Annotated in this window: 51 protein-coding genes and 1 pseudogene (1 of these 52 cut by a window edge); 31 read left to right on the forward strand and 21 right to left on the reverse strand. The window is 69.3% G+C overall.

What is annotated here, in order from left to right; translation table 11 throughout:
• Positions 1-79 precede the first annotated feature (79 nt).
• Both LGR69_RS31915 and LGR69_RS26685 read left to right on the forward strand, forming a co-directional pair.
• Positions 80-214: pseudogene (locus LGR69_RS31915) on the forward strand (DUF2269 family protein); the annotation flags it as partial.
• Entirely contained in the window at positions 211-1,539 is a 1,329-nt protein-coding gene (locus LGR69_RS26685) for an SDR family oxidoreductase (protein WP_230367945.1), read from the forward strand. The pseudogene LGR69_RS31915 and the gene LGR69_RS26685, both read left to right, overlap by 4 nt.
• Positions 1,540-1,554: 15 nt before the next feature.
• On the opposite strand, the gene LGR69_RS26690 is transcribed toward LGR69_RS26685, so the two are convergent.
• Positions 1,555-2,346 (reverse strand): flagellar hook basal-body protein, encoded by a 792-nt coding sequence (locus tag LGR69_RS26690; RefSeq protein ID WP_230367946.1) that lies wholly within the window; start codon positions 2,344-2,346, stop codon positions 1,555-1,557.
• Between the two features lie 642 nt (positions 2,347-2,988).
• Here LGR69_RS26690 and LGR69_RS26695 point away from each other — a divergent pair.
• Positions 2,989-3,909: a macro domain-containing protein gene (locus LGR69_RS26695; RefSeq protein ID WP_230367947.1), complete on the forward strand. Its 921-nt coding sequence runs from the start codon at positions 2,989-2,991 to the stop codon at positions 3,907-3,909.
• Positions 3,888-4,868, forward strand: coding sequence for a DarT ssDNA thymidine ADP-ribosyltransferase family protein (locus LGR69_RS26700; protein ID WP_230367948.1), 981 nt, complete (start codon positions 3,888-3,890; stop codon positions 4,866-4,868). The genes LGR69_RS26695 and LGR69_RS26700 overlap by 22 nt, the downstream gene beginning before the upstream one ends.
• A 73-nt stretch (positions 4,869-4,941) precedes the next feature.
• Here LGR69_RS26700 and LGR69_RS26705 read toward each other — a convergent pair whose 3' ends face one another.
• Genes LGR69_RS26705 through LGR69_RS26715 form a run of 3 tightly spaced genes read right to left on the reverse strand, consistent with a single transcriptional unit; the run spans position 4,942 to position 8,362 of the window.
• The gene (locus LGR69_RS26705) at positions 4,942-5,457 is read right to left on the reverse strand and encodes a YjbQ family protein (RefSeq protein WP_230367949.1); all 516 of its coding nucleotides are present in this window, start codon (positions 5,455-5,457) and stop codon (positions 4,942-4,944) included.
• On the reverse strand, positions 5,454-7,310 hold the full coding sequence (locus LGR69_RS26710; protein ID WP_230367950.1) for a cisplatin damage response ATP-dependent DNA ligase: 1,857 nt from the start codon (positions 7,308-7,310) through the stop codon (positions 5,454-5,456). Before LGR69_RS26710 ends, LGR69_RS26705 begins: the two co-directional genes overlap by 4 nt.
• On the reverse strand, positions 7,307-8,362 hold the full coding sequence (locus LGR69_RS26715) for a ligase-associated DNA damage response exonuclease (protein WP_230367951.1): 1,056 nt from the start codon (positions 8,360-8,362) through the stop codon (positions 7,307-7,309). Before LGR69_RS26715 ends, LGR69_RS26710 begins: the two co-directional genes overlap by 4 nt.
• A gap of 69 nt (positions 8,363-8,431) precedes the next feature.
• On the opposite strand from LGR69_RS26715, the gene LGR69_RS26720 reads away from it, so the two are divergent.
• Both LGR69_RS26720 and LGR69_RS26725 read left to right on the forward strand, forming a co-directional pair.
• The gene (locus LGR69_RS26720) at positions 8,432-9,379 is read left to right on the forward strand and encodes a methyltransferase domain-containing protein (RefSeq protein ID WP_230367952.1); all 948 of its coding nucleotides are present in this window, start codon (positions 8,432-8,434) and stop codon (positions 9,377-9,379) included.
• Between the two features lie 81 nt (positions 9,380-9,460).
• Positions 9,461-10,255, forward strand: coding sequence for a YoaK family protein (locus LGR69_RS26725; RefSeq protein WP_007559630.1), 795 nt, complete (start codon positions 9,461-9,463; stop codon positions 10,253-10,255).
• 40 nt (positions 10,256-10,295) lie between these two features.
• Here the strand turns inward: LGR69_RS26725 and arfB are convergent, their stop codons facing one another.
• Together arfB and LGR69_RS26735 are read right to left on the reverse strand one after the other, a co-directional pair.
• A complete protein-coding gene (gene arfB / locus LGR69_RS26730; protein WP_050734431.1) occupies positions 10,296-10,727 on the reverse strand; it encodes an alternative ribosome rescue aminoacyl-tRNA hydrolase ArfB in 432 nt (143 codons plus the stop codon).
• Between the two features lie 169 nt (positions 10,728-10,896).
• A complete protein-coding gene (locus LGR69_RS26735; protein WP_007559634.1) occupies positions 10,897-11,193 on the reverse strand; it encodes a BolA family protein in 297 nt (98 codons plus the stop codon).
• A gap of 108 nt (positions 11,194-11,301) precedes the next feature.
• On the opposite strand from LGR69_RS26735, the gene LGR69_RS26740 reads away from it, so the two are divergent.
• The 5 genes from LGR69_RS26740 (at position 11,302) to LGR69_RS26760 (ending at position 18,195) form a co-directional block, all read left to right on the forward strand.
• Positions 11,302-11,925, forward strand: coding sequence for a J domain-containing protein (locus tag LGR69_RS26740; RefSeq protein WP_007559637.1), 624 nt, complete (start codon positions 11,302-11,304; stop codon positions 11,923-11,925).
• Between the two features lie 255 nt (positions 11,926-12,180).
• The gene (gene cobS / locus LGR69_RS26745; RefSeq protein WP_007559639.1) at positions 12,181-13,164 is read left to right on the forward strand and encodes a cobaltochelatase subunit CobS; all 984 of its coding nucleotides are present in this window, start codon (positions 12,181-12,183) and stop codon (positions 13,162-13,164) included.
• A gap of 4 nt (positions 13,165-13,168) precedes the next feature.
• Positions 13,169-13,675: a DUF29 domain-containing protein gene (locus LGR69_RS26750; protein WP_230367953.1), complete on the forward strand. Its 507-nt coding sequence runs from the start codon at positions 13,169-13,171 to the stop codon at positions 13,673-13,675.
• A gap of 8 nt (positions 13,676-13,683) precedes the next feature.
• A complete protein-coding gene (cobT, locus tag LGR69_RS26755; protein WP_007559643.1) occupies positions 13,684-15,591 on the forward strand; it encodes a cobaltochelatase subunit CobT in 1,908 nt (635 codons plus the stop codon).
• A 417-nt stretch (positions 15,592-16,008) separates the two neighbouring features.
• On the forward strand, positions 16,009-18,195 hold the full coding sequence (locus tag LGR69_RS26760; protein WP_230367954.1) for a TonB-dependent receptor: 2,187 nt from the start codon (positions 16,009-16,011) through the stop codon (positions 18,193-18,195).
• Between the two features lie 186 nt (positions 18,196-18,381).
• Here the strand turns inward: LGR69_RS26760 and rpmB are convergent, their stop codons facing one another.
• On the reverse strand, positions 18,382-18,684 hold the full coding sequence (rpmB, locus tag LGR69_RS26765; protein ID WP_007559647.1) for a 50S ribosomal protein L28: 303 nt from the start codon (positions 18,682-18,684) through the stop codon (positions 18,382-18,384).
• Between the two features lie 348 nt (positions 18,685-19,032).
• On the opposite strand from rpmB, the gene LGR69_RS26770 reads away from it, so the two are divergent.
• Together LGR69_RS26770 and LGR69_RS26775 are read left to right on the forward strand one after the other, a co-directional pair.
• Positions 19,033-19,935, forward strand: a complete 903-nt coding sequence (locus tag LGR69_RS26770) for a DUF3108 domain-containing protein (RefSeq protein WP_230367955.1) — start codon at positions 19,033-19,035, stop codon at positions 19,933-19,935.
• Between the two features lie 88 nt (positions 19,936-20,023).
• The gene (locus LGR69_RS26775; RefSeq protein ID WP_091858233.1) at positions 20,024-20,314 is read left to right on the forward strand and encodes a DUF1330 domain-containing protein; all 291 of its coding nucleotides are present in this window, start codon (positions 20,024-20,026) and stop codon (positions 20,312-20,314) included.
• Between the two features lie 10 nt (positions 20,315-20,324).
• Here LGR69_RS26775 and LGR69_RS26780 read toward each other — a convergent pair whose 3' ends face one another.
• On the reverse strand, positions 20,325-20,681 hold the full coding sequence (locus tag LGR69_RS26780; RefSeq protein WP_007559653.1) for a darcynin family protein: 357 nt from the start codon (positions 20,679-20,681) through the stop codon (positions 20,325-20,327).
• Positions 20,682-20,696: 15 nt separating this feature from the next.
• Here LGR69_RS26780 and LGR69_RS26785 point away from each other — a divergent pair, with 15 nt between their 5' ends.
• A complete protein-coding gene (locus tag LGR69_RS26785; RefSeq protein ID WP_230367956.1) occupies positions 20,697-21,383 on the forward strand; it encodes a TetR/AcrR family transcriptional regulator in 687 nt (228 codons plus the stop codon).
• 10 nt (positions 21,384-21,393) lie between these two features.
• Here LGR69_RS26785 and LGR69_RS26790 read toward each other — a convergent pair whose 3' ends face one another.
• On the reverse strand, positions 21,394-22,407 hold the full coding sequence (locus LGR69_RS26790; RefSeq protein WP_007559656.1) for a glycosyltransferase: 1,014 nt from the start codon (positions 22,405-22,407) through the stop codon (positions 21,394-21,396).
• Between the two features lie 120 nt (positions 22,408-22,527).
• On the opposite strand from LGR69_RS26790, the gene LGR69_RS26795 reads away from it, so the two are divergent.
• From LGR69_RS26795 to LGR69_RS26825, 7 genes are all read left to right on the forward strand, one after another.
• Positions 22,528-23,619, forward strand: coding sequence for an acyltransferase family protein (locus tag LGR69_RS26795; RefSeq protein WP_230367957.1), 1,092 nt, complete (start codon positions 22,528-22,530; stop codon positions 23,617-23,619).
• 121 nt (positions 23,620-23,740) lie between these two features.
• A complete protein-coding gene (locus LGR69_RS26800) occupies positions 23,741-24,064 on the forward strand; it encodes a hypothetical protein (RefSeq protein ID WP_039902237.1) in 324 nt (107 codons plus the stop codon).
• 140 nt (positions 24,065-24,204) lie between these two features.
• Complete coding sequence (locus LGR69_RS26805; RefSeq protein WP_370881415.1) at positions 24,205-27,507, forward strand: helicase-related protein; 3,303 nt, start codon at positions 24,205-24,207, stop codon at positions 27,505-27,507.
• A 9-nt stretch (positions 27,508-27,516) separates the two neighbouring features.
• Positions 27,517-27,810 (forward strand): RNA-binding S4 domain-containing protein, encoded by a 294-nt coding sequence (locus LGR69_RS26810; RefSeq protein ID WP_122162114.1) that lies wholly within the window; start codon positions 27,517-27,519, stop codon positions 27,808-27,810.
• Between the two features lie 217 nt (positions 27,811-28,027).
• Entirely contained in the window at positions 28,028-28,366 is a 339-nt protein-coding gene (gene fdxA, locus LGR69_RS26815) for a ferredoxin FdxA (RefSeq protein WP_007559660.1), read from the forward strand.
• Positions 28,367-28,925: 559 nt separating this feature from the next.
• On the forward strand, positions 28,926-29,525 hold the full coding sequence (locus LGR69_RS26820; protein WP_007559661.1) for a CarD family transcriptional regulator: 600 nt from the start codon (positions 28,926-28,928) through the stop codon (positions 29,523-29,525).
• 338 nt (positions 29,526-29,863) lie between these two features.
• Positions 29,864-30,739, forward strand: a complete 876-nt coding sequence (locus LGR69_RS26825; protein WP_007559662.1) for an RNA polymerase factor sigma-32 — start codon at positions 29,864-29,866, stop codon at positions 30,737-30,739.
• A gap of 109 nt (positions 30,740-30,848) precedes the next feature.
• Here LGR69_RS26825 and LGR69_RS26830 read toward each other — a convergent pair whose 3' ends face one another.
• The 3 genes from LGR69_RS26830 to LGR69_RS26840 all read right to left on the reverse strand — a co-directional run bounded on the left by LGR69_RS26830 (position 30,849) and on the right by LGR69_RS26840 (position 33,179).
• Entirely contained in the window at positions 30,849-32,081 is a 1,233-nt protein-coding gene (locus LGR69_RS26830; RefSeq protein WP_230367958.1) for an MFS transporter, read from the reverse strand.
• 84 nt (positions 32,082-32,165) lie between these two features.
• On the reverse strand, positions 32,166-32,558 hold the full coding sequence (locus LGR69_RS26835) for a tautomerase family protein (RefSeq protein WP_230367959.1): 393 nt from the start codon (positions 32,556-32,558) through the stop codon (positions 32,166-32,168).
• Positions 32,559-32,573: 15 nt separating this feature from the next.
• On the reverse strand, positions 32,574-33,179 hold the full coding sequence (locus LGR69_RS26840; protein WP_328505094.1) for a DUF4865 family protein: 606 nt from the start codon (positions 33,177-33,179) through the stop codon (positions 32,574-32,576).
• A 46-nt stretch (positions 33,180-33,225) separates the two neighbouring features.
• Between LGR69_RS26840 and LGR69_RS26845 the strand changes: the two genes are divergently transcribed.
• On the forward strand, positions 33,226-34,101 hold the full coding sequence (locus LGR69_RS26845; RefSeq protein ID WP_230367961.1) for a LysR family transcriptional regulator: 876 nt from the start codon (positions 33,226-33,228) through the stop codon (positions 34,099-34,101).
• Positions 34,102-34,128: 27 nt separating this feature from the next.
• On the opposite strand, the gene secB is transcribed toward LGR69_RS26845, so the two are convergent.
• Entirely contained in the window at positions 34,129-34,629 is a 501-nt protein-coding gene (gene secB, locus LGR69_RS26850; RefSeq protein ID WP_007559667.1) for a protein-export chaperone SecB, read from the reverse strand.
• A 339-nt stretch (positions 34,630-34,968) separates the two neighbouring features.
• On the opposite strand from secB, the gene LGR69_RS26855 reads away from it, so the two are divergent.
• The 7 genes from LGR69_RS26855 (at position 34,969) to gmk (ending at position 42,172) form a co-directional block, all read left to right on the forward strand.
• The gene (locus tag LGR69_RS26855; protein ID WP_091858210.1) at positions 34,969-35,685 is read left to right on the forward strand and encodes a Tim44/TimA family putative adaptor protein; all 717 of its coding nucleotides are present in this window, start codon (positions 34,969-34,971) and stop codon (positions 35,683-35,685) included.
• A gap of 18 nt (positions 35,686-35,703) precedes the next feature.
• The gene (gene mltA, locus LGR69_RS26860; protein ID WP_230367962.1) at positions 35,704-36,885 is read left to right on the forward strand and encodes a murein transglycosylase A; all 1,182 of its coding nucleotides are present in this window, start codon (positions 35,704-35,706) and stop codon (positions 36,883-36,885) included.
• Positions 36,882-37,523: a Smr/MutS family protein gene (locus LGR69_RS26865; RefSeq protein ID WP_230367963.1), complete on the forward strand. Its 642-nt coding sequence runs from the start codon at positions 36,882-36,884 to the stop codon at positions 37,521-37,523. The genes mltA and LGR69_RS26865 overlap by 4 nt, the downstream gene beginning before the upstream one ends.
• 117 nt (positions 37,524-37,640) lie before the next feature.
• Positions 37,641-38,531, forward strand: coding sequence for a bifunctional DNA-formamidopyrimidine glycosylase/DNA-(apurinic or apyrimidinic site) lyase (gene mutM, locus LGR69_RS26870; protein WP_230367964.1), 891 nt, complete (start codon positions 37,641-37,643; stop codon positions 38,529-38,531).
• Between the two features lie 245 nt (positions 38,532-38,776).
• Entirely contained in the window at positions 38,777-40,192 is a 1,416-nt protein-coding gene (mltG, locus tag LGR69_RS26875) for an endolytic transglycosylase MltG (RefSeq protein ID WP_122162107.1), read from the forward strand.
• A 392-nt stretch (positions 40,193-40,584) separates the two neighbouring features.
• Positions 40,585-41,463, forward strand: a complete 879-nt coding sequence (locus LGR69_RS26880; RefSeq protein WP_230367965.1) for a YicC/YloC family endoribonuclease — start codon at positions 40,585-40,587, stop codon at positions 41,461-41,463.
• A 43-nt stretch (positions 41,464-41,506) separates the two neighbouring features.
• Positions 41,507-42,172 (forward strand): guanylate kinase, encoded by a 666-nt coding sequence (gene gmk / locus LGR69_RS26885; protein WP_007559675.1) that lies wholly within the window; start codon positions 41,507-41,509, stop codon positions 42,170-42,172.
• Positions 42,173-42,285: 113 nt separating this feature from the next.
• Here the strand turns inward: gmk and LGR69_RS26890 are convergent, their stop codons facing one another.
• The 8 genes from LGR69_RS26890 to rimP all read right to left on the reverse strand — a co-directional run bounded on the left by LGR69_RS26890 (position 42,286) and on the right by rimP (position 54,806).
• The gene (locus LGR69_RS26890; RefSeq protein ID WP_230367966.1) at positions 42,286-44,901 is read right to left on the reverse strand and encodes a histidine kinase dimerization/phosphoacceptor domain -containing protein; all 2,616 of its coding nucleotides are present in this window, start codon (positions 44,899-44,901) and stop codon (positions 42,286-42,288) included.
• 109 nt (positions 44,902-45,010) lie between these two features.
• Entirely contained in the window at positions 45,011-46,405 is a 1,395-nt protein-coding gene (locus LGR69_RS26895; RefSeq protein WP_230367967.1) for a dihydrolipoyl dehydrogenase, read from the reverse strand.
• Positions 46,406-46,884: 479 nt separating this feature from the next.
• On the reverse strand, positions 46,885-47,913 hold the full coding sequence (gene truB / locus LGR69_RS26900; protein ID WP_007559688.1) for a tRNA pseudouridine(55) synthase TruB: 1,029 nt from the start codon (positions 47,911-47,913) through the stop codon (positions 46,885-46,887).
• A 54-nt stretch (positions 47,914-47,967) separates the two neighbouring features.
• Positions 47,968-48,411, reverse strand: coding sequence for a 30S ribosome-binding factor RbfA (gene rbfA, locus LGR69_RS26905; protein ID WP_007559690.1), 444 nt, complete (start codon positions 48,409-48,411; stop codon positions 47,968-47,970).
• A 121-nt stretch (positions 48,412-48,532) separates the two neighbouring features.
• A complete protein-coding gene (gene infB / locus LGR69_RS26910) occupies positions 48,533-51,478 on the reverse strand; it encodes a translation initiation factor IF-2 (RefSeq protein ID WP_230367968.1) in 2,946 nt (981 codons plus the stop codon).
• A gap of 79 nt (positions 51,479-51,557) precedes the next feature.
• Entirely contained in the window at positions 51,558-52,292 is a 735-nt protein-coding gene (locus LGR69_RS26915; RefSeq protein WP_007559693.1) for an RNA-binding protein, read from the reverse strand.
• 25 nt (positions 52,293-52,317) lie between these two features.
• Positions 52,318-53,955: a transcription termination factor NusA gene (nusA, locus tag LGR69_RS26920; RefSeq protein WP_230367969.1), complete on the reverse strand. Its 1,638-nt coding sequence runs from the start codon at positions 53,953-53,955 to the stop codon at positions 52,318-52,320.
• A gap of 71 nt (positions 53,956-54,026) precedes the next feature.
• A complete protein-coding gene (gene rimP / locus LGR69_RS26925) occupies positions 54,027-54,806 on the reverse strand; it encodes a ribosome maturation factor RimP (protein ID WP_007559697.1) in 780 nt (259 codons plus the stop codon).
• A 601-nt stretch (positions 54,807-55,407) separates the two neighbouring features.
• Here rimP and LGR69_RS26930 point away from each other — a divergent pair.
• Positions 55,408-55,641: a hypothetical protein gene (locus LGR69_RS26930; RefSeq protein ID WP_085985770.1), complete on the forward strand. Its 234-nt coding sequence runs from the start codon at positions 55,408-55,410 to the stop codon at positions 55,639-55,641.
• A gap of 95 nt (positions 55,642-55,736) precedes the next feature.
• Positions 55,737-56,767, forward strand: the 5' portion of a protein-coding gene (locus tag LGR69_RS26935; protein ID WP_230367970.1) for a DUF2254 family protein. The gene runs 391 nt beyond the window's last position; only the first 1,031 of its 1,422 coding nucleotides appear in the window; the start codon lies at positions 55,737-55,739; the stop codon falls past the right edge of the window.

Here is a 56,767-nt window from a genome sequence, read left to right on the forward strand (position 1 = left end):
TGTCACCCCAGACGAGTGCGCCAACTTCTTCGCTGCCGCAGGATACGACCCAGATTAAACCGAAAACGCTCTAGCCGGCGAGGCAGCCCGAGCCGGGCGCGCGCTCCCCGAAGCCTATCACCGGCTGTTCCGATGGTGGTTCGCCTGCGGCGTGCCGGGCTTCGGCTCGGTCATGCTGATCCTCTGGCTTATGGTCGCGAAGCCGGGCCTGTGAGCGGTGATACCCCAATCATCGCGGTGTTCGGCGCCTCCGGCCTGATCGGTCAGGCGGTCGCGCGATATCTCATCCGGGCCGGCTTCTCGGTGGTCCCGATGGCGCGTCGGTTCACCGCGGCCCAAGCGCGGGATTTCGGCGCCGCTGCGGTCGAGACCAGGTTCATGACGCTCGACACGACGGGTCTCCGGTCCCTGCTCGACGCGCACGCGGTGGACATCGTCGTGAACTGCGTCAGCATCCTCCAAGACGGCGTGCAGGGAGATACCGAAGCGGTCCATTGCGGCTTCGTCGCGCGCCTCCTCGAAGCACTCGACGGGCGATCCTCGCCCGGCCTGCTGGTGCATCTGTCCATTCCGGGCGATGCCGAAGCGGATACGACCCCGTTCAGCCGGACGAAGCGCGCCGCGGAGCGGCTGATCGCGTCCGCTGGGGTGCCGTTCGCGATCCTCCGGCCGGGCTTCGTGATCGCGCCGGCGGCCTATGGCGGGAGCGCCCTCGTGCGCGCCCTCGCGGCGATGCCGTTCCGGTTGCCGCCGCGCGAGGCCGGCAGTCCCTTCGCGGCGACGGCTGTCTCCGATATTGGCCGAACGGTGGCCGCTCTCGCGAAGCGCTGGCGGGCCGGCGACCGGCACTGGCATTCCGTCTGGGACGTGATGGAGCGGCATCCCGGTACGGTCGGGGATGTCGTCGCGTCGTTCCGGCATTGGATCGGCAGCCCGAAGCCGCTGCTGAGCCTGCCATCCTGGCTGATGACCTTCGGGGCCCGCGCGGGCGACGCGGCGGCGCGGCTCGGATGGCGGCCGCCGATCCGCAGCACGGCCCTGTGCGAGATGCGCCGCGGGGTGGTGGGCGATCCTGAACCCTGGGCGTCGGCGCTCGGGATCGAGCCCGCCTCCTGCGCGGCGGCGCTGGCCGAGATCGCGCCCGGCATCCAGGAACGCTGGTTCGGGCGCCTCTACCTCCTGAAGCCGCTGATCCTCGGGTGCCTCGCCGTCTTCTGGATCGCGTCCGGGCTGGTCAGCCTCGTTCCGGCCTTCGAGGCGGCCACGGCGATCCTGGCGGCTCATGGAATGCCGGAGGCCTGGGCGGGAGCGGCGACCATCGTCACCAGCCTGTGCGATGTCGCCATCGGCCTGGCCATCGCCATCCGGCCGACCTGCCGGGGCGCGCTGCTCGCCGGGACCGCGCTCGCATTGTCCTACATGGCTGTCGCGACCCTCGTCGCGCCGGAGTTGTGGCTCGATCCCCTTGGCGCTCTGGTCAAACCTTGGCCGGGCATCGTCCTGATGCTGATCGCTATTGCGATCCTGGATGATCGTTAGAGGCTAGCCCCGGCCTCACACATCCATCGCGATGGCGTCCTGCAGCATCTGATCGGCGGCACTCATCACCTTGGTGTTGGCCGTGTAGGCCTGCTGGGTCTCGATCATCTTGGAGAACTGGTCCGAGATGCCGGCATTCGACTGCTCCACCGACCCAGCGTCGATGGTCGCGCCCGCGAGCCCGAAGCTCGGCGTCCCGGACCGGCCGTTGGCCACGTAGGTGCCGCCGTCGAGCGAGGTCAGGTTGTCCTGCCCGCCGAACTGGGCCAGCGTCAGCGCGCCGAGCGGCTGCGTGCTGCCATCCGCGCCCGTGCCGGTGAGCGTGCCCGCGGGCGAGACCGTCAGGCTCGCCAGGGTGTCCGCCCCGATGGGGACCTGGACCGGCGCGGTCGCCAAGGGGCCGGCGAACAGGTAATAGCCCGCGCCGTTGACCAGGTAGCCGCTCGAATCCGGAGAAAAATCGCCGCGCCGCGTATAGGCGGTCTCGCCCGTGAAGGTCGGGCTCTCCGGCGTGCCGGTGTTCGACCGGACCACGAAGTAGCCGTTGCCCGAGATCGCGAGGTTGGTCGCGACCCCGGTGGACTGGATCGCCCCCTGGATCCCGAGGGTGTCGCGGGTGCTGGTCGAGACGCCGCCGCTCGTCTGCGCCCTGGCCGTGGTCTGGGCCAGCATGTCGGCGAAGCTCGTCTCCGTGGTCTTGAACCCCGCCGTCTGGGTGTTGGCGATGTTCCCGGAGATGTTGTTGAGCGCGAAGGCCTGCGCCGAGGCACCGGCCACCGAATTCGAGAGCGCGTCGTACAAGCCCATCGGGGTCTCCCGTCCCCAGACCGGCCCGAAAAACCGATCCTAGACAGGCCTATAGACGCGCAGCATGGTTAAGCGGCGGTGTGTCAGCGAATGTTGCTGTTCAGTAATGGGACCGCCCTCGGGTCCCCGGCTCAACTCCCGATCACGCTCACGATCATCTCCCGCCGGTGCTGCCGGTCGCGGTGCTCGGTCAGGTAGAATCCGTGACGGGGGTGCAGATATGAGCCGGCATGTCGTCCGGCATCCTGCTTTCATGCCCAATCTAAAGACTCTATGAGTTCGCATATGACGGGGTGGCTGACGCCTGCTCCCGAAAACCTCACCGATGTGGTCGGCCCATGAAGTCAGGAACTCCTCTCCGATCGGAAATCGAGATTCTACCAAACAGCTGGTGGGGCTGCGTCGGCAGGCAGAATCCACCCCTGCCACTCCCGCGCATCGGTTATGTCCAAAAAGCATTTTTCAGTGGATAATGGGCATATTATGGCCTATGTTCCCATTATGTTCCATTGGTAACGCTTCGTAAGCGTTGAGAAGCTAGACCGTGTGAGGCGTTCTGAACCGAGGTAATCGGGAGCGACAGAGGCGGTCTGGAGATAGCGGACCACACGCTTAGGCAGTCTGTTCGGATAATAAGCCGCCATGATCACATACCTCCGCACTAGCCTCTTTGAATCGCCCGCGCAAACGCTAGTCAATACCGTGAATACGGTTGGCGTGATGGGCAAAGGCATCGCGAAGGAATTCAAAGACCGCTATCCTGCCATGTATGCTGAGTACCGCCGCGTCTGCATGAACGGGGAGCTAACCATCGGCCGCCTCCAGTTGTGGCGAGGCAATGATCATTGGATCTTAAATTTTCCAACTAAAACCACGTGGCGGCAGCCATCCAAGATTGCTTATCTTGAAAGAGGCCTCGAAACCTTCTCGAAGTCCTACAAGCAGATGGGCATCTCTTCGGTCGCCTTTCCGCCGCTCGGTTGCGGCAACGGAAATCTCGACTGGTGGGATGTCAAGCCGCTTATGGAGAACTTCCTCCAACCACTGGAGATCACGGTATACATTCATGATCGTCAGGTGCCTGTAAATTTTGTTCCTGAGCACATTGATGGTGTGCATGAAACACCCGCCATGTATGAAGCATTTGTGGGCGATGTGATAGCCTTAGTTGCATCCGGGGTCCGGAAATTCAGCCTGTCGTTTGATGGCACCGAGTTCTACGCTTCCGCCAACAGTGATGCCGGAATTGAAATCCGAGCAGGGGATCGGAGAGTTTATATCCAGCCGGACTACATGGAATGGGCGTGGAGTGCTCTACAATCAGGGGTACTGACACTTCAACAATTTCCTAGCCAAGACGCGCGCGAGGCTGCGCAATACCTTTTCTCTCTTCTGATTCATCTTCCATATGTGCAAGCGGCCGAGATCTCAAAGCCTCGCTGGGGCGACGAGAAAATCGCTCTCGGATTGTACTTCAAGCGAAAGTCCTCTATCGAAGGACGAGCATTGTTGAACTTAAATTCTAACGCTGACGCACAGCTATGCCTATCTCAGAGTTGGTAGCCGCAGCGCATGTAGCCACGCAATGCAGTCGGCTTTCTACTAGTTCCCAAAGGGGTTTCTGGCCTAGATTTCTCTACCACGCTACTCATGTAACGAACGCGGTAGGGATCGTTCGCGACGGATTCTTGGGGTCCAGAGAGGCCGGCATCGATTTCCATGATGTCGCCAATCAGGGTGCCCTTGCGGCTTACGAAAGCTCCCACAAGTACGCTCGACTTTATTCTCGCCCGAAAAATCCCTACCATCTCCGCACCGAAGGCATAAAGCCAATCTGCGACCCGTACAGACTGGCACATCAAGCTTCGATTCCGGTGATGTTCCTGTTCGACGCAGAGAAAATTCTTACTCGCGCCGGAACGGTATTCACTGCCGGCAACATCCAGCGTGGTAAAAACGTCGAGTTAAGCACAGACGAGCATTTCTCGACGCTAGATTTCAATGCCATCTATCACGATGATGCAGTCAGCGCGCACGACAAAGAATATATTCATGATCGTCGCATGGCTGAAGTTATGATTCCGGAAGCTCTGCCGCTCGAAAACTATCTTAGGTGGGTCGTATTTCGTACGCCTTCTGACCTGCTGACCTTCAATTACCTTCTCGGAAAACTTGGATCGACCTGCGGCTATCCTCGAGGAACAGAAACCGTAAATCGATCTATTTTCATGCATTGGGGCTTGTACATTAGAGAATTGAACTTCATTGAGGACAAGCTTACGATAGATTTTCACTTACCCCGCGGAAGAAGGCCTTTTAATAATGAATATAAAATCAATGTGACTCAAACATGCTCTGACGGCTCTACGCTGTCGTACAACAATTCCTATCCGCTGGCTCGGCCATCCATCACGATCAAGGGATTCTCCCCTGACGGGGCAAGCGTCTGGAAGATTGTTTTGGAGGACGTATTGGCATTTGAGGGAAGACTACCTCACGAACAGTCAGCACTTTTCGGCTAGTTCGATGCGCAATGTATCAATACTTTAGTACATATGTCACTTTCCGTTTCAGTACAATTAGGTGGACGCGCCTTTAAGCACCCATGATTTGAAGCAAGATCTCGCGTTGGTGCGACCTGTCTCTGTGCTCAATGAGGTAAATGCCCTGCCACGCGCCGAGCGCGAGTCGCCTTTCTATGACTGGGATCGACAGGCTCGAATCGGTCAGCATCGCCCGGATATGGGCGGGCATATCATCAGGGCCTTCTGCCGAATGTACGTAAAGTGGCTGGCTTTGTAATGCGTCCGACTCTTCGGCACCGTGGACGGAAGAGGCGCCGCGCGGCGCGAAGCCGTCGAGGGCTGTCATCAGGTCGGTCTGCACGTCCGGGTCGGCATTCTCCTGGATGGTCAGCGAGGCCGAGGTGTGCCGGCAGAACAGAGTGACGAGCCCGTCCCGGATGCCGCTGCCCCGCACGAACTCCGCCACCGCCCCGGTGAAGTCCGTGAAACCCTGCCCCGGGGTCGCGATGGTCAGGCGGCCGCTCGCGTGGCGCGCCACCGCGCCTGATACCAGAGGCTCGACTGAACCGATCTTGCCCTGCCTCATGCATCCGTCTCCGTCAGCGTTGCACCCGGTGCGATTTCGCGCTCGCCGCGGGCGAGGATCCGCTCCAGCACGTCGATCCGGTCGGCCTCCGCGGGCGGCTTGTCCCAGCGGATCCGGCTGACCCGGGGGAAGCGCATCGCCACGCCGGACTTGTGCCGGGTCGAGCGCTGGACGCCCTCGAAGGCGATCTCCAGCACGAGCCCGGCTTCCAGCCCATGGGCGACCTCGCGCACCGGCCCGAACCGCTTGGTGGTGTTGTTGCGGACATAGCGGTCGAGCTTGGCGAGCTCGGCATCGGTGAAGCCGTGATAGGCCTTGCCCACCGGCACCAGCTCGTCCCCGCCCTCGAGGGCCTCCCGCCAGACCCCGAACGTGTAGTCCGAGTAGAACGACGAGCGCTTCCCGTGGCCGCGCTGCGCGTACATCATCACCGCATCGACGATATGGGGCTCGCGCTTCCACTTCCACCAGGGGCCTTTCGGGCGACCCGGCAGGTAGGGGCTGTTGAGACGCTTGAGCATCACGCCCTCGATCGCATCCGCATCCTCCCCGGCGCCCACCGAGGCCGGGTCGGCCCGGGCGGCGGCGAGCGCCTCCCAATCCGCGAAGGGGACCAGCGGCGAGATATCGATCCGGGCATGGTCGAGGCGGGTGACCAGGGCCTCCAGCTTCTCCCGGCGGGTCGCGAACGGCTCGGCCCGCAGGTCGTCGCCGTCGAGCGTCAGGAGGTCGTAGGCCCGGACATGGGCGGGGAATTCTTCGAGGAGCTTGGCGGTCACGGCCTTCCGGTTCAGGCGCTGCTGCAGGACGTTGAAGCTCTGGACCCGGCGCTCGCGCAGGATCAGCAGCTCGCCGTCCAGCGTGCCTGTGAAGCCGATCGCCTCGGCGAGATCGGGGAACGCCCCGGTGATGTCCTCGCCGGTGCGGGAATAGACCTTGGCGACCTGGGCGCCGGCCCGGTCGCGCCCGCCGACGAGTTGGACGCGGATGCCGTCCCATTTCCACTCCGCCGAGAACGCCTCCGGCTCGAGCTTCTCGAGATCGGCCTCCTCCTCGATCGGATGCGACAGCATCGGCGGCCGGAACGGCGCCGGATTAAGCGTCTCGGGTCGCTCGGCCCTCCCCTCGACCCAGGCGAACAGCGTCTCGAACGGCGGCGTGAGGCCGTGCCAGACCTCCTCGACCGCATCCGCCTCGTGGCCGCCCAGCGCGCCGACCGCGGTCTTGGCAAGCCGCGCCGAGACACCGACGCGCAGGTTGCCGGTGACGAGCTTCAGGAGCGCCCAGCGCCCGGTCTCGTCGAGGGCGTCGAGCCATTCGGCCAGATGCTGGGGCAGCTCCCGTTTCGGGATGGTCGCCAGGGTCTCCACGACCTCGGCGAGGGTCGGGACATGCGGGGGCGGGTTGTTGTGGCCGATCCCCACACGCGCATCCCCTCCCCCCCCTGCGGGGGCTACGAGGTTCGCAGATCGGTCAGCATGAGGCGCGACATGCCCCCTCTCCCGTGCGGGAGAGGGGACCCGCGCCTCATCCGGCGCCGGGTGAAGACCGGAGCCCGCAGAGGGGGAAGGAAGATCCCGCGGCGCCGGCCAGATCAGCGCCGTGGTCTCGGCGAGATCGCCGACGTAATTGTGCGACAGGCGGAACAGCACCGGGTCGATGCGCTCCTCGACCAAGCCGCGGATCAGGGCCGGCTTGGCCTCGCGGAAACTCAGCGTGCCGGTCATGGCGCCGAGCGCGTAGCCGCGCTCCGGATCCGGCGTGCGCGCGAAGAAATCCTGGAGCATCCGCAGCTTGGCGTTGCGGCGCGGCTCGTAGGCGAGGCGGTCGAGGAGATGGGCGAAATCGTTCACGCCGCCACCTCCGGCTCCGGAGCGTCGGCCGGGGTCGGCTCCGCCTCGCCGTCGTCGCCATAGCCCAGCAGGTGCAGCGGCTTGGCCTTGATGCCTTGGGTCCCGCACCAATGGACCAGGGCATCCTCCTGGCCGTGCGTCACCCACACTTCCCCGGCGCCGGTGTCCCGGATCGTGCGGCACAGGTCCGGCCAGTCGGAATGGTCGGAGATCACCAGCGGCAGCTCGACGCCCTTCTGGCGGGCGCGGGCGCGGACCCGCATCCAGCCGGAGGCGAAGCAGGTCACGGGATCGGGAAACTTGCGCGACCACAGATCCTGCATCGCGCTGGGCGGGCAGAGCACGATCGCGCCGTGCAGGTCCTTGCGGTCGGCGGCCACGACCTTCGGGGTCTCGCCCAGGGGGATGCCCTCGCGCTTGTACAGCTCGGTCAGCTTCTCCATCGCTCCGTGCAGGTGGATCGGCCGGTCCCAGCCCTCCTCGCGCAGCAGCGCCATCACCCGCTGCGCCTTGCCCAGCGCGTAGGCGCCGACGATGTGGGCCCGCTCCGGGAACAGGGCCACGGAGGCCATGAGCTTGCGGACCTCGTCGCGGGTGTCCGGATGGGTGAAGACCGGCAGGCCGAAGGTCGCCTCGGTGATGAACACGTCGCAGGGCACCACCTCGAAGGGCAGGCAGGTCGGGTCCGGCGCCCGCTTGTAGTCGCCCGACACCACGACCCGGACGCCGTCGCGCTCGATGGCGATCTGGGCGGAGCCGAGCACGTGGCCGGCGGGGGCGTAGCGCACCGTGACGTCGCCGACGCGCAAAGCCGCGCCGAGCCGGGCCTCCTGCCGCTGGCGGCAGAAATCCTCGCCGTAGCGCACCGCCATAATCCGCAGGGTCTCGGGCGTCGCCAGCACGTGGCCGTGGCCGGCGCGCGCATGGTCGGCATGGCCGTGGGTGATGAGCGCGCGCTCCACCGGCCAGGTCGGATCGACGTGGAAGCCCCCGAGCGGGCAGTAGAGGCCCTCGCGGGTCAGGGTGAGGAGATCGCTCGCGCGTGTCGGCATCGGGTCCGTTGCTGCCGGTGGAGTCCGCCGGTGGCCCCGGTATATAGGCGGCCCCGACCCGGCAGACGCATGGCCACGCAACACAGTTCCGGCGACCTCCTCGCCGACCGCCGCTATCGCTACGCGGAAGCCTGCCTGGCGGACGGCGACCATGCCGGGGCGGCCGATCTCGCCGAGCAGGCGCTGGAGATCGCGCCCCGCTACGCGCCGGCCTGGCTGCTGCTGGGCCGCGCCCGGGAGGGGCTGGCCGTGCAGGACGGCGACCCGGCTTTGCGGGCGGCGGCGACGCGGGCCTATGCCTGCGCCCTCGACATCGACCCCGACGACACCCTCGGCGTGCGCGCGCATCTGGTCCGCCTCGGCGAAGGCGCCGGCCTGCCGGCGCTGTCACCGGCCTATGTCCGGGCCCTGTTCGACGGCTACGCGCCGCGTTTCGAGCGCCACCTCGTGGACGGGCTGGGCTATGTCGGCCCGCAGCTCGTCCGCGATGCCCTGCCGCCCGTGCCGGAGCGGTTCGAGGCGGCGCTCGATCTCGGCTGCGGCACGGGCCTGATGGGCGCGGCGATCCGCGACCGGGTCGGACATCTCACCGGGGTCGACCTCTCGCCCGGCATGCTGACCCTCGCCCGAGCCAAGAGGCATCACGGTCGTCCGCTCTACGACCGCCTGGCCGAGGGCGATCTCATGGCGTTCCTGGCGGGCGAGCCGCCGGACTCCGCCGATCTGTGCCTCGCCGCGGACGTGCTGATCTACGTGGCGGATCTCGGCCCGGTCCTGGAGCGGGTCGCCCGGGTCCTGCGTCCGGGTGGCCTGGCGGCCTTCACCGTCCAGTCCCATGACGGCGACGGTGCGCGCCTGGGCGCCGACGGGCGCTACGCCCACGCGGATTCCCACATCACGGAGGCGGCGTCCGGTGCCGGCCTGGAGATCCTGATGCTGCGCCCCGCCGATGTGCGGCGCGAAGGCGGTCGGCCGGTCCCGGGCCGGATCGTCGTGCTGCACCGCACACGCCAATGATTCGCCGCGCATGAAACTGCTTGGGCATTCGTCCATTGTCTGTCGGCTGCGCGCGGCGCGGCGATGGAATCGGGGACAGGCATGGCGGATTTCGGCGGCGGGAACGATGGGCGCGCACCTGAGCGCAAGCCCGACCCGCCCGTGGATCGCTCCTTCCCGGCCGATCCCCGAACGCGCATCGCCTTCGCCATCGCGCTGGCGACGCTGGCAGGCTGCGCCGATTCGATCGGCTTCCTGGAATTCTCGCAGCTGTTCATGTCGTTCATGTCGGGCAACACCACGCGCTTCGGCGTGGCGGTGTCCAACGGCGACTGGGAGAACGTCACCCGGGTCGCCAGCACCATCAGCCTGTTCTGCTTCGGCGCCTTCCTGGGCACGCTGATCGCGGCCTGGGTCGGACGCTGGCGGCTGGCCGTCCTGCTGACGCTGCAGGCGCTGCTCCTCGCCGGCGGCCTGCTGATGCCCTGGGGCACCTTCGCCTACCCGCTGCACGCCTACCCGATCGTGCTGGCCCTGGGCCTCCAGAATGCGACCCTGCAGGATGAGGGCGGGCGCTCGCTCGCGCTGACCTACGTCACCGGCGCGGTGGTTCGCTTCGGCACCGGCTGCGCCAACCTGCTGCTCGGCACGGTGGCGCCCTCGTTCTGGATCCAGGCGCCGCTCTGGGCCGGCCTCAGCACCGGCGCGGTCGTCGGCGGCCTGCTGGATATGCGCTACGGCGAATCCGCCTTCCTGTTCCCGGCCGGCCTCGCCGCGATCCTGGCCCTGGTGGCGATCGCCCTGACCATCGCCAAGCCCGGCAGCACCCTGGTCGCCGGCTCGGCGCCGGCCCCCGATGCCAGCCCCAAGGCGGAGGTGATCGACGCGATCCATTGAGGCCGCCCCGGCGGCTCGCCCGGCACGGCGACAGGGCGGTTCAGCTGTCGGAATCCCGGTAGCTGCCCCGCCCCTGCTTGATCACGGCGCGGCTCTTCTTGGCGCCGATGCGCCGCTCCTTCGAACCCTTCGTCGGCTTGGTCGCGCGGCGGATGGGCGGCGGCGGCTTGGCCGCCTCGGTCACGAGCTCGACCAGCCGTTGCAGCACATCGGCCCGGTTGCGCTCCTGGGTCCGGTGGCGCTGCCCGGACAGGACCAGGACGCCGTCCTTGGTCAGACGCCGGCCGGCGAGCTTGTACAGGTTCGCCTTGACTCGCTCATCGACCGAGGGCGAGGCCAGGATCGACCAGCGCAGCTGGACCGCCGTCTCGACCTTGTTGACGTTCTGCCCGCCCGCCCCCGAGGCGCGCATGAACGACAGCTCGATCTCGTCATCCTCGATGGTGATCCGCGCGTTCACCCGCAGAGGCATGGCGACCTCCGGCCCGCGTCGCGGAACGCGCTCGACCGAGGCCGACCGCGGGTGCGCTGGAACACCGGTTCCGGCGCTGGGGCGGCGATCCTGTGGGTGCGAACCGGAGCCACGATCGCCATATCCTCTCGTACCGGCGGACGGCCGCGCCGGGCCGGCGATGCCGGGCTCAGGCGGCCTCGGCCGGGGTCCGGGCGCGCAAAGCCAGGGCATGCAGCCCGCGCTTGAACGCATCGTCCAGCAGGGCATTGACCAGGCGGTGCCGCTCCACGCGGCTCTTGCCCTCGAAAGCCGAGGCGACGATGTCGAGCCGGTAATGGGTCTCACCCCCGGGCCGCGCGCCGGAATGGCCCGCATGCAGGTGTGATTCGTCGATCACGTCGAGCCGGGCCGGCGCGAGTTCCGCGCGCAGCTTCGCCTCCATCCAGCCCCGAAGGGTGCCGTCGTCACCAGTCCCGTCAGCCATCGCGCCCTCACCTGATATCGTCGGCATCCGTCAAGCCCGATCCCGCGCATGCGTCATCAGGCCCAGTGCCCTTGTGTCTCCGGTTTGCCCCCTCATAATCGGCCCGTCATGGATCTCAACTCGCGCCTGTTCGACAGCATCCGGATCAGAAAACCGTCCTGCGACGAGCCGAAGCCTGCGGCCGATGGCACGTGCGAGAGCCCGGGCTGCACGCAGCCGGGCCTGCACCGGGCGCCGAAGGGCCGCAAGGCGGAAGGCCAGTACTGGCGGTTCTGCATCGACCACGTCCGCGCCTACAATGCGAGCTACAACTATTTCGACGGCATGAACGATGCCGCCGTCCAGGCCTATCAGAAGGACGCGATCATCGGGCACCGCCCGACCTGGGCCATGGGGGTGAACCCGGCCGGCCAGGGCAAGCCCGCCGAGGAGCCGACCCGCGACTGGGCCTATGTCGATCCGCTCGGCATCCTGCGCGGTGCCGGCGTCGAGGGACGCCGCCGCGCCCGCCAGCCGGAGCCGGAGAAGCCCCGCCGCACCGCCACGGTGCGCCGGGCCCTCGACGTGATGGGGCTCGAAGAAGGCGCGGACGGGCCCGCCATCAAGGCGCAGTACAAGGCGCTGGTGAAGCGCTTCCACCCCGACGCCAATGGCGGCGACCGCTCGTTCGAGGAGCGGCTGCGGGACATCATCCGCGCCCACGACGTTCTGCGTGCCGCCGGTCTCTGCTGAGCGGCACGAACGATGCAGGCCGGATCGCCGGAGCGCCGTGAGGCCGCAGCGGAACCCCCTTCGTCGTCGAGCGCTCTAGGATAAGGCAAATTGCCCGGCGCAGCCCTATATGAGGCTCGTGCCGGTCGGTGGCGCCGCACAGCGCTGCCGTTTAAAGATTGAGTCCGCCCCGCGGCGGATGCCCGGCTCGACGTTACTTCCGTGCGGAAGCTCCATGCCCTCGGGCCGGAGTTCCCGCGCCTCACGAGGTCCCGAATGCTCTCTGACGACACGCCCGCCGCGCTGCCCGACCGCACCGTTTCCGTCCGCGAGGTCTTCGGCATCGACCTCGACCTCAAGGTTCCGGCCTATGCCGAACGAGAGGAACACGTCCCCGATCTCGATCCGGACTACATCTTCGACCGGGAGACCACGCTGGCGATCCTGGCCGGCTTCGCGCGCAACCGCCGCGTGATGGTCACCGGCTATCACGGTACCGGCAAGTCGACCCATATCGAGCAGGTCGCCGCGCGGCTGAACTGGCCCTGCGTGCGGATCAACCTCGACAGCCACGTCTCGCGCATCGATCTCGTCGGCAAGGACGCGATCGTGCTGAAGGACGGCAAGCAGGTCACCGCCTTCCAGGACGGCATCCTCCCCTGGGCGCTGCAGAACAACGTCGCCCTGGTGTTCGACGAGTACGATGCCGGGCGGCCGGACGTGATGTTCGTGATCCAGCGCGTGCTGGAGCTGTCGGGCCGGCTGACGCTGCTCGACCAGAAGCGCGTGATCCGCCCGCACCCGGCCTTCCGGCTGTTCGCCACCGCCAACACCGTGGGCCTCGGCGACACGTCGGGCCTCTATCACGGCACTCAGCAGATCAACCAGGGCCAGATGGACCGCTGGTCGATCGTGACCACGCTGAACTACCTGCCGCATGACCGCGAGGTCGACATCGTGCTCTCGAAGGCGGTGCATTACCGCAACGACCAGGGCCGCGACATCGTCAACCGGATGGTGCGCGTGGCGGACCTGACTCGCAACGCGTTCATGAACGGCGACCTCTCCACCGTCATGAGCCCGCGCACGGTCATCACCTGGGCCGAGAACGCCGATATCTTTAAGGATGTCGGCTTCGCGTTCCGGGTGACCTTCCTGAACAAGTGCGACGAGCTCGAGCGGACCCTGGTGGCCGAGTTCTACCAGCGCGCCTTCGGCAAGGAACTGCCCGAGAGCGCGCTGAACGTCGCCCTGAGCTGACCGCATGGAGGACGCGATGGTGCATCCGGCTCCGACACGCGAGGACGCTCCGGCGCCTCAGCATGCCGGAGGGCGGACGCGCTACGCGGACGATGTCTACACCTGGGTTCAGGAGCAGGTCGCCCTGCTCCGCGCCGGGCAGGTGGACGCGCTCGACCTCGACAACATCGCCGAGGAATTGAGCGACGTGGGCTCGGAACAATACGACAAGCTTGAGAGCGCGATCGAGGTGCTGTTGGCCCATATGCTCAAATGGGACCATCAGCCCGAACGGCGCAGCCGAAGCTGGTCGCTCACGATCGCCGAGCAGCGGGTGCGGATCGACAAGCAGCTGCGCCGGAACCCGGGCCTCAAGTCACGTATCGTCGAGGCTATCACTGACGGCTATCGGCTCGGCAGGCTTCGAGCCGCCCGCGAGATAAAGCGCTCGCCCAACACATTCCCCGAGGAGTGTCCCTTCACCTGGGACGACATCCTGAATCGCCCCTTCGAATTCGAGGCCGACCGGTAGCCCCCCGCATGTCCATCTCCAACCGCAAGCCCGGCGAGCGTCGCGAATCCGTGGCCGAGCCCCTGAAGCGCTCGGTGGCCGGGTGCCTGCGCGCCATCGCCCGCCGGTCCGAGGTCGAGGTGACCTACGCCACCGACCGTCCGGCGCTGACCGGCGACAAGGCCCGGCTGCCCGAGCCGCCCCGCAAGCTCTCGGCGCAGGACGTGGCGGTGCTGCGCGGCAATGCCGACGCCATGGCGCTGCGGCTCGGCTGCCACGACATCGCGGTGCATCGCCGGCTCGCCCCCGAGAATGCCGCCGCCCGCGCGGTCTACGACGCGGTGGAGCAGGCCCGGGTCGAGGCGATCGGCTCACGGCGGATGACGGGGGTGGCCAGCAACATCACCGCGATGCTGGAGGACCGCTACCATCGCGGCGGCAAGTACGAGACCATCACCGACCGGGCCGACGCCCCGATGGAGGACGCCGTCGCCCTGATGGTGCGCGAGCGCCTGACGGGGCAGCAGCCCCCCGAGGCGGCCGCCAAGATCGTCGCGTTGTGGCGCGAGCATATCGAGGCCAAGGCCGGCCCCAACCTCGACGGGCTGATCGGCTCGATCGAGGACCAGCGCAAGTTCGCCCGCTCCGTGCGCGACCTGCTGACCTCCCTCGACATGTCGGACGAGACGCCGTTCGACGCCGAGGATGACGAGAACGACGACGAGAACGACGCCCAGGACGACGAGCAGAACCCGAGCGAGGGCGATTCCGAGGAGAAGAGCCAGGGCGAGCGCGCCGAGATCGAGACCTCGGAGGAAGCCTCCGACGAGATCGAGGAGGGCGCGCAGGAATCCGCCGACGCGCCGTCGGGCGAATTGCCCGACGAATCCGAGGACGCGGAATCCGAGGAGGCCTCCGAAGCGTCGCGTCCGCCGACGCGCCAGGGCAACGAGGCGCGCGGGCCCGAATACCGGGTGTTCAACCCGCGGTTCGACGAGATCATCCACGCCGAGGAGTTGTGCGATGCCGACGAGCTGTCGCGCCTGCGCAGCTACCTCGACAAGCAGCTCTCGCACCTCCAGGGGGTCGTCGGCCGTCTCGCCAACCGGCTGCAGCGCCGCCTGCTGGCCCAGCAGAACCGCGCCTGGGACTTCGACCTCGAGGAGGGCCAGCTCGATCCGGCGCGGCTCGTCCGCGTGGTCATCGACCCCTACCAGCCGCTCTCCTTCAAGCAGGAGAAGGACACCAATTTCCGCGACACCGTGGTCACGCTGCTCCTCGACAATTCCGGGTCGATGCGCGGCCGGCCGATCACCGTGGCGGCGACCTGTGCCGACATCCTGGCGCGGACCCTAGAGCGCTGCGGCGTGAAGGTCGAGATCCTCGGCTTCACCACCCGGGCCTGGAAGGGCGGCCAGAGCCGCGAGGCCTGGCTCGCCGCCGGCAAGCCGCCGAACCCCGGTCGTCTGAACGACCTGCGCCACATCGTCTACAAGTCCGCCGACGCGCCCTGGCGCCGGGCCCGGAAGAATCTCGGGCTGATGATGCGCGAGGGTCTCCTCAAGGAGAATATCGACGGCGAGGCCCTGGACTGGGCGCACAAGCGTCTGCTCGGGCGGCCGGAGCAGCGCAAGATCCTGATGGTGATCTCGGACGGCGCGCCGGTCGACGACTCGACCCTCTCGGTCAATGCCGGCAACTACCTCGAGCGGCACCTGCGCTGGATGATCGAAGAGATCGAGACCCGCTCGCCGGTGGAGCTCCTGGCCATCGGCATCGGCCACGACGTGACCCGCTATTACCGCCGGGCCGTGACGATCATCGACGCCGAGGAACTGGGCGGCGCCATGACGGAGAAGCTGGCCGAGCTGTTCGAGGAGAACGGCTCCCCGGCCCCCGTGGGCCGAGCCCTGCGCGCCGCCGGCGGGCGGCGCTGACGCGCGCGGCGTCGGGGGCAAAACCCCTCGACGCGGCCGAAACATCGATCCGCCGTCACGTGGTGAGAATGCGATCTCGCCGGCACCAAACGGCTGCGCCGGCAAGATTCGCTTCGCCCGATCGAAAGCGGCACGCCCTGATTCGTTCTCGTACGATACGGCGCCCCGTCTGCGCAGCAACGCGCCGACTTTCTCGGGAAGAGAGCCGCCAGAAGTTGAAGTTCGGCAAGCGCATCATCTTCAAATAGCTATACCAGATCAAGAATAAATCTAATCCGTTGCGCGGACACAACTCGCGACACGTCACAGAACGATAGCGGCGGTAATTTCTGGCCCGCGATTGCCTCCCCTCCGTCAGCAACTCACTTCTCGCGCACAAGCGAACCGGCTGCCTCGGCCGGCATCCGATGGTGAGTCATGCGGTTCTGGATGCGGAAAGCCCCGGCGCTCGAAGCGATCGTGTGGGCGGTGGTGAACGGAGCCCTTCTCTGTGCCGCCGGTGCGGCTCGGGCAGAAGACGCAGTCCAGCTCGACGAGCTCAGCGTCGAGACCCAGGGTCGGGGCGCCCCGAAGAGCTACGGCGCCTCCGTCGGCGTGGTTGGCCCCCCGCCGCCAGCCTACGCGGGCGGCCAGGTCGGGTCCGGCTCGCGGCTGGGATTGCTGGGCAACCGGAGCAGCTTCGACCAGCCCTACAGCCAGACGAGCTTCACCGATCAGCTGATCCGCGACCAGCAGGCCCATACGCTTCAGGACGTGATCAACAATGATCCGGCCGTCCGCACCAACGTGCCGCCGTCCAGCGGCATCCAGGGCTTCCTGATCCGGGGCTTCCCGTATTTCGCTCAGGATATCGCGTTCAACGGCCTCTACGGCGTGTCCGACGCCTTCAACCCGGCGATCGAGCCGATCGAACGGGTCGAGGTGCTCCATGGCCCGGGAACCTTGCTCACCGGCACCCCGCTGTTCGGCAATATCGGCGGCGTCATCAACCTGATCCCGAAGCGCGCCCTGGATGCGCCACTGACCCGGGTGACCCAGGGCTACATCTCCAACGCCCAGAGCTACACCGCCCTCGATCTCAGCCGGCGCTACGGCCCGTCGAACGAATGGGGGCTCCGGTTCAACGGCGCCTACCAGTTCGGCAGGACGCCGATCGACTTGCAGCAGTTGGAATTCGGCGTCGCGGCTCTCGCCCTCGATTATCGCGGCGAGAACCTGCGTGTCTCGGCGGATCTCGGCTACCAGAAGACCGATCTCAATGCGGCCTTCCGCACCCGGTCGGTCAGTTCGGGCTTTCCCATCCCGCGGGCGCCGGACCTGCGAATCAACCCGCAGCAGAGCTGGGAATACCGCGACAGCGACAACAAGTCGGTGGCGCTACGCGCCGAGTACGATCTGAACGACGCAGTCACGCTCTACGCCGCTTACGGACACAGCCAATTCTACCAGGAGTATTTCGGCGCGGTCCTGACCATCTTCAACGCGCGCGGCGATTTCCGCGAGCCGATCAACTACCTGCCCTACATTTCCAACGCCGACACCGCGGAAGCGGGCCTGCGCGGGCGGCTCGATACGGGACCGGTGCGCCATGAATTCGGCATCGCGGCGACCGGCCTGTGGTACGACCAGAGCCAGATCAGCTACCCGGTCGGATCGACCATCGTCTCCAACATCTACGCGCCGGTCACGGTCCCGCCGCGCAGCGCCATCGGCCAGACGCGGGCCATGCCGCCGACGACGGCCCGCAGCAATCAGAGCGTCGCCGTAGCCGACACGCTGTCCATCCTGGATGGCCATGTGCAGCTCACTTTGGGCGGGCGCTGGCAGAGCATCACCGTCAAGAGCCTCGATCCACGCACCGGATCCACCACCGGTCTCGCGGATAGCGGCGCCTTCTCGCCCGGTGCCGGTCTGGTGGTGAAGCCCTGGGAGGCGCTGTCGCTCTACGCCAATTACAGCGAGGGCCTGACGGCCCCTTCCGTGCCGGTGACGGCGGTCAACGCCAATCAGCCCTTCGGAGCGGTCCGCTCGGACCAGATCGAGGCCGGCGTCAAATACGATTTCGGCAACCTTGGTCTCGGCTTCGCCGCCTACGACCTGCAGCAGCCGTTCGGATTCCTGGATTCGAGCAATCGGTTCAGGATCGACGGGACACAGCGCAATCGCGGCCTCGAATTCACGGCCTTCGGCGAGCCGGTGGTCGGCATTCGGGTGGTCGGCGGGGTGAGCCTGATCGACGGCCGGCTCCTGAAGACGCAGGGCGGCCAGTTCAACGGCAACGTCGCGATCGGTGTCCCGGCGGTCCAGCTGAACCTCTACGGCGAGTACGATCTGCCCTGGCTCGCCCCTGGGCTCACCGTCACCGGCCGGGTGATCTACACGGCGGCGCAGTATTACGACCAGGCCAACAGCCAGACGATTCCGGACTGGGCCACCCTCGATCTCGGCCTGCGCTACAAGACGATCCTCCAGGACCGGCCGGTGACCTGGCAGGCGAACATCCTGAACGTGACCGGCAACAATTACTGGGCCACGACCGGTCGCGGGCTCCTCGCGCCTGGGACACCGCGGACCGTTCTCATCTCGGCCAGCGTGGATTTCTGATCATCAGGTCAGGCCGACGGCATGCCCCAAGCCTGACCTCGCGCCATCGCCAAGGGTCGACGCGAATCGCACGCTCAAAACCGACCGGAACAATGCTGTCCGCGCAGGCAAGCGCAAACCGCCGCGGCATGCCCTGCCGCGGCGGTTTGCGTCGTCTGAGGCGTAGAAGGCGCTGAGCGCCCGAGATCAGGCCGCGACGGCCGGAGTCTCGGCGAGCTTCTTGTGGATCTCGCGCTTCAGCAGCCGGGCGGTCTGCGACAGGTCGCCCTCGCCGGCTTTCACCAGGAAGGCGTCGAGGCCGCCGCGGTGCTCGACCGAGCGCAGGGCGTGCGCGGTGATGCGCAGGCGCACCCGCTTGCCCAGCGCGTCCGACTGGAGCGTGACGTTGCACAGGTTCGGCAGGAACCGGCACTTGGTCTTGTGGTTCGAGTGGCTCACGAGGTGGCCGACCTGAACGGCCTTGCCGGTGAGTTCGCAGCGGCGCGCCATGATGACTAAAATTCCCGTCTCGTTCCGCCCGTGAAGACCCGATCGCAAGCGGCGCGATCATCGTCGCAGCGGGCGGCGCCCGATACGTATTCCAGGTCCAGCGGAGTCCTGTTGAAGGCGCGAGCCTATAGGCGACCTGCCCCCGATGCGTCAAGCTCCGCCGGGTCGAAGGTGCCCCGAGCGGGGGTCGGGCACCCAACGGTCTGTTAACCACGATGCCGGGATATAACCGTCATCGGCTCGACGAAGGCCGGCGCCGCGCCGGCACCGCACGTCGAGACCTCGTCTCGCGAGATCGTCTCGCACAAGATATTTTTCGCCCGCGTTTCCTGGGATGCGATCCGGATCATGAGCGCCACGCCTGTCCGTCGGACGATCAAGCCGCTGACGACGCGCCTTCTCGGGACCGTGCTCGCTATCGCGGCGCTCGGTGCCCCGGCCGATGCGGCCGCCCGCGCCCGGCGGGCCGCCGCCGCGGCGCCCGCCACCGTAACGGTGGATTACAGCATCAACCTCGCCGGCCTGCCGATCGGGACCGCGCGGCTCGCGGGCAGCTTCGAGCGCGATCGCTACCTGATGGACGTCTCGGCGACGCTGACCGGCCTCGTGGGGGCGATCACCGGTGGCAAGGGCTCGGCCCGGGCCTCCGGCAATTTCTCGGTGGCGCCGCAGCCCGCCGCCTTCTCGATCGCCACCCATACGGCGAGTTCGGGGATCGCGGTGCGCATGGCGCTCGCGCACGGCAACGTCGTGCAGGCCGAGATCACGCCGCCGCTGGTGGACATGCAGGACCGGGTGCCGGTCACGGCCGCCCACAAGCGGGGCATCATGGATCCCGTGAGCGCGCTGCTGATGCCGGCCCAGGGGCGGGGCGAACTGCTCGATCCGGCCAATTGCAACCGGACCCTGCCGGTGTTCGACGGCGCGACCCGGTTCAACGTCGTGCTGAGCTACGCCGAGACCCGCCCCGTACAGAAGCCCGGCTATGTCGGACCGGTCCTGGTCTGCACCGCCCGCTACCAGGCGGTGGCCGGGCACCGGCCGGACCGCCCCGGGGTGAAGTTCATGGAGGATAACCGCGAGATGTCGGTCTGGCTCGCCCCCGTCGAGGGGACACGGGCCCTGATTCCGCTGCGCATCTCGGTGCTCACCACCATCGGCACCAACATCATCGAGGCGACGCGCTGGACCCAGGGCGCCGCCGAGACCGCCGGCGCCAGCGTCGCCCAGGCGAGCCTCCCCGCGCAGTGAGCACCCGCCGCGGGATCCGGCTTTGACCGCCGGCCTCTTTCCGGGCACCCGTGCGGGGCAAGCGCGGCAGCCAGGGAGGTGCAGGACCATGCCGAAGGGCTACATCATCGTCCGGATGACGGTCACCGATCCGGAGACCTACGCGGCCTATGCCGAGATGGCCTCCGCGGCGATGCGGCTCTACGGCGCCAAACCTCTGGTGCGGGGCGGGCGCTACGAGGCGCTCGAGGGTGAGGCCCGGCCGCGCAACGTCGTGCTGGAATTCGAATCCTACGACGCCGCGCGGGCCTATTACGTCTCGCCGGAATACCAGGCCGCCAAGGCGAAGCGCCTGCCGGCCGGGATCGGCGAGGTCGTGCTGGTCGAAGGCGCCGCCTGAACCGGCCGGTTCAGGCGGCGAGCGGCGCCCGGCCGTAATGGGTCGCGTACGCGTTCTCCACGGCCGGGATGATCTCGACGATCGCGAACCACCGGTCCCAGAACGCCGTCTCGCGCAAGGCCTCGACGACGCATTCGTAGGCGTGGTGGTCGCTGGCCTCCCACACCCAGAGATCGGTGACGCGGGCCGTGTAGAATTCGGCGTCGTAGAAGCGCAGCTTCACGGAATCCGCGTGGCGACGCAGGATCGGCTCGAACACCGCGCGCAACCGGGCGAAGCGCTCGTCGATCGAGAGAGCGAGCCATTCGGGTGACGTCTTCACCAGCATGAAGACGGTGAGCTTGGGATTGAAAGTCTGGTCGGACATGGATGTGACCGCTCCGTGGGTCTGTTGGGACCCGGCGATGATGCCCCCGGGCGGGCCGGCGGCGAACTCGCGTTCATGACCGGCCGGACGGCGCGGGGGCCGGCGCTCAAGCCCCGGAAAAACCCGGAACAATCCCGCTCCGCCGAGACGGTGCGGACGATTCTCGAAGGTGCGGCTCGCGTTCTGGAGGAGCGCGGCCTGGCCGGCTACACGACCAATGCCGTGGCCGAGCGGGCCGGCGTCTCGGTCGGCTCGGTCTACCAGTACTTCCCGGGCAAGGAGGCGCTGACCGCGGCCCTGGTGGCGCGGGAGACCGGCCTGCTGATCGCGGCGGTGCGGGACGCGGCCGCGGCGGCGACGCCGGAGCTCGGCCTGCGTCGGATCGTGCAGGCGGCCGTCGCCCACCAGATGTCCCGGCCGCGCCTCGCCCTGCTGCTCGACCGGGAGGAGAGCCGGCTCCAGCTCGCCGACAGCCTGGATGCGGTCACCCGGGCGATCTCGGACGCGCTGCTGGCCCTGCTGGGGCGCCTCGAACCCGCGCCGCCGGTCGAGGCGCAGGTTGCGGCGGGCGACCTGTTCGCGCTGCTGCGGGGCATGGTGGATGCTGCGGGCGAGCGCGGCGAGCGGGCGGGCGACGCGCTGGAGCAGCGTGTCCTGCGCGCGGTGTTCGGTTATCTCGGGCTGCCCCCGGCGGGGCCGTAATCGGCAGGAGCTACGAGCGGATCGCGCAGTATTTCAGATCGCGCGCGATCGAGCGCCACCGAATGGCGTCGTGGTGGACGGACCGATACACGCCGCCACGGATGTTCCGGATCACCGCCCACACGCCCCGGGGCCGGCTGCGCGAGACGTAGACCCGCTTCCTCTGCTGCAGCTGATGCAGGGCCCGCTGGAAAAAGTGGATCGCTTTTCCGCGATCGAAGAGCGGAAAAGCCGCCACCGTCGCGTCGGGGAGATCGCGGATCACCGCGATCATGTCGGCGGTCGCAGCGATGTAGTCGTCGAGCTCCTTGATCGGATCGTGGGCCTGCGCCTTGTGGCTGCGGCGGCCGTCCCCGAACAGGTTTGTCGCGTGCTGCCGGTAGGTGACCAGCGGCAGGTTCAGTTCCGCCGTCTCGCCCACCACCTGACCGAGAAACACGATCCACCGGTCGTGAGCGATCTTCTCCTTGGGCACGATGAAGTCCCGGAATCGCCCGTCGATATCGGCCAGATGCAGAAGTTCCCTGCGGAAAACGATCGAAAATCCGAAGAAGGTCAGCCAGGGATCGTAACTGAGCGGCGGCTTGATGCCGGTGCGTTGAATGCCCTGAGTGAATTTTACCAGCTTACCGGTTGATTGGTCCAAGCTCGCGGCCGCATGCACGATCATGGAAATATTCGGATTGCCGAAATAGGTGGCCACACGTTCGAGCTTTTCGCGATCCCAGATATCGTCCTGATCGCAGAACGCGACGAAGTCTCCCTTGGCGGACAAAGCCGCATTCAGGAAGTTGTCACGAAATCCGAGATTGGTTTGGTTGATATTTATCTTGAACGGTATCTTCGATCTTTCGGCAATCGACCTTGCTATATCCAGAGTTGCATCCGTTGATCCGTCATCAGAGACGATAATCTCCACCGGCTTGAAATTCTGGTTAATGACGCTTTCGAGCTGCTCGCGGATGAATACTGAGCCATTATACGTAGCGATAACCACCGAAACCGTTTTGTCTGCAGCATCCATGCGCACTGGCCTTGACATCCCACATTCTAAAATCAAAAACTCGAATCGACATCAAGCGCAGTATGCCAACTCTATCGGCAGAATTAAAGTCTGCGATTACTATAACATGGCTGGATAAAGTTGGGAACACCGGCCCCGTCGAAGCCGACCACGCATTGCGTAGCCCTCGATGGCATTCGAGGGATCGCCGCGCTATCAGTACTCTTGTTCCATTTGGGTCGATGGCTAGACATCCCGTTCCTGGCAGTGAACGGGGGGCTTTCGGTCGATACCTTCTTCACGCTCAGCGGTTATGTCCTCGCCCGCGCCTATGCCCGCCGGACACGGAATATATCCGTGACCGAATTCATGGCCCTCCGCGTCATCAGGCTGCTGCCGATCATCCTGCTGTCGATCGTGATCAGCGCCCCCTACGTCCTCGCCAGAAACTATCTGCTGAGCACCGAGACCCAATCGGCCACGATCGTCCTGGCGATCATGCTGGGAATCCTGAACATCCCTTATTTCAACGCCCCGCCCCAGATCGGCGGCCCACAGATATTTCCGCTCAACGGGCCGCAATTCTCGCTCTTCTTCGAGCTCGCGGCGAACTATGTCTGGTGGCTGCTGCGATTCGTCGACCAGACCTATCTGGCGCTGGGGCTGTATGCCCTGTCGAGCGCGGCGGTCATCCGATTCGGCATCGGCGGCGACACGGCGGATAATTTCCTGCTCGGCTTCGCTCACGTCGGGTCATCGTTCTTTGTCGGCGTGCTGGTCTATCAGTTCGGCCGCGCCATGCGGCCGAGTCGCGCGAATGCCTTTCTGTTCGTGGCGCTGTCCGGTGTGATGATCGCGATCCTGTTCTCGTCGTTCGAACTCACTCTTCAGGAACGGCTCGCCTGGAAACTCGTCCTGGCTCCCCTGCTGGTGCTGAGCGGATCGGTCGTCACCCTCCAGGGTCTGCCGAAGCGGGCTTCGCGCGTGCTGGGCGACCTCTCCTATCCGGTCTACGCCCTGCATTATCCGATCTTCTGCTGGATCAACGGGATCTATCAGAAGGTGACCGGCAGCAGGGGCATCGTCCTCGAATGCGCGACGTTCCTCGTCGCGACGATCGCGGTGAGCTATCTGGTCCTGCGCTATTACGACGAACCGGCGCGGCGCTACCTGTCGGACGTCGTCGCATCGATCAAAGCCTCGCGCTCCGGCCGGGCCGAATACGGTCGCTGAGGATCTGAGGCGTTTTCGGCCCGATTGCCGACGTTGCATCCGTCGTCCACCCGGGGTCCCCGCGCTCGGGGTGAGGCGCGGCGGCGATCAAATCTTTCATCTTCCCTGCGATGATCCGTACATGCGCCCGCACCGCCCCCGAATCGCCCTCGCCCTCGCGGCGCTCACATTCGCCGGGCCGGCTGCGGCCCAGCCCCTGACCGCGGGATCGGCCGATCCCGGTTGCGGCGGCGACGCCTTCTCGTCGGCGCAGGTGATCGAGCACCGGCCGCCGCGGCACGGTCCGCTGGTCTCGGTCCCCGACACCCTCTGCGCGGATCTCGCGCCCCAGCCCGGATCCCCGGCGACGCAGATCGAGGTCTATCCGCTGATTATGCCGCAGGTTGGCAGCGGCCCGGGTGATATCCCATATGGGGGAGGATCAACGCGGCCCTATCGTCCCTGACGCGACCGGCCGCCCGAACCCCCTGCCCGCGCCAGACGGCGCCGCGCCGGCCTTCCCGTCCGAAGGAACCGCCGACCATCGACGCGCCGCTCCGCCCCCTCCCCGGCCGGTCCCTGCCGCGCGACGTCCGCGCCCGCGGCGTGACGGCGGTCCTCGGACCGACCAACACCGGCAAGACGCATCTCGCGATCGAGCGGATGCTCGTGCACCCGACCGGCATGATCGGGCTGCCCCTGCGGCTGCTCGCCCGGGAGGTCTACCTGCGCGTGGTCGCCAAGGTCGGGCCCGAAAAGGTCGCCCTCGTGACCGGGGAAGAAAAAATCAAGCCGGATCGGCCGCGCTACTGGATCTGCACGATCGAGGCGATGCCGCGCGACCTCGACGTGGCCTACGTCGCCATCGACGAGATCCAGCTCGCCGCCGACATGGACCGCGGCCACGTCTTCACCGATCGCCTCCTCTACGTGCGGGGCCGGGAGGAGACGCTGCTGATCGGCTCCTCGACCATGCTGCCGCTGGTCCAGGGGCTGATCCCGAACGTCCACACCACGACGCGGCCGCGCCTGTCCAAGTTGAGCTTCGCGGGCGAGAAGCGGCTGTCGCGCCTGCCCCGGCGCACCGCGATCGTGGCCTTCTCGGCCGAGGAGGTCTACGCGATCGCCGAGCTGATCCGGCGCCAGCGCGGGGGCGCGGCGGTCGTGCTGGGCGCCCTCTCGCCTCGCACCCGCAACGCCCAGGTCGAGATGTACCAGGCGGGCGACGTGGATTACCTCGTGGCCACCGACGCGGTCGGCATGGGGCTCAATCTCGACGTCGACCACGTCGCCTTCGCGGCGAACTGGAAGTACGACGGCACCCGGTTCCGCAAGCTGACCCCCGCCGAGATGGGCCAGATCGCCGGGCGCGCCGGGCGCCACCTCGCCGACGGGACCTTCGGCTCCACGGGCCGCTGCCCGCCCTTCGAGCCCGAGATGGTCGAGCGGCTGGAGAATCACGACTTCGATCCGCTGCGCATCCTGCAATGGCGCAACCCGGATCTCAGCTTCGGGACCCTGGAAGCGCTTCAGGCGAGCCTCGACGAGCACCCGCGCGAATCCGGCCTCACCCGCGCGCCGATGGGGCAGGACCAGCAGGCCCTCGAGATCCTGATGCGCGAGGACGACATCCGCGACATGGCGCGGAGCCAGTCCACGGTGCGGCGGCTCTGGGACGTCTGCGGGGTGCCCGACTACCGCAAGGTCCACCCGCAGGTGCATGCCGACCTCGTGGCGCAGCTCTACCGCTTCCTCATGAAGGGCATGGCCGGACGCATCCCCGACACGTGGTTCGCCGAGCAGATGGCGATGATCGACCGCACCGACGGCGACATCGATACGCTGTCCCGGCGGATCGCCCAGGGACGCACCTGGACCTTCGTGGCCAACCGCCCCGATTGGCTGCGCGACCCTGAACATTGGCAGGGCGAGACACGTCGGGTAGAGGACAGGCTGTCAGACGCCCTGCACGAACGCCTCGCGAGCCGCTTCGTCGACCGGCGCACAAGCGTCCTGATGCGGCGCCTGAGAGAGAACACGATGCTCGAAGCCCAAATTTCCGCCGACGGTGACGTCACCGTCGAGGGTCAGCATGTCGGTCACCTGCATGGATTCTTATTCGTCCCGGATGCGAGCGCTGAGGGGCACGAGGCCAAGACTCTGAGGAGCGCCGCCGAGAAGGCGCTCTCCGGGGAGATCGAGGCCCGGGCCGACCGCTTCGCGGCGACGGCCGATTCCACGCTCGTGCTCGCGCATGACGGGATGATTCGCTGGACCGGCGCCCCGGTGGCGAAGCTGACCCCCGGTGAGAAGCTGTTCGCGCCGCAGATTCGCCTCCTCGCCGATGACAGCCTGACCGGCGCGCATCGCGAGAAGGTCGAAGCGCGCCTCGATGCCTGGCTGAAGGCCATGATCGTGCGCCTGCTCGGCCCGCTGATGGAGCTCGAGACCGCGGGCGACCTCACCGGCCTCGCCAAGGGCATCGGCTATCAGGTGGTCGAGGCCCTGGGCGTGCTGGAGCGCTCCAAGGTCGCTCAGGAGATGCGCAGCCTCGACCAGGAGGGGCGCGGAGCGCTCCGCCGGCACGGGGTGCGCTTCGGCGCCTACCACATCTTCCTGCCGGCCCTGCTGAAGCCGGCGCCGCGGACGCTGGCGGCCCAGCTCTGGGCCCTGCGCAACGGCGGGCTCGACCAGCGCGGCCTCGACGAGATCGCCCACTTGGCCGGTTCCGGCCGGACCTCGATCAAGGTCGATCGCGAGATCGCCAAGGGGCTCTACCGGGCGGCCGGCTTCCGCGTCAGCGGCGAGCGGGCGGTGCGGGTCGACATCCTGGAGCGGTTGGCCGACCTGATTCGCCCGGCGATCGCCTATCGCCCCGGCACGACGCCGGGCGCCCCGCCGGACGGCACGGCCGACGGCGACGCGTTCGTCGCCACGGTCGGCATGACCTCGCTGGTCGGCTGCTCGGGCGAGGATTTCGCCTCGATCCTGAAGTCCCTGGGCTACACGCTGGAGGCTCGTCCCGGCCCGGCCATCACGGTGCCTCTGGTGCCCGCCGCCGCGACCGCCCCCGCCGTGGTCACCCCGCCGTCGGGCGAGGCGGAGACGACGGGCCACGAATCAGCGGGCGAGGCCGGCGCCGACGAGGCGGATGCCGTCGCTCAGGCCGCGGACGCCTCCGGCGATGCGGTTTCGGCTGCCGACAGCCCGGACGCCGCTGAGAGCACCGAGCCGGCCGTCTCGGCCGAATCCAGCCCGGAGGCCGAAGGTGCCGCCACCCCCGAAGCCCCGGCGGAGGCCGAGCCCGTCGCGGCGGCTGCCGAAGCCGAGCCTGTGCCGGAAGAGGCTCCGGCCGAGGCTGCGCAGGCTGCCGAAGCAACCGAGGACGCATCCGAGGCGGGTACGCCTCCGTCCGCCGAAACGGCTGCCGCGAACGCGTCGGAAGCGACCGAGGCTGCGCCCGCCGGTGCCGAGGGCGAGGCCCCGGCGGAGCAGGTCCTGATCGAGGTCTGGCGCCTGCAGCGTCACCAGCGTCCGGCCAATCCCCGGCCGCAGAACCGTCCGCGCGGGGCGGGTCGTGGGCGCGACGGTGGCCAGCCGGGTCAGCACCAGGGTCCGGGTCGCCCGGAAGGCGCGCGACCCGAGCAGCGGCGTGCCGAGGGCGGCGATCGCCCCGGCAACGAGGGCGGTCCGCGTACCGGACGCGATCGGGGTCCCCGTCGGGACCGTTTCGAGGGCGGCCGGCCGGAGCGCCGGGACGACCAGCGCAACGCCGAGCAGCGTCATGCGGCGCCGCGGCCCGACCAGCGTCCGCCCCGGCGCGAGCGGGCTCCCGACCCCGATTCGCCGTTTGCCAAGCTGGCCGCGCTGAAGGCGCAGCTCGAAGCCGGCGACGGCGGGAAGCGCTGACGCGCCCGCATGCGGGAGGGTCGGCAGCGGCTCGACAAATGGCTGTGGTTCGCGCGCTTCGCGCGGACCCGATCCCTGGCCGCGCGCCTGTCCGAGGACGGTTTCGTGCGGGTGAACGGAACCCGGGCCGAGAACCCGGCCAAGGGCATCGTGATCGGGGATGTCGTGACGGTGGCCGCCCCGCACGCGACCCTGGCGGTGCGCGTGCGCGGCCTCGGCGAGCGACGGGGGCCGGCCCCGGAGGCGCGGCTTCTCTACGAGGACCTCGCCGGCATCCCGATCGCGGTCGACCCGTCCGAGTGATGAGCCGGCGCCACAGCGGCCGGTCGAGGACCCGATCGCGGGCGCCCTGGGACACCGGCGCGCTTGTCAGCCCGGAAGGCAGGGTCTAGAGCCATCGGCTTCCGAAAGACCCGGTTCGACGCCGGGTTTTGCGGCGCACGATCGCAGCGCCACCGGGGCGTGCGGGCCTTCGAGGCTCCGCCCGGGCAGACCAGAATTTTTAGGACGAAGACAGCCGATGACCTACGTCGTCACCGACAACTGCATCAAGTGCAAGTACATGGACTGCGTCGAGGTGTGTCCGGTGGACTGCTTCTACGAGGGCGAGAACATGCTCGTCATCCATCCGGATGAGTGCATCGATTGCGGCGTCTGCGAGCCGGAATGCCCCGCCGAGGCGATCAAGCCCGACACGGAATCGAATCTGGAGACGTGGCTCAAGCTCAACGCCGACTACGCGAAGAGCTGGCCCAACATCACCCAGAAGAAGGACGCTCCGGCCGACGCCAAGGAGTGGGACGGCGTCGCCGGCAAGCTCGAGGCGCATTTCTCGGCCAACCCCGGCTCCGGCGACTAGAACCGGCTGCAGGGCTGGTCGTCGATGCGGCGCCGGGGCTTTAAATGCCGCCGTGACGCTGCACAAACTGGATAACGGATCGCCTCACGATGTTGCGATCTGTCGTCGGGTTACCCGGTCCCTGTCGATCGCGATCCAAACCGTTCACGACGTGCGTCCTGCGAAGCCCTGGGCCGCAGGCATGTCATTCCTCTCCGGCCGAGCCGGTGTAAAACTCTTTCGAGGCGACGCCCGGACCGCGCGCGCTTCTTCAGGGATGCTTTGATCTGTGCGCTGGATTGTGATACACAATCCGCCTGCCGTCGCTCGCGCCAGACGTGCTCCCTCCGGCCGAAACGCCTTTCGCTTTCGTGAATTAGGAGTGGTGGCACGCGAACGACCGCCGAGGGTGACTTCGGCGGATGTTCCGGTGTTTGCACGGTCGCGCCGGGGAACGCCCGGGTGCTCGTCCTCCGGGGCGGGTCATCCCGGGAACGGCGAGGCAAACCGGGTATCCCGCCCGGAAGAACACGGTTTTGCGCGGCGCGGAGCGTCGCGCGCCAGTGGAGGCCCTTCTCGCATGACCACAGCCAAGAAGACGACGACCGCAGGCCGGCAAGGCTTCAAGACCGGTGAGGCCGTCGTATATCCGGCCCACGGCGTCGGTCGCATCACCGCGATCGAGGAGCAAGAGATCGCGGGTTACAAGCTTGAGCTGTTCGTCGTCTCGTTCGAGAAGGACAAGATGGTCCTGCGCGTCCCGACCGCGAAGGCCAACTCCGTCGGCATGCGCAAGCTCGCCGAGCCGGATCTGGTGAAGAAGGCCCTGGACGTGCTGACCGGCCGCGCCCGGATCAAGCGGACCATGTGGTCGCGCCGGGCCCAGGAATACGAGGCGAAGATCAATTCGGGCGATCTGCTCGCGGTCACCGAGGTGGTGCGCGACCTGTTCCGCTCGGAGGCTCAGCCCGAGCAGTCCTACTCGGAGCGTCAGCTCTACGAGGCTGCCCTCGACCGGATCGTGCGCGAGATCTCCTCGGTCAACCGCATCACCGAGACCGAGGCGCTGAAGCTCATCGAGCAGAGCCTGGCGAAGTCGCCGCGCCGCGCCAAGAGCGAGGCCGAGCCGGAGGCGGAAGCCGAGGGTGAAGGCGACGACATCCAGGAAGTGGCCGCCTGAGGCGTCCATCCCTTCGAGACGTTGCAAAGCCCGGCCCCGGTGGCCGGGTTTTTTTATGCCCTCGCGCCGGGCGCGATCGATCGTGGCCGAACCAGCCGGCGCCTTTTCCACACCGCTTCGGAGGGTCGGGGACTGGACGGCGGGGCGCCGAAACCCATGTCATCCGGACGGAACACGAAAACGTGGCCGTCCGGCTGTCGCACTGCGAAGGGATGCGGCGGAACTTTCGCGTTTTGCCTTCCGTTGTCGGTTGCCTGGCGCCGCCGTTCGGTGACGCCCTGCGGGTTGGACGCTCCGTTCGGCGCCGCAACAGCACTCGGCAACAAGAGGCAGGCGGGATGGCTGATATCGCTGGAATTCGTCGGCAGTTCATTCGGACTGCCATGGAGGCGCCCTTCCTGGCACGGGAAGAAGAGCGCGGCCTCGCCGTCCGCTGGAAGGACAACCGCGACGAGCGGGCGCTGCACCGCCTGATTTCAGCCCATATGCGCCTCGTCATCGCCCTGGCGGGGCGTTTTCGTCACTACGGCCTGCCGATGGCCGACCTCGTGCAAGAGGGGCATGTCGGCTTGATGGAAGCCGCCGCGCGCTTCGAGCCGGAGCGGGATGTCCGGTTCTCGACCTACGCGACGTGGTGGATCCGCGCCTCGATCCAGGATTACATCCTGCGCAACTGGTCGATCGTGCGCGGGGGCACGTCCTCGGCCCAGAAGGCTTTGTTCTTCAATCTGCGCCGGCTGCGCGCTCGGCTGATGCAATCCACCGAGGAGCATGTCGGCGACGAGATCCACCGCCGCATCGCGACCGCCATCGGCGTCTCGCGCGACGACGTGGCGCTGATGGATGCCCGCCTCTCCGGCCCCGACATGTCGCTGAACGCGCCGGTCGGTGAGGACAACGACGCGTCCTCCGAGCGGATGGACTTTTTGGTCGACGGCGCCGCGCTGCCGGACGAGACCGTGAGTGCCACGGTCGACGGCGAGCGACGCCTCAGCTGGCTGCAGCAGGCGCTCACGGTGCTGTCCGAGCGCGAGTTGCGGATCCTGCGCGAGCGCCGCCTCGCCGAGGATCAGGCGACCCTGGAGGCCCTGGGCCAGCGCCTCGGCATCTCGAAGGAGCGCGTCCGCCAGATCGAGAACCGCGCCCTGGAAAAGCTCCGCCGCGCCCTGGCCGACCGCTTCCCCGCTGCCACCGGCAGCCCGCATATCGGCTGAACGTTCCGCGAGACGGTTCGATCGTTCCAACAAGCCCGGCCTCACAGGCCGGGCTTTTCGCGTTCCTGGCAGGAGCAACCCGCTCGGCAGACGCGTCCCCCAGGTCGCCCTACGCCCCCTGGATCGCAGCCCCCTGCCGCTCCCGCCGGCGCCTGCGGCGGCCGGGCTCGGGGGTGGCGTCGAGCCAGATCACCAGCGCCAGGGCAATGAGCGCCGGCACGCCGAGGGCCAGGAACGCGCCGGTCCAGCCGAACAGCCCGTAGGAGAGGCCGCCGTACCAGCCCGACAGGGCGCCGCCGACGCCCTGCACCGCGTTGACGCTGCCGAGCGCCGTCTGGGTGCGTCCGGAGCCCCAGGTCAGGTCGGCGACGACCACCGGCACCGCCACCCCGACGATGCCCGAGGCGACGCCGTCCAGGATTTCCGCGCTGATGAGCCAGACCGGATCGTCGATCAGGCCCGACAGCAGAGCCCGCACCGGCAACACCGCGAACGCCACCATCAGGAGCTGGCGCCGTCCGCGCCGATCCGCCAGGGAGCCGGCGAACAGGGCCACCGGCACCATCACGAGCTGCGCCACCATGACGTAGCGGGCGGTCCAGGTCGTGGCATCGGCGGCGGTGGCGACGAGCTTCTGACCGAGCAGGGACAGCATGCCGCCGTTGCCGAGGTTGAACAGCGTCAGCGCCACGGTGAGAACCAGCAGGCGCCGGTTGCCGAGAACCTGACGGATGCCGCTGCGCTGCGGCTCCTCGTCCTCGCCCTCCTTCCAGCCCACGGCGCGGCGCCGGTTCCAGGCGCCGGCCGGCGTCGTCAGCGTCGCGACGATCGCGGCGACCGCCATGCCGCCCAGCACCCAGAAGGCGATGGCCGGGCCGAACGTGCCGGTGCCGAGGCTGATGCCACCGGCGGCGACCAGGATGCCGACATGGTTGAACGCCTGGTTGCGGCCCTGCTGCTTGGGAAACCCGTCCTTGCCGACGATCCCCAGGGTCAGCGCCGCGACGGCCGGCAGCAGCAGCGTGCCGCCGGCGGCGGCCAGCAGCTGCGCCACGAGCACCGCGGGGAAGCTGCGCGCCGGCAGGAGCAGAAGCGTGCCCGCCAGGATCGCCGCGCAGGCCAACGCCACCAGCAGGCGCGGACGCGGGAAGCGATCGACCAGGGCCCCGAACGGGCCGCTCAGGAACAGCGTCCCGATTCCCACCAGGGTGATGACGAAGCCGACCCGCGCCGGACTCCAAGAGGCCGCCTGCGCCAGCCAGGTGCCCAGGAACGGGCCGAGCCCTCCCTGGATGTCCCCGGTGAACAGGTTGATCAAAGCGAGATGTGCGGTGGGACTCATGCGATCCAGGTCTGGCGGCGGGCCCCGCACCTGAACGTCGTCCCGCGTACGGTCAAGCCCGGCTCGGCTCGGCCGCACCCGCCGTCACGGATCCGCCGGCCCGTACGACATCAGCCCATCGCCGAACGACCAGTTCTCGGGAGCCACCTCGACCAAGTTGACCAGCACGTTGGCCGGCTTCACGCCCGGCTCGCGTGCGAGGTTGCGGGCGATGGCGGCGTAGAGCGCGCGCTTCTGGGCAGTGGTCCGCGTGGCGTTGGCGGTGATCTGGATGGCGACAAGGTCGTCGCTGCGATGAATGCCGAGATAGTCCGGCCCGTAGTGGAAGTTCGCCGCCTGGTGCTCATGCACGAAGGCGAACAGGTCGCCCTCCGCTACGGCGAAGGTCTCGCGCAGGGCCGCGTAGACGCCCTCCACGAGGGTGTTGCGGTCTGCCGGAGGCGTGCCGGCACGCAGGGAAATGCGGATGATGGGCATCGACGTCTACCGCGCTCAGAGACTGCGCAGGGCCGCGAGGCCGGGGGCGGCGAGATGCGCGACCTCGGTGCCGGACTCTGCATCGACGCGGTCGGCCTCCAGCGTGAAGCGCGTCAGCCGCCACGTGGCGGGGTCGAGGCCGACCAGAGTGGCCAGGACACCCGGGTGCCCGGCGATGTCCCGTCCCCGGACCTGCTCGGTCTCTCGCAAGCGGGCGAGATCCTCGTCGGGGCCGATCTGCCGCGTCTCCTCGGACAGGGTGAGCGTGGTCGCGGCGGCGCCGAGCGTCACGGTGAACGGAAGCCAGGTCTCAACCTGTGGCCGGCCGAAACCGTCGATCACGGCCTGGAAGCCCGGCCCGGAGAGGAAATCGGCGGCGGCACCGGCGTCGCGCCAGAGATAGAAGGAACTGTAGGCGTTCGCCGCCGCTCCGCGCACACGCTCCTCGACGGTGACGGCCTTGAAGATGAGGCCCGGTATCGCGTCCCAGGCGGGCGCCCGTTCGGCCACCCGCGCACGAATTCGGTCCATCGGATAATCTGCCGGCAAGCGATGCCGGTAACGGGCCACGAGCATCGTCCCCTCCTGGGTTGCAGCGGGACGATTGCAGGGGGCAGCCATATGAGCCAGATATCGTGGGCTATATCTCTCATAACGGATGCTTGTGATGGTGCCCCGCCCCCTCGATCTCGACGGCGTGCTGGCCTTCGTGCGGGTGGTCGATCTGGGCAGCTTCACCCGGGCGGCCGAAGCCCTCGACACCTCACAGGCGGCGATCAGCCTCCGGCTCAAGCGGTTGGAAGATCGGCTCGGGGCGCGCCTGCTCGACCGGACGCCCCGGCACGTGGCCACGACCCGGAAGGGTGAGCTGTTCCTGTCGGCGGCCCGGCGGCTGCTGGAGGCGCATGAGAGCGCCCTGTCGGAGATCGCGGGCGATGTCCCGGCGCGGCTCTGCCTGGGGATCAGCGATCATATCGCCGGTCCGAACCTGCCGGCCCTGCTCCGGCGTCTCGGCCTCGACACGGCGGGTCTGATCACCGAGGTGCGGATCGTCCCCTCACGGGACCTCGCTTCCGCCTTCGAGTCCCCGGGCGAGGGCGGTTACGATGCGGTGCTGCTGCGGACCGAGGAGATGCCCGAGCGTGGCGGGACCGTCCTGGCGCAGGAGCGTCTGGGCTGGTTCGCGGCACCGGACTTCCCGGCCCCTCCGCCGGGCGAGCCCCTGCGGCTCGCGGGCCTGTCGGGGCCGTGCAACGTCCGGGCGGCGGCGGCCCGTACCCTCGACGCCGCCGGGCTGCCCTGGACGGAGGTGTTCGTCGGCGGCGGCGTGCTCGCGGTCGGCGCCGCGGTCACGGCGGGCCTCGCCATCGCCGCCCTGGCACCGAGTACCGTGCCACCGGGCGCCGTGGAGGTCGGGGCGCGGCTGGGCCTGCCCGAATTGCCGCTCACCTGGATCGAGCTGCGGTCCCGGCATCTGACCGGGCGACCCGCGGAGGCGCTGCGCACGCTGGCGGCGGCCTATCGGGGTCCCGGCGGCCGCTGACGGGCGCGCCGGGACAGTCTCTAAGCCTTAGGAGGCGAGGGGGCCGCTGGCGCCCTGCGCTTCCATGGCCTTCTGGCGGTAGAGCGCGACGAAATCGATCGGGTCGATGTAGAGCGGCGGGAAGCCGCCGTTGCGCACCGCCTCGGCCACGATCTGGCGGGCGAACGGGAACAGCAGGCGCGGGCACTCGATCATGACGGCGGGATGCAGCTGGTCGGCCGGGATGTTGACCATCCGGAAGACGCCCGCATACTTCACGTCGAACGCGAACAGCACTTCGTTCTGGATCTTCGCATCGCCTTCCAGCGTCAGCTCGACCTCGAAATCGGTATCCGAGAGCTGCTGCGCGGTGACGTTGACCTGAATGCTGATCTGCGGGCCCTGGCCTTCCTTGGGCTGGAGCGAGCGCGGCGCGTTCGGGTTCTCGAAGGACAGGTCCTTCGTGTACTGCGCCAGCGCGTTGATCGTCGGCGCGTCGCCCTGCGGCATGCCGCCGCCGTTGCCGTTGGCTGCCGGGGAGTCGGCCATGCGGATCATCCTTCTCGATCGGCCGGCACGGCCGGCCCGGGTTGTCGCGGCAGGAGCCGCTGAACGGCGCCGCGGAGCGGCCCGGAAGGCAGCGCCGCTAACACGCGCGCCGAGCACGGACAAGCAGCAGGCTGGCGTGGCGCTGGCGGCGGCGGTGTCCGACCCCCATATCGGTTGACGCATGGGGATCGCGGCGTTCCGCACCGGTATAACCGGCTCGCTCCTTGCGCGTTGGTCAGTTATGAGTCGCCTAGACCCGCGAGCGCTTTGCCGGCGCCGCACCGCGCACGACCTCGGCAAGGGGCACGAGGTCCCGCCGCGGCCACCATCGGATCGGTGATGCAGGACAGCTTCGACGTTACGACGATCATCTTCCTCGCGCTCGCAGTCTTCGTGATCTGGCGCCTGCGCTCGGTTCTCGGCCAGAAGACCGGCGCGGAGCGCTCGCCGTTCAAGCCGGTGGATCGAAGCCGCACCGAGCCGCAGGCCCGCTCCGAGGGCGACAATGTCGTGCGCCTGCCCGGCGCCGACCGGGTCCAGGCCGCGCCGTCCCCGGCCGCCGCGACGGCGCGCGACTGGCGGGGCATCGCGGAGCCTGGCTCCGAGATCGCCCGCGGCCTCGAGGCGGCGGTGCAGGCGGAGCCCGGGTTCGACCCGCGCGCCTTCATCGAGGGGGCCAAGGCGGCCTACGAGACGATCATGATCGCTTTCGCCAAGGGCGACCGGAAGACCCTGCGGGGGCTCCTCTCCAAAGAGGTCGGCGAGGCGTTCGAGCGGGCGATCACCGAGCGTGAGCGCAACCGGCAGACGCTGGAGACCACCTTCGTGTCGATCGACAAGGCCGAGATCGTCGCCATCGAGGTGCGCAACCGCGTGGCGCAGATCACCGTGCGCTTCCTCTCGAACCTCATCACCGCCACCCGGAACGCCGAGGGCAAGGTCATCGATGGCAGCGCCGAGACCGTGGTCGAGGTACCGGATGTCTGGACCTTCGCGCGCACCCTCGGCTCGCGCGATCCGAACTGGCAACTCGTGGCCACCGAGGCCGGCGCCTGATTTCGTGATTCCGTTGCCGTGCCCAACCTGCGTGCCCGGTCCGGACGGCTCCCGACCGCCCTCTTCGCGACGCTCTTAGCCGGCTCGGCACTGGCCGCCCCCGCCGAGATCGGCGGCGCGGTCCTGACCCCCGTTCCGTTCGAGGCCCTGCCGGGTTTTCCCGGCCCCGATCCTGCCGCGGCGCTCGAAGCGTTCCGGCGGGTCTGCGCGGCGCCGACGCCGCCCACACCGCAGCCCGCTGGCGTGACCGGCGATCCGGCAGCCCTGTCGGCGGCCTGCGCTGCGGCAGCGGATGTCGCGCCTGAAGCGGCAGAGGCGTTCTTCCGGCAGCGGTTCGACGCCTTCCGGGTGGTCCGGCCGGCGGCCGAGCGGCCTGGCTTCCTGACGGGCTATTTCGAGCCGGAACTCGAAGGCGCGCTGAGCCAGGGACCGGATTTCCCGACCCCGGTGCTCGCCAGGCCCTCGGATCTCGTCTCGCTCGCGCCCGGCGAGACCCGGCCCGGCCTCGACCCGGCCCTGCGGGCGGCGCGCGCCACCGGGGAGGGGTTTGCGCCCTACCCCGACAGGGCAGCCATCGAGGATGGAGCTTTGGGCGCGCAGGCGCGGCCGATCCTGTGGCTGCGCGACGCCGTCGATCTCTTGGTGCTGCAGGTCCAGGGCTCGGGCCGCGTCCGCCTGCCCGACGGGCGGGCTGTCCGCGTGCTCTACGACGGGCGCAACGGCCAGCCCTACACGGCGGTGGCCAAGCTGATCGTGCAGGAAGGCCACCTGCCGCTGGAGGGTCTGACGCTCGCCCGCTGGACGACATGGCTGCGCGCGCATCCGGAGACCGCCCGGCGCCTGATCCGCGCCAATGCCTCCTACATCTTCTTCCGTATCGCCCCGGTGGAGGATCCGGCGCTCGGCCCGCCGGGCACCGCCAACGCGCCGCTGACGCCCGGGCGCAGCCTCGCGGTGGATGGCGGCCTGTGGCGCTACGGCCTGCCGTTCTGGCTCGTCGGGCAACTCCCCGGTGCCGCGCCGGGCGAGGCCGGGCGCCTGGTGATCGCCGCCGATACCGGATCGGCGATCGTCGGGCCGGCCCGGGGCGACCTGTTCGTCGGAACCGGGGCGCAGGCCGGGATCGCGGCCGGAAACCTGCGCGACGCCGTCGGCTTCGTGGTGCTGCTGCCCAAGCCCGCACCAGGGGTCGCGCCGTGAGGCCGCCGCGCCGCACGCGCCGGCTGAGCGCCGGGGAGGCGAGGCTCTGGAGCGAGATCGCCAAGCTGGTGACGCCGCTGGCCGGCCGGGCGACGCTGCCGCCCGAGGCGCCGCCGGCACCCACCGCGACCATGCCGCCGCTGGCGGCGCCGATCCTGAAACCGTCGGCGAGTCCGGTTGCCAAGAAGCCCCGGCCGAAGCCGCCGCCCAAGCCGTCGGCGCCCCCTGCCCTCAAGGTCACCGCCGCGCCCTATCAGGCGCCGCCGCAGAGCCATGCGCCGCCATCGGGACTGGAGCGGCAGGCCAAGGTCGGGTTGCGCCGGGGGCGGCTCGCAGTCGAAGCGCGGATCGACCTGCACGGCATGGTCCAGGCCGAAGCTTATGCTGCGCTGACCGGATTCCTCCTGAGGTGCCGGGCGGCGGGGCATGCCTACGTGCTGGTGGTCACCGGCAAGGGCGGGGCGGACAAGGGCGGCTCGGCCTATCCCGACGCCTTCGCCGAGCGGGGGGTGCTCCGGCGCAGCGTGCCGCATTGGCTGCGCGGTGCCGAGCTACGCGGCATCGTGCTGGGCTTCGAGGAGGCGGCCCGGCATCACGGCGGCGGCGGCGCGCTCTACGTCAGACTTCGCAGACGTTGACCGCCGGCCTTCGGAGCGGGGCGTCAAACCGCGACGGGTGCTCACCGTTGCGGTTCTGGTCGAAGGTGTCGATATCCAGACCTCACGCATGGTCCCACGAAAAAGTCCCGAAGAAAAATGCCGGAGCTTCCCGAGGTCGAGACGGTGCGGCGCGGCCTGGTGCCCGCGATGGTCGGTGCCCGGTTCAGCCGGGTCACCCTGCGGCGGCCGAATCTGCGCTTCCCGTTCCCGGAGCGATTCGCGGCGCGGCTGGAGGGGCGCACCGTCACCGATCTCGCCCGCCGTGCGAAGTATCTCACCGCCGGGCTCGATTCGGGCGAGACGTTGATCATGCATCTCGGCATGAGCGGCCGGTTCGACGTCGCCCTGCCGGACGGCCGCAACCTGTCGCCCGGGGATTTCTATCTGGAGGGGGCGCAGGGCACGCCCAAGCACGACCACGTCGTAATGGCGATGAGCACCGGCGCCACCATCACCTACAACGATGCCCGCCGCTTCGGCTTCATGGACCTCGTCCCGAGCGAGACCCTGGCGAGCAGCCGCCACTTCGCCCGGATGGGGGTCGAGCCCCTCGACGGGCTGACCGGGGCGGTGATCGCCGGCCTGTTCGGCCACAAGATCGCGCCGCTCAAGGCCGCGCTCCTCGACCAGCGCCTGATCGCGGGCCTGGGCAACATCTATGTCTGCGAGGCCCTGCACCGGGCCCGGCTCCACCCGGAGACCCCCGCCGGCCTCCTGGTCAAGCCCGACGGGCGGCCGACGCCCAAGGCCAACGCGCTGGCCAAGGCGATCGTGCAGGTGCTGGAGGAGGCCGTGAAGGCCGGCGGCTCGACCCTGCGCGACTACGCCCACACCGACGGCACCGCCGGGGCGTTCCAGCACGCGTTCCGGGTCTACGACCGGGTCGGCGAGCCCTGCCGCCACCCGGGCTGCCGTGGCTCGGTGACCCGGATCGTGCAGGCGAACCGCTCGACCTTCTTCTGCGCGACCTGCCAGCCGCCGGTCTGATCGGGCCGCTCTCGCACCGCAGAACGGCAATTTCGCCACAAACCCGGCTAGGGTCGCGGATCTCGACGCGCGCATCCGGTTGCGGGCAGCCAGTCCCGGCCCGCGGCGCGAGACGGGTCGCGCGGGCCTGACGCGTCGTCCCGGGTCTCGGATCCGGGACGACGCGTCAGGTCGCTGGTTTTGCATCATTGTCTTCCCGAGAGCCGGCGCCCGGCGCTCGGGATGATGCTCGTGACAGGAACGCGATGTTCTTCCGCCGCTCAAAGACGCCCGCGCCCGAGACCATCGCGCAGGATCCGACGGACGGCCCCGCCCTGCCGCAGCGCCTGTCGCCGCGCTCCCCGGGCGAGGCGATCAAGCCGACCGCCGCCCCGCCCCCGCCGGAGAAGCCGGTGCGCGAGCGCAGCGGCCTCGTCGGCATCATCAGCGGCGCCCTCACCTTCGCGGTGGTGATCGCCATCGCGGCGATGATCGGGATCACGCTGTTCCAGCGCCAGGTTCGCGAGCCGGGACCGCTCGCCACCGACAAGGTCGTGGTGATCCCGCCCCACAGCGGCACCGGCGAGATCGCCGAGACCCTGAAGCGCGAGGGCGTGATCGACCATACCGGCCTGTTCGAGTTCGCCGCCCGCTTCGGCGGCCGGCCGGCGCTCCGGGCCGGGGAGTACATGTTCAAGGCGCATGCGAGCATCGCCGACGCCCTCGACACGGTCACCACCGGCCGGCAGGTGCAGCACGCGATCACCTTCCCGGAGGGCCTGACCTCCGAGCAGATCGTCACGCGGCTCAACGACAACGACATCCTCACCGGCGAGATCAACGAGATCCCCCCGGAGGGCTCGCTCCTGCCCGACACCTACAAGTTCGAGCGCGGCGCCACCCGCCAGCAGATCGTCAACCTGATGCGGGCCAAGCAGCGCGAGGTGCTGAACCAGATCTGGCTCCGGCGCAGCGCCGACGTGCCGGTGCGGACCCCGGCCGAGATGGTCACCCTGGCCTCGATCGTCGAGAAGGAGACCGGCCGGGCCGACGAGCGGCCCCGGGTGGCGGGCGTGTTCATCAACCGCCTGAACAAGCGGATGAAGCTGCAATCCGACCCGACCATCGTGTACGGGCTGGTGGGCGGGCGCGGCACCCTCGGGCGCGGCATCCTGCGCTCCGAGATCGAGCGCCCGACCCCGTACAACACCTACGCGATCGAGGGCCTGCCCCCGGGGCCGATCGCCAATCCCGGCCGGGCCGCCCTGGAGGCGGTGGCCAACCCGTCCCGGACCAAGGACCTGTACTTCGTCGCCGACGGCAGCGGCGGCCACGCCTTCGCCGACTCGCTCGAAGGCCACCAGCGCAACGTCGCCCGCTGGCGCGCGGTCGAGAAGAGCCGCCAGGCACCGCCGGACGCGGTCGACAAGGTCGAGCCCGGCCCCGATCCGAGCGTCCCCGGCCGCGCCTCGGCCTTCGCCCCGGGCGGCGCTCCGGGAACCAGCACGCCCAACACCAACGCGGCCTTCGCCCTCGACAGCGGCACGCCGGGCACCCGCGCCTTCGACGCCTCCGAGGGCACGCGCCTCGATCCGCTGAAGAACCGCAGCTACGATCTGGGCTCGCCCAAGACCGTGCCAGCGTTGGCCGACCCGACGCCGGCCCCGCGCGGGCGGCGATAGACGCGCGTTGCAGAGCAGCCAGCGCTACCGAACGGGCTTCCCAACCGCACCCTCATCCTGAGGTGGCGTAGCGAAGCGAAGCCCTCGAAGGAGACTTCCAGCTAGCCGCGGGATCTCTGGAGGGCTCCTTCGAGGCCCGGCGATCTGCGATCGTCGACCGCCTCATCCTGCGGTGAGAGAGTGGGATACGCGCCATAGGGCGGCCCACAGCGCTCTCCGTCAGTGCGAGCGCAGCGAAGCAACCCAGGGCAGAGCGCGATCGCAAAACGGCGCGCATCACCGGATTGCTCCGCTCGCGAGGACCGCGTGGTGATCGGACTCCAGCGCACCACCCCTTCCCCCCGGGGCGATCCGTGCTACAGGCCCGGATCTTCACGAGGACGGGGGTCGACATGGCCCAGATCGCAAGCATGACCGGCTTCGCCCGGGCGGCGGGCACCACCGGGGCGGTGCAATGGGCCTGGGAGGTCCGGAGCGTCAACGGGCGCGGCCTCGACGTGCGCATCCGCGTGCCGGCGGGCTATGATGGGCTCGGCGAGACCGCGCGCACCGCCCTGCAGAAGACCCTGTCGCGGGGCCAGTGCCAGCTGACCCTGACGCTGACCAAGCCGGAGCAGGCCGCCCGGGTGCGGATCAACGAGGGCCTGCTGGCGAGCCTCGCCCAGGCGGTCGCCCGGGTGCCGGTGCCCGAGGGCGTCGCACCGGCCACGATGGACGGGCTGCTCGGCGTGCGCGGGGTGATCGAGGTCGAGGACGAGGCGGGGGCCGAGACCGAGACCTTCGCGCGGGATCTCGCCGAGGGCGTGGTCCGGGTGGTGGCCGACCTGGTCGAGGCCCGCCGGGCCGAGGGGCGTCAGCTCGCCGAGGTCGTCACCGCGCAGGTCGACCGGATCGCCGCGCTGACCCAGGCGGCCGAGGACAACCCGGCGCGCAAGCCCGAGGCGGTGCGTGCCCGGCTGGCCGCCGCCATCGAGGCGTTGGGCGTGACCGATCTGGACCCGGACCGCCTGCACCAGGAGGCGATGCTGCTCGCCGGCAAGGCCGATGTGCGCGAGGAGCTGGACCGGCTGCACGCCCATGTCGCCAGCGCCCGCGAGCTGCTCGCCGCCGGCGGCGCGATCGGCCGGCGCCTGGATTTCCTGGCCCAGGAATTCGGCCGCGAGGCCAACACCCTGTGCGCCAAGGCCAACGACATCAGCCTGTCGCGGATCGGGCTCGACCTCAAGGCCGTGGTCGAGCAGTTCCGCGAGCAGGTCCAGAACATCGAATGAATCCTTGGGACCCCCACATGCGACACGCGACGGAGCCACGCGGATGAGCGGACCGGCGAAGAACGTCTCCGACACCATCGCGCGGCGCGGATTGATCCTGATCCTGTCCTCGCCCTCGGGGGCGGGCAAGACCACGCTGACCCGGGCGATCGCGCAGGATCCGACCTGGGCGCTCGACGTGTCGATCTCCGTCACGACCCGGGCGCGCCGGCCCTCCGAGATCGACGGGCGGCACTACCACTTCATCGACCGCGAGGCGTTCGAGGACCTGCGCAGCCGCGACGACCTGCTCGAATGGGCCGAGGTCCACGGCAACTATTACGGCACGCCCCGCCGCCCGGTGGAGAAGGTCCTGGGCTCGGGCCGGGACATGATCTTCGACATCGACTACCAGGGCACCCGCCAGGTGCGGGCCAAGCTCGCCCAGGACGTCGTGACGGTGTTCATCCTGCCGCCCAGCATGGCCGAGCTGCGCCAGCGCCTCGAGCGCCGCGCCGAGGATTCGGCCGAGACGATCGAGAAGCGGCTGGCCAACGCCCGGACCGAGATCCAGCGCTGGAGCGAGTACGATTACGTGATCGTCAACGAGGATCTGCAGGCGGCCTTCCAGGCGCTCCAGGGCATTCTCTCGGCCGAGCGGCTGAAGCGCGCGCGCCGCACCGGCCTGGCGCAGTTCGTCGACGGGCTGCTGGCGGAGGCGGACGCATAAGCTCCCCCCGTCCTTGCGCGCGGGGCGAAGCAACCGAGGGACACGCTACGATCCGAGAGCGCGCGCCGCCCCAGGTTGCCTCGCTGCGCGCGCCATGACGGCAGCGGCTTCGATCACGCCGTGATGGTGAAGCACGCGCCCGGGTTGTTGGCCACGTCGAGACGGGCGTTGATTTGGTCGAGCATCGCCCGGATCAGCTTCATCCCGAGGCCCGTGCCCTTGCCGCGCACCTTGGCTTCGGCCCAGTCGTCGGGCAGGCCGGAACCGTCGTCGCAGACCCGAAGCTGGACCTCGCCGGGTCCGGAGGCCGAGACGCTGACCTCGACGCGTCCGCCGCCGGTGGGGTTGGCCGCGTATTTGAACGCGTTGGTCACGAGCTCCGTAGCGATCAGCGAGAGCGCCACCGCCTTGCGGTAGGGCACCATCAGGCCGGGCTCGGCCGAGAGATCGACGGCGTGGCCCTCGCCGGCCAGGCCCGCGAGGTCGTTGCACAGGTTCTCGATGGTCTGGCCGAGATCGACCTCGTCGAAGCGCTCGGCCTGGTAGAGGCTGTCGTGCACCCGCGCGACGCTCATCACCCGGGCCGAGGTGTCGGCGAAGGCCTGCCGGGCCTCGCCGTCGGAGATCTGGCGGCGCTGCATCTGCAGGAAGGCCGAGACGATCTGCAGGGAGTTCTTGACCCGGTGGTCGATCTCCCGGGTCAGCAGGTCCTTCTGCTCGAGCAGGCGCTCCTTCTCGGCGAGCAGGCTGGTCAGCTCGTCGATCTTGCGGCGCTGGCGCAGCACCACGCCCTCGACCGCCTCGGCCAGCGAGCCGGCGAGATGGACCTGCCATTCGGCCCAGTCGGCGGCGAAGCCAGTGCGCTCCTCGACCCAGCGCTCGAACGAGCGGCGCGGCAGCAGGGCCACCGGGCCGCTGCCGGCGAGAACCGGCTTGCGCGGGTCGCCGCCCCAGGTCACCGTGCTGGGCACCTCCGGCCGGAACCAGAGCAGCAGATTCTCGCGGGACTCGTCCACGAAGGCGGCGAGCAGGCCGCTGGCGATCTCCCGGTAGGGGGCCGCCTCCGGATACTCGGCGGTGAAGCTGCTGCTGCTGTATTGGGTCTCGCCGGCCGGCAGCCGGTCCCGCAGCCAGGCGGCGATCCGGCCGACCATGTCGGCGGGGGGCGACCGGCCGATCAGCGTCACCCGCTCGCCCGCCACGATGCCGGCGCCGGTGGCGCTGAACAGGTCGAGCAGGGTCGCGTTGCCGGCGGTCAGGGCGGCCACGAAATCGTCGGAGCGGGTCAGCTCGCGCACCAGGCGGCTCTCGACCGCGAGATGGGCCTGCCGCTCCTCCCAGAGCCGGCGCGACTCGATCTCCTGCACCCGCATCGCGAAGGCGTCGGTGAGCACGGTGGCGGCCGAGCGGGTCTCGGGCGTGACGTAATGCGGGCGGCGATGATGGCCGATCATCAGGCCCCAGAGCCGGCCCTCGACCATGATCGAGATCGACATCGAGCCATTCACGCCCAGGTTGCGCTGGTACTCGAGGTGGATCGGCGACAGCGTGCGGTGCTGGGCGAAGGTGAGGTCGATCGGGCCGTTGCCGGCGCCGGGCGCCGCCACCAGGCCGACCGGGACGCTGTCGCGGTCGATCACGAAGCGGTTCTTGGCCCGGGTGTAGAGGGCGCGGGCCTGGGCCGGGATGTCGGAGGCGGGAAAGCGCAGGCCGAGCAGGCTGCGCGACCAGCCGGGTACCTTGTCCTCAGCCACCGCCTCGCCGTTCCAGTCGGCGTCGAACCGGTAGACCAGCACGGCCTCGAAGCCGGTGAGCGCGCGGATCTCCAAAGCGGCGATCCGGGCGGCCTCGACCAGGGTCTCGGCCGCGCGCAGGCGCCCGACGGCGAGCTCGGTATCGACCTGGCTGGCGGTCGGGAAGTCGTCGGCCGATTCGGGCTCGAGCTCCAACTCGACGATCACCCGCCCGGCATGGGCGTGGGCCACGGCGTAATAGGGCGCCGCGCGGCCGGCCAGGGTGAGCCGGCGGCGGGCGGATTGGCCGTTCTCCAGGGTGCCGGCGGTCAGGCGCGCCCGGATGGCCTCGACGAAGTCGCGGGGCAGCACGTCGTCCAGGGGACGGCCGGCGAGCGGCGGATCCTGGGGATCGACGATCTCCTCGATATTCGCCGAGTAGGCCAGGACGTGCAGGGTCTCGGCATCGGCCGCGAGCATCACGGCGTTGGGTTGGATCGAGCCCGGGATGTGGATCGGCTCGCGCTCGCAATGGCTGGCATCCACCGGCTCGGCGCGCACACGCCGGCCGATCGCGGCCATCACGGCCTCGCGGGGCAGGCCGGCGCCGAGGCTCTCGATCGGGTCGATGGTCAGCCAGGTGACCGGGCCGGTCTCGGCGGCGGTGCCATGGCGCATGTGGACCCGCGCCCGCAGGGGCTGGGGCAGCCGGCCGAACACGTAGTCGAAGCTCTCGTCCAGGGCGCCGCGGCGGCTCCCCGACAGGAAGCGCCCGCGGAAATTCGGCACGTTGGTGCCCGGCATCACCTCGCGGAAATAGTTGCGGCCGATCACCGCCTCGCGCGAGAGGCCCGAGAGCGCGCTGGCGCCCTCGCTGAACACCACGACGGTACCGTCCGAATCGAGTCCGATCACGCCCTTGTCGAGGCGATCCAACGCGTCGGGCGCGAGCACGTCGAGGTCGACGCCGCGTTCGGGGGCCTGCTTCGGCGGCATCAGGAAAGAACCCCGCTCATCTCGGTTGATATGACTGGGGCAGGGGCGAAGTGCAATGCTTCCGCACGCGGCAAGATCAGCTCGATATCACGATGGCGTCGGAGCCAGATTAAGACTGACAAATTGACTGTGTGATTTCAGACAATGCGGTGGAAAATCCTTCTTCAACTGTAGGATGGTATATGGGTTGGTCCCGCACGGCCGCGGCGCTCTTCCCGTCGCCGATCGCGTGGGCCAGCAGATGCGCCAGATGCTCGACCGCGGGCCCGAGCATCTCCGAACCCAGCAGCCGGCCCTCCCGGTCGGCCCAGATTCGAAGCCCGCCGTGATTCGCGCCGTCGACCCGGGCACGACCCTGGGTCGAGAAATCGACCGTTCCGGTGACGCGTCCGGGGGCGTCGGCCGCGTAGGGCGCGCCGATCGCGGCGACCTGCGGGTCGGTGAAGACCATCGTCAGACGGGTCCAGGGCTCCGGCGACGTAACAGCGCGCCCGGCGGCCAGCGCCGCCGCGTTCGCTCCGGCGATGCTGCCCTGGCGGCTCGCCTCGTGCAGCACCGGCCGCCAGGCATCGGCATCGCCCGCGATCAGGATCGGCGCGCCGGCGCAGACCAGGCTGCGTCGGTCGAATTCCGGCATGCCGCCCTCGCCGAGGCGCAGGCCCGTCACGTCGAGCCCGAGCCCGCCCAGGTTGGGCGCGCGGCCGGTCGCCGCGAGAACCCGGTCGGCCCGGGTCTCCCGGGCCCGCCCATCCCGGTCGGTCCAGGCGAAGCGCACACCGTCCCCGTCGGGCGTGGCGGAGTCGAGCTTCGCCCCGAGATGCAGCGCGAGCTCGGCACGGAAAATCTCGGCGGCCTGGCGGGCGAGATCCGGCTCGGACAGGCCGGCGACGGTATCGCCGGCATCGATCACCGTGACTCGGATTCCGAGGCGGCTCATCGCCTGGGCAATCTCGATACCGACCGCGCCCGCACCCAGAACGGCCAGCGAATCCGGGAGGTCGGGGATCTCGAACAGGGTGTCGGTGGTGAGGAGGCGGTCGCCGAGCCCGCGCAGGGGCGCCGGGACGGTGGGGCTCGAACCGGTGGCGATCACGGCGGCGCGGAAGGTGATCCGGGTGTGATCGTCGACCGTGAGGCTGCCGCGATCCGCGAACCGGGCCCTGCCGGCGATGCGCGCCGCCTCCGGCAGGGCATTTACGCCGTCGAGGACGCCGCCGACGAACCGGTCCCGCTCGGCGCGGACCCGCTCGAGCACCGCGCGCCCATCCACCACGACGCCGGCGACGCGGATGCCGAACAGGTCGGTGTTTCGCGCCGCATGGGCGGCCTTGGCCGCCGCGATCAGGAGCTTGGAGGGCATGCAGCCGACCCGGGCACAGGTCGTGCCGCCCGGGCCGCGCTCGATCAGGACGGCGCTCGCCCCGGCCTCGGTGGCGGCCCGGTAGGCGGCGAGCCCGGCGGTCCCGGCCCCGATCACCGCCACATCACAGCTGCGTTCGTTCATCGTATCCCCGGGCCGGTCGCCGGGGCCAAAGCTTCATCGCTGAGGTTCGTTCCGCCTGCGCCGACGCGCCTCAGGTTGAGCCACCAACGGGCTCGGACGGGCTGGTCGGGCAATGCGGTTCGGATGCGGCGGGCCCATTGGAAGAACGCTCTTCCGAGGATCGATACCGCAGACCCGATAACCCGCGCCGTCATTCCCGGGCGCCGCAGGCGAGCCCGGACCCGGAGCGGACGCCCATGGCGTCAATCCAGAACCGCTGCCGGGTCAACCGCTTGGCACGTCGGCGGCTCCGAATCCCGGGTTCCGCCGTGGGGCGGCAGCGGTCCAGCCTTCGACCGGAGAGCAAGACCGAGCTTTCCGCGTCAGGGCGAGCTGGAAATCGACCGGCCTGACCCGTCGCCCCCACGGGAGGGGGCCACGCCGCGGCCCGGATAAGCCGCGGCGTGAGCGTGTCCCCCGCTTCAGGGGGAACCCGCCGGTCAGACGTTGCGCACCGGCGCGGTGCCGCCGAGATGGAACACCCGGTGCGGGACCAGCTCGCCGCGCTCGACATCGCCCACCGCGACCAGGATGCCGCCGCAGGTCGCGAAGGCCTTGCCCTCCACGGGCGCGTCCCGGCCGCGCAGGATCACCGACTGGCCGCGCATCAGGCGCAGGCCGAGGTCGCGGGAGACCGCCACCTCGGGGATCGCGTCGAGCGCGGTCTCCACCGGCCGAAGATGCGCGAGCGCGGCTTCGGGGCCGCCCTCGGTCAGGCCGGCGGCGGCGCAGGATTCGGCTTCCGAGAACGGGCCGACCCGGGTCCGGCGCAGGGCCGAGACATGGCCGTAGCAGCCGAGCATCCGGCCGAGGTCGCGCGCCAGGGCCCGGACATAGGTGCCCTTGCCGCACTCGGCCTCGATCACGGTGCGCTCGCCGTCATGCTCGACCACGGCGAGGCGGTCGATCTGCACCGGCCGGGCGACCAGCTCCACGGTCTCGCCCTCGCGGGCCAGATCGTAGGCACGCTCGCCCTGGATCTTGATTGCGGAATAGCGCGGCGGCACCTGCTCGATCGCGCCGACGAAGGCCGGCAGAGCCGCCTCGACCGCCGCCCGCTCCGGACGCGCGTCGCTGGTGGCGACCGCCCGGCCCTCGGCATCGTCGGTATCGGTCTCGACACCCCATTGCACGGTGAACCGGTAGGCCTTGCGGCCGTCCATGACGAACGGGACGGTCTTGGTCGCCTCACCCAGCGCGATCGGCAGGATGCCCGAGGCCAGCGGGTCGAGGGTGCCGGCATGGCCGGCCTTCTTGGCGTTGAAGGCGCGCTTCACCACCGCGACGGCGTGGGTCGAGGTCATGCCGACAGGCTTGTCGAGGATGACCCAGCCCGACACGTCCCGGCGCTTGGGCCGATCAGGCCGCGGTCCGCGCTGCGGGCGGCGCTCCTCCGGGCCCCGGCGCTCGGCGCCCGGACCGGAAGCCGCGCGCTCGGCCGGCGGATGATCTTCGATGGAAACCGTCATGTCCTCGTGTCCCCCGGGGTCGTTGCCCCGTTCCTGTCCGTGTGCCGTCGGGGATCAATGCCCCCGACCGGTCTCCGGTTCGTCGTCCTCAGGCCCGTCGCCGTCCCGCTCGGGGACGAGGTCGCGCTTGACGCGCTCGTCGCGCAGCAGCTTGTCGATCCGGGCCGCCTCGTCGAAGGTCTCGTCGCGCAGGAAGCGCAGCTCGGGCGCGAACTTCAGGTTGACCCGCCGGGCCACCTCCTGGCGCAGCACCTTGCGGTGACGATCCAGCGCGGCGATCACCGGCGCCTCGTCGACGCCGCCGAGCGGCATCACGTAGGCGGTGGCGAGCTTCAGGTCCGGCGACATCCGCACCTCCGGCACGGTCACGACATGCGTGTTGAGCACCGGATCCTGGATGTCGCCGCGCTGGAGCACCTCCGCGAGGGCGTGACGCACGAGTTCGGCCACGCGCTGCTGGCGCTGCGAGGGGCCGGTGGATGTGGGTTTCTGGGCCATTCTGTCTCGGGCCGACGCCGCGGGGCGGCCGGTTCACGTCCAACAAAAGAGAGATGCGCGAAAAAGAAAAGACGGCCGCGGCTGAGGCCGCGACCGCCCTGTCCGGACGAGGTCCGGGATCTCAGAGGGTGCGACGGATCTCTTCGACCCGGTAGCACTCGATGACATCGCCCGCGCGCATGTTCTCGAAGTTCTCGAAGGCCATGCCGCACTCCTGGCCGGAGGTGACTTCCTTCGCGTCGTCCTTGAACCGCTTGAGGGTCTTGAGCTTGCCCTCGTGGATCACGACGCTGTCGCGGATGAGGCGGACATGCGCGCCGCGCTCCACGATACCGTCGGTGACGCGGCAACCCGCGACCTTGCCGACCTTGGAGACCTCGAAGACCTCCTGGATCGACGCCTCGCCCAGGCGCTCCTCGCGCAGGGTCGGCGGCAGCATCCCCGACAGCGTGGCTTTGATGTCGTCCACGAGGTCGTAGATGATGTTGTAGTAGCGGATATCGATACCCGCCCGCTCGGCGGCCTCGCGGGCCTCCTTGAGGGCGCGCACGTTGAAGCCGATCACGACCGCCTTCGACGCCTGAGCCAGGGTGATGTCCGACTCGGTGATGCCGCCGACACCCGACAGGAGGATGCGGGCCGCGACCTCGCCGTTGCCGAGCTTCTCCAGGGCACCCGCGATCGCCTCGACCGAACCCTGCACGTCGCCCTTGATGACGACCGGCAGCTCCTTGCGGCCGGCGCCTTCCTTGAGGTCGCGCATCATGTCGACCAGCGAGCGGTTGGCACCGCCGGTCCGGGCATTCTGCCGCTCGCGCTTCTGGCGGGCGCGGTACTCGGTGACCTCGCGGGCCCGAGCCTCGCTCGACACCACGGTCACGCGGTCGCCGGCATCGGGCGTGCCGTTGAAGCCGAGGACCTCCACGGGCACCGACGGGCCGGCATACTGCACGTTCTCGCCGACATCGTCGATCAGGGCGCGCACGCGGCCCCACTCGGCGCCGGCCACGACGATGTCGCCGGTGAACAGGGTGCCGCGCTGGACCAGCACGGTCGCCACCGGACCGCGACCGCGGTCGAGCTGGGCCTCGATGACCGTGCCCTCGCCGTCGCGCTTCTCGTTGGCGCGCAGGTTCATGATCTCGGCCTGGATCTGGATGCCCTCCAGCAGCTCCGGCAGACCGTCGCCGGTCTTGGCCGAAACCTCGAATTCCAGGGTCTCGCCGCCCATCGACTCGACCTGGATGTCGTGCTGCAGCAGCTCCGTGCGGACCCGCTGGGGGTTCGCATCCGGCTTGTCGATCTTGTTGATCGCGATGATCATCGGGACGCCCGCCGCCTTGGCGTGCTGGATCGCCTCGATCGTCTGCGGCATCACGCCGTCATCGGCCGCCACCACGACCACCACGATGTCGGTGACCTTGGCGCCGCGGGCGCGCATCGACGTGAACGCCGCGTGGCCCGGGGTGTCGATGAAGGTGATCATGTCGCCGGACGGCGCCGCGACCTGGTAGGCGCCGATATGCTGGGTGATGCCGCCGGCCTCGCCCTCCACCACGTTCGCCTTGCGGATCGCGTCGAGCAGCGAGGTCTTGCCGTGATCGACGTGGCCCATGATGGTGACCACCGGCGGCCGGGGATCGAGATCCTCCTCCAGATCCGGCTCGTCGGACGACAGGCCCTCTTCGACGTCGGACTCGGCGACGCGGCGGACGGTGTGGCCGAGCTCCTCGGCGATGAGCTGGGCGGTGTCCGAGTCGATCACGTCGGTGATCTTGTGGATCTCGCCCTGCTTCATCAGCAGACGGATCACGTCCACGGCCCGCTCCGACATGCGGTTGGCGAGCTCCTGGATGGTGATCGTCTCGGGGATCGTCACCTCGCGGGACAGCTTCTCCTTCTGCTCGACCTGGCCACGGCCGCTCATGCGCTGCTGGCGGCGGCGGAACGAGGCGACCGAACGGGTGCGCTCGTCCTCACCGGACGTCGCCGTCGCGATGGTCAGGCGGCCGCGGTTGCGGTCCCCGCCCGGCGACTTCGGCGTCTTGGGCGGCGCGATGATCTTGAGCGGCATGCCGGGACGGCGGATCACCCGCTTGGTCTCGGACTCGTCCTCGTTGGTCTGCGCACCGCGGCCGGCGGGACGCGCCGCTGCGGCGGCACCGGCGGGACGCGCGGCGGTCGTCGGCGTGGCGCTCTTCTCGGGCTCGGGCGCCGGGGCGGGCCGCGCCATGAAGTTGAGGTCGCGGGGCTTGCGCGAATCGGCCGTGATGGTCTTGCGCGGCTCGCCGGTGGCGGGACGGGCGGTCAGCGGCGGACGCGCCGCCGGGGCGGCCGGCGCTGCAGCGGCCGGACGCGCAGACGCGGGGGCGGCCGGACGGGCAGCCTCGGGCTGGCGGGCCGGAGCGACGGTGCTCGGACGCGCCGGCATCGGACGGGTCGCCGACGGGCGAGCGGGCGCGGCGGCCGGGCTCGCCGGCGCGGCGGGGGCAGCAGCCGCGGGGGCGGCCGGTGCGGGCGCAGCGGCCTCGGCAGCGGCGGCCGCATTCGCGGCGGCGGCGGCCTTGGCGGCCTCCTCGGCAGCGCGAGCAGCCTCGGCGGCGGCGGCCTTGCGGGCCTCCTCCTCGCGACGGCGCTCCTCGGCGGCCTCGCGCTCGCGGCGGGCCTGCTCCTCGGCCTCCTTGCGGCGCGCCTCGGCCTCGGCCTCGGCCTTCTGACGAGCCTCGGCCTCGCGGCGCTTCGCGTCGGCGAGGGCAGCGGCGCGGGCGGCGCTCTCCTGCTCGCTCAACGTGCGCAGCACGACACCCGACGCCGAGCGCTGGGCCGGGCGCGGCGGGGCCGCAGCGGCGGTCGGAGCCGGGCGCGGGGCGGGCGCAGGCTCACGGGCAGGGGCGGCCGGGGCCGCGCCGACGCCGCGGCGCTTGACCGTCTCGACCACGACCTGCTTGGAGCGGCCATGGGAGAAGCTCTGACGCACGGTGCCTGCCTCGATCGGCCGCTTGAGGGAGAGCGGCTTCGGAGAAGTCCTGTTCAGAGTCTTGTCGCCCGGGTTGTTCGTGTCGCTCATTCAGCCTGAACCCTGAGGGTTTCCATCGTCCCGTGAACCGACGCCCGGTGGCGCCGGCCAAATTCGTCCTGGTGCGTCGTCAACGTGAGGCTTCGTCGACCCCGCCGATTCGGGCTGGATCGGGCTCCTCGGTCGCCGCGGCGGCGCCCTCGAAGGAGCGTAGCCGACGCCAACGCGACAGGCAGCCGGCAGCTCCGGCTCCTGCGACGAGCGCAGCGTGTATCACATGATCCCGACCTAAGGCCATGTCCAATTCATCTTCGGACAGGTCGTCGATGATCGGTATCCTTGACATGGCCTCACCGTGCCGCCGGTACAAGGCCGCGGCGATCTTGCGACGGCCGTCTGGACTGGCTTCCGCCGCATGGATCAGGGCCACCGCGCCGGGCTGACCGCCGATCGCGGCCTCGACCTTCGAGAAGCCTGCGACCACGCATCCCGCCTTGTTGGCCATGGCGATCGCCTGCCGCAGATCCTCGCGCAGGCCGACGACGATCCGGTCGGGCAGGTCGGGGCCGGCCTGGGCCGGTCCCTTGAACGCCCGCGGAAACAGGTTCTTGCGCACCGCGGTGGCGACCGCGTCGCGCCGGGCGCTGATCCAGGCGCCGCGACCGGGCAGCTTCGCGCGCAGGTCCGGCACGACGCTGCCGTCCGGGCCGCGCACGAACCGGATCATCGCCTCGGGCGGCTGGACCACGCGCGTGACGATGCAGGTCCGCTGCGGCACGCGCCGGCCGGGGCCGCTGTCGAGCCCCCCGGGATCAAGCCCCGGATCCTGCCCCTCATCGGGCGGGGTCGTGTCGACCTCGGCCATGAGCGCGTCCGCCGCAGCCTCCCGCTCAGGCCTCGGCCGGGGTGGCGGCCGTCGGCTCGGGGGTCTCCTCGCTCTCGTCGGTCTCGGCACCCTCCTCGGCCTCTGGCTCGGGCAGCGCCTCGATCCAGCCGGCCTTGAGGCGGGCGGCCATGATCAGGCCCTCGGCCTCGGCCCGCGACAGCTCGAACCCGTCGAGATAGCCGGCGTGGCGCACGGCGTCCGGGCCGCGGCCCTCGGTGTAGCCGACAAGGTCGTCGGTGGCGCAGCCCGCCAGGTCCTCGACGGTCTTCACGTCGTTCTCGCCGAGCGCGACCATCATGGGCGTCGTGATGCCCTCGATCTCGCGCAACTCGTCGGCGACGCCGAGCTCGGTGCGGCGGGCATCGTGCTCCTGCTCGATCCGGGCGAGGTGATCCTGGGCGCGGGCCTGGATCTCGGCGCCGGTCTCCTCGTCGAGACCCTGGATGCCGGACAGCTCCTGGATGTCGACGTAGGCGATCTCCTCGACGTTGCGGAAGCCTTCGGCCGCCAGCAGCTGGCCGACGGTCTCGTCGACGTCCAGCGCCTCCATGAACACCTGGGTCCGCTCGGCGAATTCCTTCTGGCGCCGCTCGGATTCCTCGGCCTCGGTCAGGATGTCGATGTCCCAGCCGGTGAGCTGCGAGGCCAGGCGCACGTTCTGGCCCCGGCGGCCGATGGCCAGCGACAGCTGGTCGTCCGGCACCACCACCTCGATGCGGTCGGCCTCCTCGTCGAGCACGACCTTCACCACCTCGGCGGGCTGGAGGGCGTTGACGATGAAGGTCGCCTCGTCCTCGGACCACGGGATGATGTCGATCTTCTCGCCCTGGAGCTCGCCGACCACCGCCTGGACGCGCGAGCCACGCATGCCGACGCAGGCGCCGACCGGGTCGATGCTGCCGTCGCGGGAGATCACCGCGATCTTGGCGCGGGAGCCCGGATCGCGGGCCACAGCCTTCACCTCGACGATGCCGTCGTAGATCTCGGGCACTTCCTGGCCGAACAGCTTGGCCATGAATTGCGGGTGCGAGCGCGACAGGAAGATCTGCGGCCCGCGCACTTCCGAGCGCACGTCGAACAGGTAGGAGCGGATCCGGTCGCCCGGCCGGAAGGTCTCGCGCGGGATCATCTCGTCCCGGCGGACGATGCCCTCGCCCCGGCCCAGATCGACGATGACGTTGCCGTACTCGACCCGCTTGACGATGCCGTTGAGGATCTCGCCGATCCGGTCCTTGTACTCGTCGAACTGGCGGGCGCGCTCGGCGTCGCGCACCTTCTGGACGATGACCTGCTTGGCCGACTGGGCGGCGACGCGGCCGAAATCGAAGGGCGGCAGGGTGTCGGAGATCACGTCGCCGACCAGCGCGCCCGGGTTGTAGCGGCGGGCCTGCTCCAGGGTGATCTCGCGGGCGTCGTTCTCCACCTGATCGACCACCAGAAGGTGCCGCGACAGGCGCAGGGCCCCGGTCTTGTTGTCGATCTCGGCGTGAACGTCGGTCTCCGCGCCGTAGCGGGAGCGCGCCGCCTTGGCGATCGCCTCCTCCATCGCGTCGATGACGATGGAGCGGTCGATCACCTTCTCGCGGGCGACCGCGTCGGCGATCTGGAGGAGTTCGAGCCTGTTGGCGCTGACGACGGCCATCGGTGTCGGTCCTTCTCTTCCGTCAAGGCTTCGTGCCGGTCGCCCGCGGGCGACCGAGCCCAAATCTCAATTCAATGCAGGTCGTCGCGGCTCTTGAGCCGGGACGCCTTGGACACGACCGGCTTCTTGGGGCCGGTGCGCGGCGGCTTCTTCTCTTTCGGGGCCTTCGGGTCGGCCTTGGCGGCCTTGCCCTTCGGACCCTGCGGCTTCGGCGCGGGCCGGGCGGGGGCCGCCGGCGCGTCGTCCTCGGCCTCGTCATCCTCGTCCAGTTCGTCCGCACCGTCGGCCGGCGGACCGCCACGGCGCAGGGACTCGCGGATCAGCTCGTCGGTGAGGACAAGATGCGCCTCGGCAAGGTCCCGCAGCGGCAGGTCGACCCGGCTCGGCAGCCCTTCCTTTACGTCGGGCAGGTCGATCGGGACGGTCAGCTTCTCGACGTCGGGCGCGCCCAGGATGCCGCGAAACCGCTTGCGGCCGTCGAGCGGCGGGCTCAGCTCGACCTTGGCCTCGTAGCCGGCCCAGCGGGCGAAGTCCGAGACCCGCACCAGCGGCCGGTCGATCCCCGGAGACGAGATCTCTAGGTTGTAGGCGGTGCCCACCGGATCGTCGACGTCCAGCACCGGCGAGATCGCCCGGCTCACCGCCTCGCAATCGTCGATCGAGAAGGTGCCGTCCGGCCGCTCCGCCATGATCTGGACGGTGCAGCCGTTGGTGTTGGTCACCTTCACCCGGACCAGCCGGAAGCCGAGGCCCTGGACCGGCCCCTCGATCACCTGCACCACGCGAGCGGCGACACCGCTCTCGCGGACGAGGCGCTTCTCGGACAGATCCGCTTCGATCTCGGACGACATGGATATCAGCGCGCAACCCTTGCGGCGTCCTGGGCGGCACGTCCCGGCCTGCGGTCCTCGCGCGATCAAACCTGACGCGGCGAAAAAAAAGAGCGGACCCGGTGGGGCCCACTCCCGAACCGCAGCCTCTCGACTGCCATCAGAACTGTTGGAGGGATAGATAGCCGCGGTCAGTCCCGAGCGCAAGGTAGATCAGCGATCTGTCGGGTCCGCGCGGGAACATGGCTGCATTCGGTGGCCATCGCGGAATGCCGGCTCTCGCCCGCCTGTGCTTGATGAGCCGGGACGCGCGACCCTTCCGCATCCCCCTCGGCGGAGCAGTTGGTGCGAGGTTCCAAACGCGCAGATCTCGACCGTAACGCGGAGCGCAGACGCTCGCACGACCCGCTTCGCCGCTTCAGGTTCCGGTGCTCTCTCGGAGTTGTGGCGAGGCGGGGGAACGCCCGTGGCGCGGGTGCATTGCCGACCGAACGTGAAAGCGCCGGCGCGCTGCTTCGAACGGATGGATCGAGCGATGACGACCCGAACCCCCTCTCCCGGACGGTACTCTCGTTGGATCGGGCGAGCCCTCGTCCTGGGTGCCGTGTCCGGGAGCTTCGGCTTGACCGCTCCGGCCCTGTCTCAGTCGGCCGCCAGCCGGATCGACCAACCGACACCGGCAACGCTGCCGCCGGCATCGGAGCGTGACGGCGCGGCCCGCGGGAGCGGCCAGGTCTCCCCACCGAGCGCGATCCAATCCTCGACCGACGTGATGCAATCGGACGGAACCGTGCAGGGCCAGGGTGCGCCCGCGCGCACGAACCCGATCCAGCACCTGCCGGAGTCCATGCGCTAGGTTCGGGTCCGTCCGGGGTCGATGTCGGCGCGATGGCTCGGTCAAGTTTGCTATACATCACCCGGATAGCAATCGATCCCGGGTGATGGCGCAGCATGAAGACGATCAAGTCGGTCCCGGGCCGCTTCGTCAGCGCCGTCAGGCGGTCCTTCCGGCAGTTCCTCGCTCTGCCGCTCGCGACCGTGGTCGGCTTCGTGGGCCTGAACGCCCTGGTCTATCTGGCGGATCGGTTCTGGTCTGGAGGCGATGCGCCGGCGGGATTCCGCTGGCTCGGTGAATTGCTCGGCGACAGGGCGGCCCTGGGAAGCCTCCTGACCACGGTGGCATCGAGCATCATCACCGTCACCTCGATCACCTTCTCGCTCCTGCTCCTGGCCGTCCAGCAGGGGGCGGCCGCCCTGACCGCGCAGGTCACCGACCAGTTCATGGCCCGGCGCACGAACCAGTTCTATTTCGGGTATTTCGTCGGCCTGTCGGTCTTCGTCCTGATGACGCTGGTGACGAACACGGGCTTTCACCGGCCCGTCTTCGGGACCACGCTCGCCCTGCTGCTGACCACCTCGGCCCTCTGCCTCATCATCGTGATGATCTACAACACGATCGATCAGATGCGGCCGGCGCAGATCATCCAGTTCATCCACGACCGGGTTCTGGAAGCCCGCGACGACGATCTCCGGATGCTCGCGGCGACCCGGAGGACGGCGCGGCAGGATTGGCCCGTGGCCGCGCTGATCCGCTCCCGGGAGAGCGGCTACGTCGTCCGCCTCGACCTCCCGCGCATCGAAGAGGCCGTGAAGCGGCATGGCCGCGAGGCGGCCGAGATCGAATGCGTCATCCCGGTCGGGACCTATCGCGCCGTCAACGATCCCCTGTTCCGGCTGCGATGCAGGCCCGGCACGACGCTCGACCCGGCAGCGCGGGAGCGCCTCGTCGGCGATACGTTGGCGGCGCTCAGCTACGACGACGGACGCGACCTGCAGCACGATGCCGCCTACGGCCTGCACCAGCTCTCGACCATCGCCTGGACCTCGGTCTCGACATCGAAATCCAACCCCAGCCCCGGCCTCTCGGTCATCCAGGCCCTGCGGGACATCATCGCGCACTGGAGCGAGGACGAGACCCGGCC

This window comes from Methylobacterium brachiatum, assembly GCF_020523825.1.
Lineage (GTDB): Bacteria > Pseudomonadota > Alphaproteobacteria > Rhizobiales > Beijerinckiaceae > Methylobacterium > Methylobacterium brachiatum.

Coding starts and splice junctions, on each gene's coding strand:
- LGR69_RS26855 (WP_091858210.1), top strand. CDS start 34,969: ATGCAGGACAGCTTCGACGTTACGACGATCATCTTCCTCGCGCTCGCA.
- arfB (WP_050734431.1), bottom strand. CDS start 10,727: ATGCCTCTGCGGGTGAACGCGCGGATCACCATCGAGGATGACGAGATC.
- infB (WP_230367968.1), bottom strand. CDS start 51,478: ATGAGCGACACGAACAACCCGGGCGACAAGACTCTGAACAGGACTTCT.
- LGR69_RS26895 (WP_230367967.1), bottom strand. CDS start 46,405: ATGAACGAACGCAGCTGTGATGTGGCGGTGATCGGGGCCGGGACCGCC.
- LGR69_RS26825 (WP_007559662.1), top strand. CDS start 29,864: ATGGCTGATATCGCTGGAATTCGTCGGCAGTTCATTCGGACTGCCATG.
- LGR69_RS26810 (WP_122162114.1), top strand. CDS start 27,517: ATGCGGGAGGGTCGGCAGCGGCTCGACAAATGGCTGTGGTTCGCGCGC.
- LGR69_RS26715 (WP_230367951.1), bottom strand. CDS start 8,362: ATGCCGACACGCGCGAGCGATCTCCTCACCCTGACCCGCGAGGGCCTC.
- LGR69_RS26800 (WP_039902237.1), top strand. CDS start 23,741: ATGCGCCCGCACCGCCCCCGAATCGCCCTCGCCCTCGCGGCGCTCACA.
- LGR69_RS26845 (WP_230367961.1), top strand. CDS start 33,226: ATGGTGCCCCGCCCCCTCGATCTCGACGGCGTGCTGGCCTTCGTGCGG.
- LGR69_RS26890 (WP_230367966.1), bottom strand. CDS start 44,901: ATGCCGCCGAAGCAGGCCCCCGAACGCGGCGTCGACCTCGACGTGCTC.
- LGR69_RS26880 (WP_230367965.1), top strand. CDS start 40,585: ATGGCCCAGATCGCAAGCATGACCGGCTTCGCCCGGGCGGCGGGCACC.
- LGR69_RS26705 (WP_230367949.1), bottom strand. CDS start 5,457: ATGAGGCAGGGCAAGATCGGTTCAGTCGAGCCTCTGGTATCAGGCGCG.
- LGR69_RS26700 (WP_230367948.1), top strand. CDS start 3,888: ATGCCTATCTCAGAGTTGGTAGCCGCAGCGCATGTAGCCACGCAATGC.
- LGR69_RS26820 (WP_007559661.1), top strand. CDS start 28,926: ATGACCACAGCCAAGAAGACGACGACCGCAGGCCGGCAAGGCTTCAAG.
- secB (WP_007559667.1), bottom strand. CDS start 34,629: ATGGCCGACTCCCCGGCAGCCAACGGCAACGGCGGCGGCATGCCGCAG.
- truB (WP_007559688.1), bottom strand. CDS start 47,913: ATGACGGTTTCCATCGAAGATCATCCGCCGGCCGAGCGCGCGGCTTCC.
- nusA (WP_230367969.1), bottom strand. CDS start 53,955: ATGGCCGTCGTCAGCGCCAACAGGCTCGAACTCCTCCAGATCGCCGAC.
- rpmB (WP_007559647.1), bottom strand. CDS start 18,684: ATGGCGCGCCGCTGCGAACTCACCGGCAAGGCCGTTCAGGTCGGCCAC.
- LGR69_RS26840 (WP_328505094.1), bottom strand. CDS start 33,179: ATGGCTGCCCCCTGCAATCGTCCCGCTGCAACCCAGGAGGGGACGATG.
- LGR69_RS26830 (WP_230367958.1), bottom strand. CDS start 32,081: ATGAGTCCCACCGCACATCTCGCTTTGATCAACCTGTTCACCGGGGAC.
- LGR69_RS26760 (WP_230367954.1), top strand. CDS start 16,009: ATGCGGTTCTGGATGCGGAAAGCCCCGGCGCTCGAAGCGATCGTGTGG.
- cobS (WP_007559639.1), top strand. CDS start 12,181: ATGCTCTCTGACGACACGCCCGCCGCGCTGCCCGACCGCACCGTTTCC.
- mltG (WP_122162107.1), top strand. CDS start 38,777: ATGTTCTTCCGCCGCTCAAAGACGCCCGCGCCCGAGACCATCGCGCAG.
- LGR69_RS26835 (WP_230367959.1), bottom strand. CDS start 32,558: ATGCCCATCATCCGCATTTCCCTGCGTGCCGGCACGCCTCCGGCAGAC.
- LGR69_RS26775 (WP_091858233.1), top strand. CDS start 20,024: ATGCCGAAGGGCTACATCATCGTCCGGATGACGGTCACCGATCCGGAG.
- LGR69_RS26720 (WP_230367952.1), top strand. CDS start 8,432: ATGGCCACGCAACACAGTTCCGGCGACCTCCTCGCCGACCGCCGCTAT.
- LGR69_RS26735 (WP_007559634.1), bottom strand. CDS start 11,193: ATGGCTGACGGGACTGGTGACGACGGCACCCTTCGGGGCTGGATGGAG.
- fdxA (WP_007559660.1), top strand. CDS start 28,028: ATGACCTACGTCGTCACCGACAACTGCATCAAGTGCAAGTACATGGAC.
- LGR69_RS26790 (WP_007559656.1), bottom strand. CDS start 22,407: ATGGATGCTGCAGACAAAACGGTTTCGGTGGTTATCGCTACGTATAAT.
- LGR69_RS26750 (WP_230367953.1), top strand. CDS start 13,169: ATGGAGGACGCGATGGTGCATCCGGCTCCGACACGCGAGGACGCTCCG.
- LGR69_RS26780 (WP_007559653.1), bottom strand. CDS start 20,681: ATGTCCGACCAGACTTTCAATCCCAAGCTCACCGTCTTCATGCTGGTG.
- LGR69_RS26725 (WP_007559630.1), top strand. CDS start 9,461: ATGGCGGATTTCGGCGGCGGGAACGATGGGCGCGCACCTGAGCGCAAG.
- gmk (WP_007559675.1), top strand. CDS start 41,507: ATGAGCGGACCGGCGAAGAACGTCTCCGACACCATCGCGCGGCGCGGA.
- LGR69_RS26915 (WP_007559693.1), bottom strand. CDS start 52,292: ATGGCCGAGGTCGACACGACCCCGCCCGATGAGGGGCAGGATCCGGGG.
- cobT (WP_007559643.1), top strand. CDS start 13,684: ATGTCCATCTCCAACCGCAAGCCCGGCGAGCGTCGCGAATCCGTGGCC.
- mutM (WP_230367964.1), top strand. CDS start 37,641: ATGCCGGAGCTTCCCGAGGTCGAGACGGTGCGGCGCGGCCTGGTGCCC.
- LGR69_RS26770 (WP_230367955.1), top strand. CDS start 19,033: ATGAGCGCCACGCCTGTCCGTCGGACGATCAAGCCGCTGACGACGCGC.
- LGR69_RS26740 (WP_007559637.1), top strand. CDS start 11,302: ATGGATCTCAACTCGCGCCTGTTCGACAGCATCCGGATCAGAAAACCG.
- LGR69_RS26695 (WP_230367947.1), top strand. CDS start 2,989: ATGATCACATACCTCCGCACTAGCCTCTTTGAATCGCCCGCGCAAACG.
- LGR69_RS26690 (WP_230367946.1), bottom strand. CDS start 2,346: ATGGGCTTGTACGACGCGCTCTCGAATTCGGTGGCCGGTGCCTCGGCG.
- rbfA (WP_007559690.1), bottom strand. CDS start 48,411: ATGGCCCAGAAACCCACATCCACCGGCCCCTCGCAGCGCCAGCAGCGC.
- rimP (WP_007559697.1), bottom strand. CDS start 54,806: ATGTCGTCCGAGATCGAAGCGGATCTGTCCGAGAAGCGCCTCGTCCGC.